Genomic DNA, 55,236 nt, shown 5'->3' on the forward strand with positions numbered 1-55,236 from the left:
GTGGGCGGTACCGCGCTGTATCCCGAAGGCCTGTCCCGCGCCGTGGCGTTGCAGCTGTTCACCCAGGGCAGCGCCTGGTTCTCCAACGAGCAGGGCAAGAAGGGCCAGATCAAGGTCGGCCAGCTGGCCGACGTGGCGGTGCTTTCCCAGGATTACTTCAGCGTGTCCGAGGAAGCCATCAAGTACCTCGAATCGGTGCTCACCGTGGTGGGCGGCAAGGTGGTCTACGGCGCCGAGGAGTTCGACAAGCACGGCAACCCGCCGCTGCCGGTACTGCCGGACTGGTCGCCGGTGGCCAAGGTGCCCGGGCACTGGAAGCCCGCCGCACCGCTGCAGGCCGCCGTGCACCAGTGCATCGGCTCTTGCGCGGTACACGCCCACAGCCACGAGCGGGCGCGGCAGAGCAAGGTGCCGGTGAGCGACTACGCCGGCTTCTGGGGCGCCTTCGGGTGTTCGTGCTTTGCGTTCTAGCGCTGCTTAGCCCCCTGTGGGAGCGGGCGGGGACGCCTAGTTCATGCCCGCGATTCGCGCGCATGGCGACGCTCCCACAGGTAGAACGCGCTCGCCGCAATTCGACAGGCAACACACACATTTTTTAATCGGCGTCTCTCCGCCGTCTCGGGCACGGCTGTGCCCATTTTTTACCGACACCGACTTTTTTTAACGAGATAGCCCATGAACAGCGTCACCCAAGCAACCACCGCCGGGCCCTGGAGCCCGCTGCGCACTCAGGTGTTCCGCTGGCTATGGCTGGCCAGCATCGCCTCGAACATCGGCACCTGGATGCACGAGGTCGGTGCCGGCTGGCTGATGACCTCGCTGTCGGCCAGCCCGCTGGCGGTGGCCATGGTGCAGGTGGCCGCGGCGTTGCCGATGTTCTTTCTGGCGCTGCCGGCCGGCGCCCTGGCCGATATTGTCGACAAGCGCCGCTACCTGCTGACCGTGCAATTGTGGATGGCCACCGTGGCGGTGCTGCTCGCCGGCCTGACCCTGCTCGGGTTGATGAACGTGCCGCTGCTCCTGCTGCTGACCCTGGCCATGGGCATCGGCACCGCGCTGATGATGCCGGCCTGGTCGGCACTGACCCCCGAGCTGGTCGGCAAGAGCGAGCTGCCTGCCGCGGTGGCGCTATCCAGCCTGGGCATGAACGTGGCGCGGGCCATCGGCCCGGCCATTGCCGGTGTGCTGGTCAGCCTCAGTGGCCCCTGGCTGACCTTCGCCCTCAACGCCGTGTCGTTCTTCGCGGTGATCGCTGCGCTGTATGCCTGGAAGCGCACGCCCACGGTGAGCATCCTGCCGGCCGAGCGGCTGTTCGGGGCGGTGCGTCTTGGCGTGCGTTATGCGCGCAGCGCCAAACCCTTGCAGGCGGTGCTGGTGCGCACCTTCGCGTCCTTCGTCGGCGCCAGTGCCGGCATGTCCCTTCTACCGCTGCTGGTACGCCGTGAGCTGCACGGCACGGCTGCGGACTTCGGCATCCTGCTCGGCTGCGTGGGCGCTGGCGCTATCGCCGGGGCGATGTTCCTGCCCAGGTTGCGCGAGCGGCTGCGCAGCGACCTGATCGTCGCGGGCGCCAGCCTCGCCTATGCCGCGGTGCTGTTCGGCCTGGCCTTTATCCGCGACTTCGCTCTGCTGATTCCGGTGATGCTGGTCAGCGGCGCTGCCTGGATCGCCGTGCTGTCGAGCCTGCAGGTCGCCGCGCAAACCTCGGTGCCGAGCTGGGTGCGAGCCCGCGCCCTGGCGGTGTACATCCTGGTGTTCTTTGGCTGCAGCGCCCTGGGCGGCATCGTCTGGGGTTCGCTGGCCAGCGAATACTCGCTGAGCGTGGCCCTGGCCGGCGGCGGCGCCTTGCTGGTGCTCGGCGTGCTGTTGTCCTGGCGCTTCCGCCTGCCGGTCACCGATGCCGAGGACCTGGCGCCCTCGGTGCATTGGCCGGCGCCGGTACTCAGTGCTGACCTGGACCGCGAGCGCGGCCCGGTGATGGTCACCCTCGAATACGACATCCCCCGGGAACACGCCGAGGCATTCAGCCACGCCATGCTCGCGGTACGCGCCATGCGCCGGCGCAACGGTGCGCTGTCCTGGGGGCTGCTGCAGGACAGCGAGAACCCGCACCTCTGGCAGGAATTCTTTTTCGACGCCTCCTGGCTCGAACACCTGCGTCACCACGGCCGCGTCACCGTGGCCGAGCAGCGCATCGAGGCCAATGCCCGCCAATACCAGCGTGAAGGCGTGGCCGTGCGCATCCGCCACCTGCTCGGCGTGCCCGAAGCGCGCCACCCTGATTCCCGTTCCCCCAACCCACCTGGAGTTTCATCATGAACAAGCCCTACAACCGCCTGGACAAAGACAACGCCGCCGTTCTGCTGGTCGACCACCAGGCCGGTCTGCTCTCCCTGGTGCGCGACATCGACCCGGACAAGTTCAAGAACAACGTGCTGGCCCTGGCCGACCTGGCCAAGTTCTTCAAGCTGCCGACCATCCTCACCACCAGCTTCGAAACCGGCCCCAACGGCCCGCTGGTCCCCGAGCTGAAGGAGCTGTTCCCGGACGCGCCGTACATCGCCCGCCCTGGCCAGATCAACGCCTGGGACAACGAAGACTTCGTCAAGGCGATCAAGGCCACCGGCAAGAAGCAGCTGATCATCGCCGGCGTGGTGACCGAAGTGTGCGTGGCGTTCCCGGCCTTGGCCGCCATCGAGGAGGGCTTCGACGTGTTCGTGGTCACCGATGCCTCCGGCACCTTCAACCCGATCAGCCGCGACTCGGCCTGGCAGCGCATGACCGCCGCCGGCGCGCAGCTGATGAACTGGTTCGCCGTGGCCTGCGAGCTGCACCGCGACTGGCGCAACGACGTGGAAGGCCTGGCGAAGATCTGTTCGGATCACATCCCCGACTACCGCAACCTGATGACCAGCTACGCGGCGCTCACCGAAGGCAAGTAACAGGTGATGGTGGCTGGCGTCTCAGCCGTCCACCCATTCAGCGGGCCGCGGCGGATTTCCCGTCGCGGCCCCATCCCTTTCTCTGGCGCAGCCTTTTCCGGGAGCCCATCGTGAACCGCAACGACCTGCGCAAAGTCGACCTGCAACTGCTGGTCGTGTTCGAAAGCCTGATGCACGAGCGCAATCTCACGCGCACGGCGGAAAAACTCTACCTTGGCCAGCCGGCGATCAGTGCCTCGCTGACCCGCCTGCGTGACTATTTCAACGACCCGCTGCTGGTACGCAACGGCCGCGAGATGGAGCCCACGCCCCGCGCGCTGGAAATCTTCCGCCGCCTGCCGGCTGCCCTGGATGGCATTTCCCAGGCGATCAGCGAGGTGCGTGACTTCGACCCCAGTAGCAGCACCGCGGTGTTTCGCATCGGCATGTCCGACGACGTGGAGTGCGGCCTGCTGCCCCAGTTGCTCGCCCACCTGCGTCAGCAGGCGCCAGACTGCGTGCTGGTGGTGCGCAACGCCAACTTCCTGCTGCTGCCCGGCTTGCTCGCCACCGGCGAGGTGTCCATCGGCATCAGCTACACCACCCAGCTGCCGGCCAATGCCAAATGCCGCAGCCTGCGCGACATCCGCGCCATGGTGATCCGCGCCGCCGACGGCACGCCGCCGCTGACCCTGGACGACTATTGCACGCGGCCCCACGCCCTGGTGTCGATGTCCGGCGACCTGTGCGGCAACATCGACCAGGACCTGGCGCGCCTGCAGCGCAGCCGCAAGATCGCCCTGGCGGTGCCGCACTTCAACGGCCTGGGCGCGCTGCTGCGCCACTCCGACATGATCGCCACCATTCCCGACTACGCCGCCGAAGCGCTGGTGCAGGGTGGCGGCCTGGTGATGGAGGAGCCGCCGTTCGAGATCGTGCCGGCGCAGCTGACCATGGTCTGGCGCGCCGCCCAGGATCAGGACCCGGCCGAGCGCTGGCTGCGCGAACAGATCCTGCGCTTCATGGCCGCCTGAGCCCTGCAGGCTACTCGCCAGCAACACCTTAGTGTTGTTTCGTTGCAACCCCGCAGGGGCTGTTTAACCGGCGGCCATGCCTAGATAATCGACGCAGGATTTACAAACCTGACAGCTGCCCTATGACGGCAGCTGCTGTTTACCTTGCGTTCGAGATTGTGCATGACCAGCAAAACCGTGGCGATCGTGCTCTACGCCGACGTCCTGATGCTCGACGTGGCGGGGCCCATCGAGGTGTTCTCGATCGCCAACCGCTACCTGCCCGAGAGCGACCACTACCGCATCCTCACCCTGGGCGCGGATTCACTCGGTGTACGTGCCTCCAATGGCATCGTCATGCAGGCCGATCAACTGGCCGTCGACTCGCCGGTCGCCTACGACACCCTGCTGGTGCCTGGCGGACCGGGCGCCTACAACGACAGGCACCCACTTCTGTACGGCTGGCTGCGTGATGCTGCCCAGGCCTCGCGCCGCTATGGCGCGGTGTGCACCGGCGCCTTCATCCTCGGCGAGGCGGGGCTGCTCGATGGCCACCGGGTGACGACCCACTGGCACTATCTGGACCGCCTGGCCAAACGCTATCCCAAAGCGCAGCTGGAGAGCGACCAGCTGTTCACCAAGGACGGCAAGCTGCTCAGCTCCGGCGGCGTGACGGCAGGCATCGACCTGGCGTTGTCGATCCTTGCCGACGATCACGGCAAGAAGCTCGCGCTGGATGTCGCCAAGGTGCTGCTGGTGGTGATCAAGCGCCAGGGCGGCCAGGCCCAGTTCAGCCCCTTGCTGCCGCCGACCGGCCAAGGCGCCACGCCACTGGATCGCGTGCAGCAGTACGTGCTGGAGAACATCCAGGAGCCGTTCACGGTGGAGCAGTTGGCCGAGCTGGCGGCGATGAGCGTGCGCAACTTCGCCCGGGTGTTCACCCGCGAGCTGCAGATGACGCCCATGGAGTTCGTGCTCAACGCGCGGGTCGACCACGCGCGCGCGCTGCTGGAAAACACCGACCTGCCGCTCAAGACGGTGGCCTTTCGCAGCGGCTTCGGCAGCACCCGGCACATGCGGCAGATGTTCGACAAGCGCCTGGGCTTGACCCCGGTGCAATACCGCCACCAGTTCGGCTGACCCGCTGGCCAAGGGCCATGACGCCCGCGCTAGAGCGTTTCGTCAGTTGTCCGAGTTGCGCACCGTGATGGCCGAATCCGTCCCCCCGTGCCGATGTCGCCGGGCCGACGAACGGTAGAGAATGATTCTCTTATCAGAACAGGAGCGGCAGAGCGTCGATCAGCCGAGACCCGATGGGTGACGTCCGGCATGGCGGGATGCTGAACAGGTCATGCATGATCTCGAACCCACTGGCAGTGCGATCGTCCTGCGTTTCGGCCGCTTCGAGTTGCACCCCCAGCGTCGCCTGCTGCTCGACGGCGACCGGCCGCTGCCCATCGGCGCCCGCGCCCTGGACATCCTGCTGGTGCTGGTGGAAAGCGCCGGCAAGATCGTCAGCAAGGAGGCGATCATCGCCCAGGTGTGGCCGAGAACCTTCGTCGAGGAGATCAACCTGCGGGTACACATCTCCGCCCTGCGCCGGGTGCTCGGTGTGTGCCCGCAATCGCGGGACTACATCACCAACGTGCGCCAGCGCGGCTACAGCTTCGTCGCCCATGTCGAGCAGGTCAGCCGCGCCGACAACGATGCGCCGCGTGCGTCCAGCGAGCTGCCCAACCTGCCGGGCCGGGCGGTGCGCATCGAGGGCCGCGAGCGGCTGATCGACGAGCTGACCCGCCGTCTGCACACGCGCCGGCATATCACCCTGATCGGTCCCGGCGGGGTCGGCAAGACCACCGTGGCGTTGCGCGTGGCCCAGCAGCAGCTCGGGCATTTCGCCGATGGCGTGCGCTTCGCCGACCTGGCAACGCTCCGCGAGCCGGCGCAACTGGCCGCCACCCTGGCCTCGGAGATGGGCATCGCGGTGCCCGAAGGCGTGCATGCCCTGGCCCATCTGCAGGCGACCCTGGCCAACCGCCACATGCTGGTGCTGATGGATAACTGCGAGCACCTGGTCGATGCCTGCGCCGCCCTCAGCGAGGCGCTGCTGCAGGCCGCGCCGCGGCTGCGCATCCTGGCCACCAGCCGCGAGGCGTTGCGCACCACCGAGGAATACGTGCAGCCGCTGGCGCCCCTGGAGTCGCCACCGCTCGGCAGCCATCTGCGCCTGGCCGCGGCGCTGCGCTATCCGGCGGTAAAGCTGTTCGTGCGTCGGGCGCGGGCCCGCCAGGCGGACTTTCGCCTGTTGGAAAGCGATGTGCCGCGGGTGGCCGAACTGTGCTGGCGGCTCGACGGCCTGCCCCTGGCCATCGAACTGGCCGCCGCGCAGCTCGACGTGCAGAGCCTGGACGGCATCCTCGCCCAGCTCGACAACCACAGCTACCTCAGCCTGCTCGGGCGGCGCAGCACGCCGGCCCGGCATGCCAGCCTGCAGGCCTCGCTGGAGTGGAGCTATCAATTGCTGAACGCCGAGGAGCGCCGGTGCCTGCAGGGCCTGGCATGCTGCGATGCGTACTTCACGGTGGCGGATGCACAGCAGGCGCTGGCGGGGCTGAAGATCAGTGACGGTGCGCGATGCGCCGCCGTGGCGCGCCTGGTGGCGCTGTCGCTGATCGGCCTGCGTCGTGATGGCGGGGTGGTCTACTACCACATGCTCGGCTGTACCCGCGCCTTCGCCCGGCACAAGGCCCAGCAGGCGGCGAGCCTCGGTGAATGGGACTCGCCGGCGCTGGCCTAGGCGCAGCGGCTAGCAGGCGAGGCGCTGCAGTCGACCGACGGGCCTTGATGCAGGCGTTTGAAGGCCAGCGGCGTCATGCCCTGGCTGCGGGCGAACACCCGGCAGAAATGCGCCTGGTCGAAGAAGCCACATTCCATGGCGACCTGCGTCAGGGACAATGGCGAATGGCGCAGCAACGCGATCGCCTTGTCCACCCGCTGCTGGCGCAGCCACACATGGGGCGACAGTAGGGTGCTTTCCTTGAACTTGCGGGTGAAGTGACTGCGCGACAGGGCGCAGGCCTCGGCTATTTCGGCGACCGAAATGCCGGCATCCAGGTTGGCCAGCATCAGCTGTTTGGCGATTGCTTCCTGCCAGGCGGCGAGCTTGCCGGCCGACGCCTGCGACTGTGCGGAACCCTGGATGGCCTTCATGCTGATATCCCCACTGGCGCCCCGCCGACATCGTGTCGCGAGGCAGCAGGGATTGTTGAAGAGCGCGTCGGTGGCGGCGAGTTGCGTAATGTTAATTAAGGTTAAGGGCAGGCTTAACCTTGGCCCGCGGGCATTTAGTCCCAGTTATCGATGATGCCGCGTTGCAGGGCGATGCTTACCGCATGGGTGCGGTTGCGTGCCTTGAGCTTGGTCATGATGCTGCGCATATGGCCTTTGACGGTGTCATCGGAGATTGCCAGCTGCGCAGCGATATCGCCGTTGCCCAGGCCCTGTGCGGCGCATGCGAGCACCTGGGTTTCACGCGGGGTGAGGCCGTCCTCGGCGATGGCGGCGAGCAGCTCGCTGGCGATGGGTTCCGGAAAGTAGCGTTTGCCCGCCGCCAGGCTATGGACGGCGGTGACCAGTTCCTTGCGCAACATGTTCTTGAGCAGGTAACCCCGGGCGCCGGCCTGCACCGCCTGCAAGGCGCGGGCGTCGCCGCTGTAGGTGGTGAGCACGGCGATGCAGGCATCGGCGAATTGCGCGCGAATCGTGCGGATCGCCTCGGTGCCGTTGAGCCCGGGCATCTGCAGATCCATCAACGTCACGTCCGGGCGCAACTCGGCGAAACGCGCCACGGCCTGCTCGCCATCGGCGGCTTCACCGACCAGCTCGATGTCCGGGTGGGCTTCGAGCACGGCGGCGATGCCCTCGCGCAGCAGGGGATGGTCATCGACCACCAGCAGGCGGATGGGCGTATCACTCATGCGTCGTCTCTCTCTGTGGTGGGCGGTCGTGGGCGCGCGAACCAGCGGCGGCAGGGTCGTCGGGCTTGGTCGGCATAGGACAGCGCCGCCTTGATCCGCAGTTCCACCCGGGTGCCGCCGCCGGCCAGCGCCTGCACGGCGAGGGCGCCGCCAATCTGCGCCGCCCGTTCGTGCATGCCGCGTACGCCCCAGCGTTTGGACCGGCCTTCGCCCATGGCGTAGTCGGCGGCGATGCCCTGGCCGTCGTCCACGATGCACAGGCGCAGATCGCGTGCGCCGTAGTTCAGCATCACGGTGATCTGCCGCGCGTCCGCGTGGCGTACGGCATTGCCGATGGCTTCGACGGCGATGCGGTAGGCCGCGTCCTGCACGTTGGTGTGCAGCGGGCGCTGGTCGCCGTTGATGTGCAGGCTGATCTGGATGCCGGGCTCGTCCAGGCCCTGCACGAACCGGCTCAGCTCGGCCGCCAGACCCAGGCCGTTGGCGCCGGCTTGGCGCAGGTGCTGCACACGCTCGCGGCCTTCGTGCATCACCTGGTCGGCGCGATCCAGCGCGTGCTCCAGGCGCGTGCGCGCCGGGTGATCGGCGGCCAGGGTATTGGCCGCTGCCTGGAAGCGCAGCATCAGCCCCTGCAGGCTTTGCAGCAGAGTATCGTGCAGCTCGCGGGCAATCCGCTCGCGCTCGCCCTGCTGGGCCTGCAACTGCAGGTGCAGGCGCTGCCGGTCACGGCGCACGGCACGGCGATGCAGCCACCACAGGACGAACAACAGCGCCGCGGCGAGCGGCAGGTAGAACAGCGGGCGCAGATAAAACGCCGGCGCCACGCTGAAGGCCAGCACGGTCGGCGGCGCCGGCTCGCCACCGCTCTGGTCGAATACCTGCACCTCGAAGCGGTAATCGCCGGCTGGCAGGCCGGTGTAGGTGGCGCGTCGCTGGCGCCCGGCCTCGATCCAGTCGCGGTCGTAGCCCCGCAGACGGTAGCGGAACGCCAGGCTCTGCGGCGCGCGCAGGTTCAGCGCCGCGTAGTCGATGACCAGGCGCTGGCTGTCCGCCGGCAGCTGCAAGGGGGCGGGCAGCGGCTGGGGCACGCCGTCGACCGTCAGGTGCTCGATCACCACCGTCGGCAACGGCGCTGGCGCCGGCTGGCGCGCCGGATCGAGCAGACTCACGCCGGCACTGGTGGAAAACCACAGCCGCCCGTCCGCATCCACCACGCCGGTGGGCAGCGGCAGTACCCGATAGGGATCGTTGGCCAGGCTGCCATCCAGGCTCACCGAGCGGTAACGCAGCCGATAACCCGGCTCGGCCAGGGCGCGCGCCACTTCAGGTGCCGGCAACTGCAGGATGCCACCCTTGCCATGCACCCACAGGTCGCCATCGCGGCCGGGCAGCAGCCCATAGACATTGTCGAACTGGCCGTTGGCCGGCAGCGGCAGCATCTGGAAGCGCTGGCCATCGAAACGCGCCAGGCCGTGCTGGCCACCGATCCAGGAAACCCCGTGGTGATGCAGTTGTGCGGTGACATGGCCGATCTGCAGGCCATCCGCTTCGCTCCACCGGCGCCATTGATCACCCTGGCGGCTGACCAGGAGGTTGTCGCGGTAGCCGAACCACAGCTGGCCCTGCTCGTCACGGCCGGCGCTGACCGGCATCACCTGGCTTGGCTTTTCGCCGACGCCGGCCACCGCCTGCCAGTAACTGCCGCGTAGCACGAACAGGCCGAGCCCGTTGATCGATACCCACAGGCTGCCGTCATCGGCCAGGGTCATCGCCCGTACCGACGCATCCGCCGGCGCCTGCTCGGGCAGCCTGGCCCGCAATTCGACACCCACCGGCGTGGCGTGCCAGATGCCGTGGGGCCCGCCGGCCCAGACGCCGGCATGGGTATCGGCGAGCAGGGCGGTTACCGGTTCGGCGATGGGCCAGCGTCGCAGCGCGCCATTGTGCAGGCGCATCAAGCCGCGGTTGCCGCTGGCTGCCCACAGCGCGCCGTCCGTGGCCAGCGCCAGCGCTGCATTCAGGGTGCCGGCCGGCAGCGGCGCGGGGCTCAGTTCGCGCAGCCGGAAACGGTCGAGCCCGGCATTGCTGCCGGCCCACACGGTGCCGTCGCGATCCTCCAGCAGCGGCCAGAGGTAATCGGCGCTCAGGCCCTCGGTGCGGGTCACCCGTTCGGCATGGGTGAGGTCCAGCGGCATCTGGGCATGGCGATAGCGGCGCAGGCCGTTGCCCGGCGTGCTGGTCCATAGCCCGCCGGCCTTGTCGAACAACAGGCCGGTGATGGGCGTGTCCACCGTCTGTGTCTGCATGCCTGGCCGTGTGCCGGGAACGACCCGATGCAGGCGATTGACGTAGCGCTCGGCGATCCAGATGGTGCCGTCGGCGGCCTGGGCGATCTGGCTGGCCCAGTCGAGGGTGCCGACCACTCTGGAAAAGCGCGGCGCGCCGGCGGGGCGCCTGTACAGGTGGTGGTTGCTGGCGGCCCAGACCGTGCCGTCCCGGGCGACGAATACCGCTCGCGCGCTCCTGGCGGCGAAGCCCTGATCTTCGCCAACCGTCGTCCAGCGCTGGCCGTCGAAACGCGCCAGTCCCTCATGGGCTGCTGCCCAGATATTGCCATCGCGGTCGCACGCCAGCCCGTACAGTGCGCCACCCGGCAGGCCCTGGCCGGGTGGGAAGCTGCGGGTCGTGCGCCCCTGGATCAGCCGGGCGCCACCAGCGCGCAGGCCAACCCACAGGCCACCGTCCACCGCCAGCAGGCTGGCCACCGTGCCCAGCGGCTGACCGTCGCTGGGCTGGTACGCCGTGAAGTCGAAGCCATCGAAGCGCAGCAGGCCGCTGTCGCTGCCCAGCCACAGATAGCCGTCGCCGGTCTGCGCCAACGCCCCGACCTGGTTGGGGCCATCGTCGTCCGCCATGGTCCAGCGATGGTGCTCGCGCTGCGCCAGCGGCTCTGCCTGTACGGGCAGGGCCGACAAACCCGCCAGTAGCCAGGCGCAACAGCCGACCACCCACAAGGGCTGGCGGCAAGCTAAAGGGGAGGTGAGGACATTCACGGCAGAGAATCGAGTGCGCAAGGAAAAGCGGATTGTGCAACCGCGCTTGCTGGCGTGCCAGCGCCACGGCCGACTACCCGCCGATTGACGGTATGCATATCAGCCCGGCACGAATCGGTTTACGGCTGTACACTGAACTTGCAGCTGCCAATGCAGCTCTGATGGATCAGATCATCACCAGCCAGGAGGGCGAGATCATGGGACCGGAAGACCGAGAGTGGTGGCGCGAAGGCCGCCGACAGCGGGGCCACAATGCCTCATGGGACAACTTCAGCGCCAAGCCTGGCCCCAAGGGCGGCAATGTCCTGCGCATCCAGCGCCCCCTCAAGCTCAGTACCACGCCGCCTTACCTGCAGCTGCAAGCCCAACAGCTGATCGACGGCCGTGAAAACACCAGCACCAGCCGCATACTGCTTATCCTCGGCGTGGTGACCGTTGCCGCGCTGATCGTGGCCGGGTTTCTGGTTATCTAGTACCAAGGCATTTACGACGAAAAAGGCTTATCGGGTGATAAGCCTTTTTCGTTTGTGTGGCTGGCTGTTGGCATTCAGTTGCCGGGCAGCAAAGGTATGCTGCACCCACCAGGCGATGACCGCCGTTTGCAATGGAGTGCAGCCATGAAGAGACTGATCGTGATAGCCGCCCTGGGCTCTGCCTTCTGGCACTTCTACCTCAAACCACCCGCCAGCCCGGTGATCACCAATATCGGCTCCGATGGCGCAATACTCAGCAACCCCATCGTCGAACAACCCGCGCCGGCCTTCTCCCTCGAGCGCTTTATCCCAACGTTCACCAGCAACGGCGAGACGGGACCATCTGGCACCGCTGCCCAGCCCGCTGCGACTTACCGCTGCGATGGCCGCACCCATTGCTCGCAAATGCGCTCCTGCGAAGAGGCGACCTTCTTCCTGAATAACTGCCCAGGGGTGAAGATGGATGGCAATAACGATGGTGTGCCGTGTGAAACGCAGTGGTGCCGCTAGTTTGCCGCGCTAAATGTCCGCACGAAGGGGTGAGGCGAAGCCGAACGATTACACCCTTTCAACCTAAGCGTTTGAGTTGAAAGAGCTTTTATATGTGCCTTATGTGGTGCTTCTAAAGGTGCTTTTAAGCGTGTTATTGTGCAGATGCTTACACGTGTTCGCACACCCATATGAAGACAAGTCCTGCATAGATAGCTCGGCCCATAGAGACGAAAGCCCAGATAGGCCTAACAAGGCCCGGTGGCTGGCCAGTACAGAGAGCTCAGGCGCATTGGAGATAGAGAGAACAGGTGGCTATGGCAATGACATACGCGGTGCTGGCTGATGTTGCGGCGTCGGTGACAGACCTTAAAAAAGACCCAATGGGCACCATCCGCGAAGGTAACGGTGAAACGGTCGTGATCCTCAATCGGAATGAACCAGCGTTCTATGCCGTGCCCCCTGCACGCTACGAGGCCATGCTGGAGCTGATTGATGATTTGCGTCTGGCTGAAGTCGTACGTGAGCGACGTGGTGAATCCACCGTGCGAGTAGATATCGATGACCTCATCGCGCAAGCCGGCGGAGCCGACTAAGTACGCCCTGGAGTTCAACGCTCAGGCACTCAAGGAGTGGGGCAAGCTTGGCAACACCATTCAGTTGCAGTTCGCCAAGAAGCTCAAGGAGCGCCTCGAGAATCCCAGGATCGAGGCCGACAAGCTCCGGGATATGCCCAACTGCTACAAGATCAAACTGCGCTCTATTGGTTACCGCCTGGTGTATGAAGTGATCGACAACCGTCTGGTTGTCACCGTAATCGCCGTAGGCAAGCGAGAGCTAAACAAAGTCTATGGCAAGGCCGCCAGCGTTTGTAAGGAGCTTCGAGCCATGCGCCGCCCACCGCACCCGGACAGAACAGTTTTGGTTTCGTGACGAGCAGAGTGTAGTCGCTGTGCTTTAAAACCAGTGCGCACAAAAAAGGGCTTACCTTTCGGTAAACCCTTGTTTTGTTTGGTGGCTAAGCAGGGACTTGAACCTTGGACCCCAGCATTATAAATCTCCTGAGCAAGCCCTGAATGATGCATAAAGCCACATAAATCAGCTGCTTACCTCTCCCCTGTACCTTATCAATCCATACATCCCCACAAAAAGTAATACATGTAGTCACTGATGTCGTATTGACATCCTTGAGGCTGTAGTGGTAAAAAATCGCCTGTGCTGGGTGTACTTACCCAGATGCTCTTTAACTTTAGTGAAAAATGGGCTTGCAGTCTGTGATTGGTTAATTCCGATCAGTTTTGGGGTTCTCCAAAACTTCTTCCGCCCAACCGTTGCGAAGTGACCCGGTCGCTCAGCGCTACGTGTTGCGCCATGTGCGTGACGCTTACGTATGGGATCCGGTAAACGAGCTTTACGGCGGAGGGCTTTATCAAACAAGTTTGATAAAGCCAGAACTGTAGTTTGTAGAGGCATCTTCATAGTTCCTTTCGGCCCAGGCTGCTTGACGGCGGGGCAATCTCGCCCGAAAGGAGTATTCACTATGTTTAAGTTAAAGAAGCCCCGTAGTCGTAAGGCTCCGGTGGTGATGCGTAAAAATGAAGATGCCCGTGTCAACGCGGAAAACTGCAGTGATCAAAAGCCTGTAAAGGCCAAGATTAAGGCTGGCTTGAAAAGGCTGACTAAAGCTGCAGCTATCTACTGGTTGAAACAAGGGGTAATTTACCTTTGGGACAATCGTGAAATCATCTTGGGTGTATTCGGGATGGGCTCATGACACAACAAACTACATCATTCGAATTCTAGAATAGGGCTGCCATTGTTCAGCCCTATTTGTTTTTATGGTGCTTCAAATGGAATTGATTAATTACCCTTGTGCTCCTATATATAGTATTAAGTCTCTTGCACGCATGCTCGGTGAAGAGGCTCCATATCTCGAACGAATTGCATCAAAGTCTAATGGCCTTTATCGTACTGTCCCTCTGCTCAAAAAAGATGGCACGCCTCGCGAAACATATGACGCTTACGATCAGCTAAAAAAAATTCAAAAGAAAATTGCTCAGCGTATATTGAATCGAATTACGTATCCATTTTATCTTCATGGCGGCATTAGAGATAAAATCTCCCCTAGAAGTATTTACAGTAATTCAAAAGTCCATCTTGGCAACTCTTTTATTATACTTTTAGATGTTGAGGACTTTTATCCTTCCATCACATCTGAGCAAGTTAGATCTGTTTTCAATAACTGTCTCGGTTTTGGAGACAAGGTTTCATTTTTACTATCTGAATTGCTTACCAAGGATGGTAGAGTTCCTCAAGGTGCCTGTACCAGCAGCCATTTGGCGAATTTGGTTTTCTGGGACATTGAACCTAAAGTTCATTCCCATCTGAGTGATTTGGGCTTTGCTTACTCACGGTTTGCTGATGATATTACTATATCCTCTAAAGACGAGGTCGAAGCCGCCACTATAGGAAGTGTTGTTTCCAAGGTCGTCGGCATGTTGGCTTCTAAGGGCTGTAGACTAAAGCGCAGCAAGTTCCATATTCGCCGCCGTGGTCAATCCTTAAGTTTGAAAGATCGCGCCGTCCCGCTTACTGTTACTGGTCTATCGATTTTTAATCACCTTCGGCCTACTATTATCCAGTCCGATCGTAACCAAATTCGCTCAGCTGTAAAGAAATTAGAAGTTCTTGCTCATTCAGGTTGCGAATGGTCGACTCTGGAGGCGAGTTACAATAAGGTGATGGGGCAGATTGGTCGTTTAATCGCTTGCAATCACCCTGACGGTGACCGGCTTAAATACAGGATGAGAGTCCTAAGGGCTTATTATGATATTAATAGCTCTATCTCAGATAATTTTGTTACGTTGGCTAAAACTACTTTTTCCATAGACACTCAGCCTATTACTGAAGGCTCTCTCCCTCCATGGGAAGAGGGCAGTTTTTTACCACCCTCCACAAGATAACATAGATTCTAGGTTTTGTACGAAAAGTACTGACGCATGCAACGCAGGCTGCAGGCCAGCGTGACCATGGCTGAAAAGCTTCTCGCCAGCTTGTCGTAGCGAGTACCTATTCTGCGGTTCTCTTTCAGCCAGCCAAACATCCGCTCAATGATGTTCCGCTGCCGATACTTTGGACGATCAAAGAGTCGGGGCAGGCCAGGCCGAGGCTTGCGGGGCATGGCACGCAGCGGGATCACCGGCTGTATTCGGTAGCGGTCGCAGTAATGGCGCAAGTGTTGCGCGTCATAGCCTTTGTCAGCCAGTAACCAGCGACTGCGTTTGCGTGGACGCCCCGGCTTACCGGGAATTCGCACCTGATCCAGCAACGGCTGGGCATGAGCGATATCGCTGGTTTGCCCCGGCGAAAGAATGAAGCGTAATGGAACACCATTGGCGTCACAGATCATGTGAATCTTGGTAGTAAGGCCGCCTCGACTACGCCCCAAAGCATGATCTAGCGGTTCTTCAGGCCCCCTTTTTTCCCGGCGCCTGAAGAGGCTCGGGTTGCACGTATCGCAGTGGAATCGATCATCCAGGTGTCCAGATCAATCAGTCCCTCCCGGTTTAATCGGATGTGCAAGCGCTCCAGTATCCGGTCGAACGTACCGTCGTCGCGCCAGTCACGAAAACGCTGATACACCGTCGACCAAGGCCCAAAGCGTTCCGGCAGATCACGCCAGGCAGCGCCCGAGCAGAGGATCCACAGGATTGCGTGGAGTACCAGACGATCATCACTGCGTGGGCGACCCATCTTCTGCTCTGGAGAAACCAGATCCTTGATCAATTCCCACGATGCGTCGGTGAGTTCGTAACGCTTTGCCATGCGGGCCTCCAGCCAATCATGGCGGCAATTTTACCCGTACCGACTTTTCGTACAAAACCTAGGTCTCAAGCTTTTTTCGAAAAGGGGACAGATTTATTTTCGGCATAGTGCCATTGCGCGCTGGCCCCAGTAAATCGCGAAATGCAGCATCTCGCGCGAAGGCTGATTTAGCGAGGCGCAATGGTCTGAGCAGTTCTACCGTAGGCAAGGTGGGAGGGCGGCATGGCAGTGATTCGCTATGCCGGTGTCGTGAGCTACCGGCCCGTTCGGTGCCGATCCCGAAGGAAGTTAGAGACTGCGCTGTAGGTTGCGATGCCAGGATCTGGCTGACTGTTCATGCTCTGCAGGGCTGCGTTTCGTAAGCCTACCAGTGCTGCGGTTTTCACACCTCGGGGGCGTCTGCGGCACACGTCCATTGCAATAACCATTGGTTATGCGCACCTGTCGCTTTATCACTTGGCCTCAGCAATTCGGCTGTCGCCGTTGCAGCAGGGCAGTCATGCCGTTACCTAGCAAACATGTGTGCATGTCTGTAAGTACGCCCGTATGATAGCAATGACTGCATTGATTTCATTTGGAGGCGGCATGGCAACTATCACGATTCGAAATCTGGATGATGATCTCAAGGCGATGCTGCGCGTTGTCGCTGCCAGCCACGGGCGCTCCATGGAAGAGGAGGCGCGGGTGATCATTCGTGAAGCCTTAACCAAGCAAGACAAGAAAGGCGGTTTGGGCAGTCGCATCCATGCCCGGTTTTCTACGGTGGCGGGTGCTGACCTTGAACTGCCTGAGCGAAGCAGCAAAGCCAGGGCTGCGAGCTTCGACGAATGATCCTGCTCGATACCAACGTGCTTTCGGAGCTGATGAAGGCAAAACCTGCGCCCGAGGTGGTGGCCTGGATCGATCAGCAGCCTGCAGGGCAGCTTTATATAAGCGCCATCACGGTGGCTGAAATTCTCTACGGCATTGCGCGGTTGCCGGATGGCAAGCGCAAGGCGTCGTTTGCGGATCTGGCCAGGTTGATGTTCGACGAGGATTTCGCGGGCCGCATCTTGCCTTTCGATACCGAGGCGGCGAGCCGCTATGCCAGTCTGGCGGCGGCGAGTGAGGCGAAGGGGCGAGTGGCTGATATGGCCGATGCCCAGATCGCTGCCATTGCGGCTCTATACGACGTACCTGTCGCTACGCGTAATGTCCGCCACTTCGCCCATCTGGGGGTTAGCGTCATCAATCCGTGGGTCGATTGATCCTATCGTTCTTGGCAATCCAGCATTTTTCGAGCGCGCACAAAAAAGGGCTTACCTTTCGGTAAACCCTTGTTTTGTTTGGTGGCTACGCAGGGACTTGAACCCCGGACCCCAGCATTATGAATCCGCTAAGCTCCACCCGACTGATCCAGAAAGCCCCATATATAGAGGCTTTCGGCCTTTCTATGACCTGGTAGTGCCACATTATCCCTGTAAAACTTGCTTATGTAGTCACTGTGGCTGCTCTCCAGTTCCTACCATCTGTACCGCTTTGTGGTGTAGGTCGTTAGCTCTTGTTACCAGGAAATTTACTACATCGCCTTCATATAGGGCTCTTGCTGCATGCTCAGATATGAATTGAGATGCTAATATATCCCAGTTCTCTTCTTCATATAATCTGATTATATCAGCTCTTATATCAGAGCTAGATTGCCTTGGCAGCGAACGATCAACTAGCACCAGATTAGAAAAGATCTTGGCTGAAACTGATTGCCGGGCACCTGCATCCGCCAATTCATTCAAGGTATATATTACGCCGAAGCTCTCTGTGAAGTCACTTGTCATGTATTTAACAGGTTCGATTATCGCTCCATTTTTTAAGCAGGCAGCGTTATTCGCAGCAAACATCATTGCAAATGTCGTCGACAAAGCCTTGCCTGATAGAAGTCTTCTCTCGTGTAGATCTATTGCGGAAAGTTTTAGTCGTGGTTCCAGTCCTCTGATTTCACTACGTATTAGTCCTCGCCAGTTTTCTAGAGCTCGGACTACGTAGTGATCAGGTTTTCCGCGGAGACTCTCATTAAAGCCAGCTGCCCAATACCAGCTAATAAGTAGCTGAATGTCCTCGTCGCTCGCATCCTCTAACGTTATTGCTTTAAATAAAAGCAATAATTGACCTTCGTACGGAACTAGGTGCGAAGAAAATATACGAAAGTTTTCTTCAAGAAATCTGGAAATAATCGATAGATTCGTCACCGTCTTTCCAAATGCGTCAGCCAGCTCCTGTGGTTTGAAGTCTCTTAACCCAAGTAGGCCGTCAGTTGTTGGCGGAGTTCCTAGAACGAGTCCTACACACTTAATAACCGTTTCAGGATCAAGATCCAGTCCGCACTGTGAGAGCGACGATACTGACTCTTCTAAATACTTATTTAGGTCGAAGTTCTCGGCCCAAGTAATGGCCCTCATAAAATCTACAGGATCAAGCCTTGTTCCTGTAGAGTTAATTCTCTCAAATATGCCTACAATCCTATGTATATCTATCCCTCTAATTGTGACGACAGGGATCATGTATTCTTGAAATGCAGCTTGAAGAAGAAGCAGCTTTTCGATTAGTTCATCCGCATTATCTAATGTCGCTATCTTACTTTGTTGTTCCAGTAGCTGCCTTGGCTTGAATATAGCCGAAAGCGGCACATGTATTGCGCCTTCCTCAATAACGTCAGATCGATGTATGAATCGCCCTTCTGTCAAATCATATAAAACATCAAATTTAGGATCTCCAGTTGTTTGCCCAAAGTGAAAAACACCATATAGGCTTGAGAGACGCTGCATTCCATCAAGGACGTATGCTGTAGGAAATTGCTCATCAACATTCGGAAAAGCGGTCGAATCACTTGGAGCTATTTTAAGTATTTGTGAGTCTACTGCCCACAACAGAAGGCTGCCAACGGGATATCCATCAGTTACGCTATCTAGAAGATCAAGAATTTGCTTTTCCTTCCAGACAAACTCCCTTTGGAATGCTGGAATCCTAATATCTCCCGAGGATATCTGCCTAAATATTGTGACCAAATGGAGGACTGATGGCTGCGGGGAACTTATAGACATTTTACTCTCCTTGGTCACTCTGCAGAGCCTTCATTTTTAGGCTTAATCATATCATCTTTGAATGACTGGATTACACCTTCTAAGAGGTGCAGTCCATGGCCAAGATACGCTGACTTGAATTCAGGGGATTCAGCTTCCCACTTCCATTCACCTTTATTTCCGCCACTCACCCTACGCTCTTCATAAATACTGTGCGTCAGCGACGTTATCACTTCAGCCAGTTGCGTAGTGATTTGAATTTCAATCCACATCGAACAATCTTTTATATTGCCTGCAATATTGACGGGGGCGGAAAATCTAACATAAAAGTGCCATGCATAGTAGCCTGCATCAGTGCTGAGTGATCTGTGATTATACTCTGCCCCCTGGGCTTGGCAAAAAGCCTCCAGCTTATGGCAAACAAACTTTGGCCCATCCATATACTTGCAGACAATCCGAGTTCTTAATAAGTCGTCGATTGCACTGTACATGTCTACCGGATCTATTAATCCAGCTCTAGGTGCTTCAGGGTAATTGCGATTATAAATTACATTATTTCTATATATTTTTAGTAGCGTGCTTTCTAGTGGCTTAGTATGGATTTTCAAATCACTAGCGGCATCTGCAGGATAAAACAGCAGTTCTGATCTTCCGCCAGAGTATTCACTTCCCATGTTTTTCAGGGTGTCTAGCACGCCTGCCCATATGTGCGAGCTATTAGCCTCTGCGCTCGCCGCAAGCATGTTCATGCGATGGGCTTTTTCAGCTGTGGGAATATCGGGTAAGCCGATAGCCTCCAGGCAGCTTGCTTTGAACTCCTCGAAACTAGGCTTTTGAGCCACGGCATGTCCCTCACATCTTCTAGTCGGTCTTACCCAATGGCTTTTGCACGTTCATTTTCTTAACACTCCTTCTGCCATAATCTTTTACTCTCTCACGCGATTCATTAATGGCTTTCCTTAGCTTTATGCATTTCTTAATGATGCGACGAACTCCGCTATTCGCATCGCGTTCTTGTTGATCTAGGGCTTTAAAGTGTCTCTGACTGAATCGCCAAGCGAGTCTTTGCTACTCATTGACCAGCCCGTTCAAGGTCTTGCCATGAGCTTCGGCTGCTGACCCCAATTGCTTCACCTGCCTGGGTGGCAATAAGCTTGGATTCTTTTCAGGGATTGTGCTTATGTCTAGGGCCGATGCCAACAGCTTCCTTTTCATTGGTCTTCTCCATTCCTTCGGGCGTACCAGCGCCTAGCTACTTCCTGTGTGATCGCTATCCCGCGTTTGGATTGGCCAAGTTTCTGCTGGCCTCGGCGTAGTCAGGATCTATTTGGCCGTTTTCAGGCGCGGTCATGCCAGTCCTGAGCCATAAAGAGTACTCAGGGTAGCGATTTGCTATCAAGTCCAATTCATTAGTGCGCAAATTTGCTCGCTTGTCGTAGCGAATGGTCTTGCACCTTTCTTCCTTTAGTCCTGTGGCTTCGCCGACCTCGCGATGCCCAAAAACTGCCATAAAATGTCTAACCCTATCCTGTGTTGATTCCATAAAGATCTAAAAACTCTTCGTTGAAATATTCCACAGCTCATTGGAGGTGGTATTATTCCACTCGGATAGTGGAAATATACCACTTCGGCCGACGTGATGATCGATGGATTATAGGGGCTTTGCATGGAACAGTCTGGAATAGTGGGGTTCGACACACAGGGAAACCCGGAACGCGTCAACGATCTGCGTGATGCGCCGTTTTGCTCAAAGCACGTGTTCGCCAAGCTGCTGGGTATCGACGTGATTACCGAGGATGTCGTACGCGGCTGGATCGAATCCGGCACCGTCCCGACCGCCAAGATTGGCCGTCACCGCGTCATCAACCTGCACCGCATCCGCCGTGACATGGAACGCGGCAAGACCGTGTTCTGTGCGGGGGACTACGGCGATGACTAAGACCTTCGTTGTCGAGACCTGCACGTTCCATGGGGTTACCAAGCGCCGTCGTTGGCACCTTGTGCACACCGGTGCTACCCGAGCGGATTGCCGCGCTTACATCAAGAAAACCGTCATAGACCTTTATGCCCACTGGTGCCCTGAGCGTGCTACCGATCTGTTCCGCGTCCGTTACGTGAGGCCAGGTAAATGAGCCATGCAAAAGTACCTGCACCAACCCCACAGTCCGGACTGCGACTGCTCTGTCTGCTATGTCAAAAGACTGGGGCCTATCAGCCTGTCGCCACGCTGCGCCCAATGCCGCCCCGTTCGCTGTTTTCCGGTCGTTGGCCAAATGCGGCTGGTGAACGGGCACTGGCTTCACGTGAGCAGTACCTACCGTTGGGTCTCGGGCTTTACCTGTCCCCAGCACTCACCAACCCCGCGCCCGCCTCGGTACTGGTACGTGGTGGAAAACATCGGCAAGCCAACGCCCTACGTCCCGCGCTGGGATCTGTTCGAGCTGGAGTCTGAGCCATGCACGACCTGACCGGATTCATGCCTGTAGGCGAGTGCTTTTACTGCGGCCAAACCCTGGTGGTGAGCTGCCAGGGCTTCAACGTGGCGGACATCCCGGACGTGATCGTTTGCCGCGACTGCCAGGACATCAACGAACGTCGTCTCGCTGAACTTGAAGGGGAAACCGAGTAATGCCCGGCATCGTCCTGACCGTCGCCCAAGCCGCTGAGCTGTTGCCGTTGGCCAGCCAGCAACTGGGCCGCATTCAGCACCAACAGGACGCTGCCAACGAGAAAGGCATCCCGGAAAACTGGGGTGTGGATGAATGGCAGGCAATCGTAGAAGCCCTGCAGGGCCCAATCGTTCATGGGGTGGTGTATGTCGCCTGAGCTGTTCGTTGTTATCACGTACTGCCTGCTGGTTCTGTGCTTCGTGACCCTCGGCCTGTTGTTCGCCTTCCTGCTACTGCGCCGTGAGTTCTGCCCGCGCCCTGGTGGTCAGCCGAATCAGTCGCCTCCGGCGTCCGTGACTGGCCAACGCGATCACTCGGCCAGTTCACCGCGCGCACCGCCAGTCGCGGGCGACGGTGGCGAAATGGGATGACAAGGGCAAGGCCCTTGGTGTGAACAAACGATCAGGCACCGCCTGACCCGGCTTTAACCCCGGTAGACCGATAAGCACCTGCAGGTTTTGAACTTCGAAGTTCACCTGCACGGACTCGCTCGGCCTGCTGAAAGGCAAAACCGCGCAATAACGCGCAACTGAAAAGAGGAAACACCCAATGGCACGTTCGACTATGGAAGTTGCATTCCTGGGCACTCAGATGACTCAGGTCGATGACACCAAATACGCCAAGGTCTTCTACGGCGACGAACCGGACGGCAAGACCGAGCACGGCCTGTCCATCATCGGCATGGCCATCGCTGAAGACGCCGCCGACGAAGTGTTCATGGCCGGCGCTCAGTTCGAGCCCCTGCAACTGGTGCGCATCACCTTCGACGTGGCCCGCGGCGGCCAGAACAAGGGCAAGAACCTCGCCCTGCATATCGAAGCTGTGGACAACAAAGCCCGCTCCGCTGCGAGCCCCGCGCCTGCTGGCAACGCCGGTAAGCCTGCCGACCCGGCCAAAGCCTAACCCTGACCGCCTGGAGTTCACCGTATGGGAATCGACGCCTATCTGGCCAACGTCACCCTGGGTGATCTCTGGGCCCTGCAGTTCATTCAAGGCGTGGTGATGATCGCCGCCCTTGGCCTTATCCACGGGCACCAGAGGTAACGGTTTATGGCTTTCACCTGGGGGCAGTACCTCGTTATCGCTGGGCTCTTTGTGGGTGCTCTCGGGATTGGCGTGTCCTGGGGGGCCTTCCGGCTCGGCTGGAAGGAAATCGTCGACGCTTCAACCAACTGAGGAAACAACTCATGTACCAAAGCAAAAAAGAAGCTGCCAATCGTGGCGGCCAGCTCGTACAGAACGAGGCCAGTGTCGGTAAAGCACTGGGCGGCAAATCGCTCGCTCTGATCACTGCCGGTGCGGCTTCGCTGACTGCCGGTTCCGCCAATGCTGCAATCACCGTTCCGCCTGAGCTGCTCGAAGTCTTCACCGATCTGGCACTCGCGTTCGGCACCCTGATGGCTGCCGGTGCCGTGCTGTTCGGCGTCATCCGTGGTGGTGTGGCCCTGTTCAAGATCGCCGGTCGCGTGTTCAGCGCTGCGGGCGCCTAAACAGGGTTGGGGGTCGACTGATGCGTACGGCTTTCGGCCTCCGCCTGCTACTTGCTCTCACCCTTATGGGGTGGGGGCAGTTTGTTTTTGCTGAGCAATACGCTTGGAAGTATGACGAATCGGGCAAGACATTCCCCGATCCGGCTTCGGCCTGTAAGGCGGCGTATTCATTAAACGAACACTGGTCCTATAGTCGCGCTGCGCGGTACAACAACAATGAAGGCTCTTTTCGTTGTTACGGTCTTCCTAGGCAAAATCCTCAACCCTCCCAGGAAAGCTCCCATTATTTTGCCTCCCGTATTGGTGATACCTGCACGGGAACTTATGACGCCCAAACCGGCGTATGCACGCCACCTCCTGCCGCCTGCGAACCGCTTGCCGGTCAACGCTTCAGCTTCTTTGCCAACGTTCCTAACGGTGGCTCCAGCCTGCCCGGTGAATACATCTGCCAAGAAGGCTGCCGGGCTGCTTGGTCTGGCGAGTGCGGCACTAACGATCAAGGCATCTCCGCTTGCTGGGGCCTTGCTACCTACAACGGTCAGGTCTGCCAGAGTGGTGACACTCCGTCCGGCCTCGGCAATCCGCCGACTGACCCCACCGACCCGACCACACCGCCAACCGATCCCACTGACCCGACTGAGCCACCAGATCCTACCGATCCGCCTCCGGTCTGCGGCCCTGGTCATACATGGTCGGGCACTACCTGCGTAAAAGATCCGCCCAAGCCCTGTGATCCGTCCACGGGCGAAGTCTGCCCGCCGCCAGATCCAACAGACCCCACCGATCCGACCGACCCTAACAACCCCGGCGACGACGGCAACGGCCCTGGAGACGGTGACGGAGAGCCCGGTACGCCCGGTGGTGATGGTGACGGCGACCAAGAAAAGCTCGGCCCGAAAATCGACAAAACCAACAGCCTGCTAGACGGCATCAGTAAGGCCCTGGGCAACCTGGGCGATGCCTTCAAAGAGTTTGCTGAGGATGTTCTGGGCGAGAAGTACGACGGTGAAGGTGAAGGCGATGAAAAGAGCATCGGTGATGCGGCTGCAGGACTGGCCGGCAATTTTGCCGGTGCCTTCGGCCAGGGCATGACTGACACGCTCGCGGCGCAGGAAGCCTCTGATATCGCCACCCTAGCGGACATCTCCAACATCGTTAACAACGAGTGGTTTGGCCCCGGCACCGCTGCCTATAAGGCCATTTACATCATCGACGGCGTATTACCCCGTAGCACGTCGTGCTCGCCCTTCGACGTGAAGATCGATGCCGGAAAGCTGCACACCAACCTGCGTCTCGACGCCTGCGAGCTGAGCCGTATCAAGCCATTGCTCGAGTGGATTATCTGGATGCTGACCCTTATCGGGGTGTGGCGCATCGCCTATGCCGGTCTGCGACTGGAAAACGCTAAAGCTGAGAAAGGAGGCTTCTGATGTTCGGGCTTCGCTGGATTACCGGTTGGCTGGGCAAGTTCTTCCCCAACCTGTTCAAGCGCCTCAATGGCTGGCTTCTGGCCTTTATCACGCCGCTGATTGCGCCGTTTTTCGAGTTCATCACCAAGTTCTTTCGCAAGGTCGTCTTGTTCCTCGCAATTGTCGCCGCAATCGGCGTTCTGCTGATGGCCTTCGCCGCCGCTATCAACGGCATTGCCGGTGGGCTGGTAAATGCCATGGCGCCCGACCTGATCAGCTTCGGGCGCATGTTTCTGCCGTCCAACCTCAGTGCGGGCATCACCATTTTGCTGTTCGCCCGGCTGCAGTCGCTGATCTTCATGTGGGCACACCGGCTCACCGAAAAGTTTATCCACACCTGAGGATCGCCCGTGGCCGTCTACATCGTTACCGGCAAGCTGGGGGCTGGCAAAACCCTGCTGTGCATTCTCAAGATTCTGGAATACCTCAAGGCCCGCCGCCGCGTTGCCGTCAACGTCGATGTGAAGATGGACAAGCTCTGCCGGGCCGATAACAAGTACTCGCGCCTTGTCCGCCTGCCTGACCTGCCATCGGCTGAAGATCTGGTCGGCCTGGGCTTCGGCCATGAAACCTACGACGAGGAAAAATTCGGCGGGATCTTCCTCGACGAAGCCGGCGTGTGGCTCAACTCCCGCGACTGGAATTCCGGTGGTCGTACCGACCTGCTGAAGTTCTTCCTATTCCTGCGCAAACGCCGCTGGGATCTGTGGTTGTGCGTGCAAAACGTCAACGTCATCGACAAACAGATCCGCGAATCCATCGCTGAACACGTGGTGTACATCAACCGCTGGGACAAGCTGAAGATCCCCTTCGTGTTCCGCCTGCCGCTGCGCGTGCTGAGCCTGGGCATGTGGAAAGGCAACCTGCCAAAGCTGCATCAGGCCATCGTGAAATACGGCGCCAAGTTCAACTCGCCCAAGGTGGAAGACTGGTTCTATCAGGGCAAAGAGTTCTACAGCTATTACGACACCACCCAGGAATACAACAAGGACTACGACAAGGGCTCGTATTCCATGCTCCCGCCCGGCTACTGGCGTCGCCGCCTTCCTGCCTCACCTCGCGACCTGGGGTTTCTTATGCGCACCACCAAAATCTTCTTCCGCCGCACTCGGGTGGTGAACGCCTTTTTCCTGGGCGGCCTGATCACCCTGTTTGTCTCGCTGCCGGTGTTCGCCGCCATTGCCTGGATCCGCTACCCAAGCGCGCCCGTACAGGCACAAGCCGCTGAGCCTGAGCAGAAGAAAGCCACGCTTGAAGACGAGTTCGCCGGCCTGCGCATCGCTTCCTATGGGCTCATGTCGGGGCAGTCCCGCTATGTGTTCGTTGATCCCGACGGCAAGCGCATCCGCTCCGAGGATCTGCTCTCCCGCGCAATCACCATCGATCCACGGGGGCCGCGAGAAGTGCGGTTGCTGCGTGGCACTGACTCCCTCACCGTCTACAGGTAATCGGCCATGAAACGTTGCTGGCTTTCCCTGGCACTGCTGCCGCTCGCACTCACCTCAACCCTGGCCCGCGCTGCCGTGGAGAAGATCGAACTGTACGACTCCACCCTGCAGGACTTCGTAGAGTGGGCCGCAGTGATGCTCAATAAATCGGTGGTGGTTGGCTCCGATATCCGCTCCGCGCCAATCTCCATCTTCGCCACCTTCGATGGCCCCCAGGAACTTGAACAGCTACTGGAAAACGCCGTCCTGTCCTCGGGCTTTCACTACTCCAAAAGCCCCAACGCGATCCGCATCAGTGCGCAGCCGATTCAGGAATCGCCCGTCCTGGTCACTGAGGTGATTCAGCTCCAGCACCTGCAGTCCGACTTCGCCGAACAGTCCGTCCGCGATGTGTTGGCTTCTCGCGCCGACCGCACCAACGAAGCCAGCACAACCGGCCAGGTACTCGTCACACCATCGCCTACCTCCAACGCCCTGATCGTCACCGCCACGCGCCCCCAGCTGGACGCCATCAAACAGGTGGTTACGGAAATCGACCGACCGCGGCGGCAAGTGCAGATCACCGCGGTTGTGGCTGAGCTGTCCGACAACGACTTCGAAGCCCTGGGCCTCAATGCCGCTGCAGGCTCCAACCGTCTCGACCTGTCAGGCCGCACCATCCGGTCTTCGGATCGCTCCGACCTAGGCTTCAGCCTCACATTCTCCGGGCCAACCATCTCGGCCTTCCTGCAGGCGGTGCGCTCCAGCTCCACCAGCAACCTGTTATCCACGCCCCAGCTGCTGACCCTCAACCGTGAGCCCGCTTCCATCGTCGTCGGCCAGAACGTCCCTTTCATCACCGGCCAGACCACCAGCGGCTCCACGCCGGCATCAGATCCGTTTCAAACCATCGTGCGCCAGGATGTTGGGGTAACCCTGCAGGTCACCCCCTTCATCACGCCGGCCGACGCGATAGAGCTGCAGGTCAGCCAGTCCGCTTCCAGTGTCTCGGACGACAACACCGCCGCCGACATCATCACCAACACGCGCCGCATCATCACGCGGGTACAGCTCAAGGATGGCCAAGGGGTGCTCCTGGGTGGGCTGCGATCGACGCAGACCGATCGATCAACCAGCGCCGTGCCCATCCTGGGCGATATCCCGTACCTGGGGCGCGCCTTCCGCTACGAATCCAACCGCGTACGCACCACCAACCTCGTGGTCCTCATAACCGCCCGTATACAGGCCCTGAACCACACCGAGCTGATGCCGGCTGATGCGGGGCCGTGGATGGATCTTTCGTTCGGCGCGCCGCCCGGCGGTGGTTTGGGCGCAGCCCGTGACACCGCCGGGCGCGCGTCGGGCGCCCGGTGACGTCCCTGTAACACGTCAGATAAACGTACGTAGATAACCAGACAAAACCAGAGTGATACACGAATGAGCAGAGCAAAGGATTTCACCCGGCTTGATATCGAAACGGGTCTGGTCAGCGACACAAGCCGGCTTTTCGTTGATCCCGGCTGTTCGGGTTTCGTTGATCTGTCGGGTGTACGTCTGCTGCGCTGTGGCGTGGACACCGTGCGCCAGTTGTACCGAGGCTTGATCCGCCCTGAAATCATGTGCCTGTTCGAGAAGCCCGGCACCATGGTCGAGTTCGCTGGCCAGATCTGGCACTCGGGCCGTGTTAGCAAGGACTCTGGCTACCAGTACAAGCTCCAGAACGCTGACCTGGGCATCATCCTGTTGGTGAAGAACTTCAACGCTAAGATCGACGCCATCGGCGCCCACCTGAAAATCGAAGTCTCGCCCCATGCCATCGACGCGCTGTCGCCTGAGCGCCTGCAAGACCGCATGGACTATTACGCCTCGGCAGTGCTGACCCATCGGGAAATCAACCAGTGCGCCGTCCACCTCGCCCTGGATCTGCAAGGCTGGAAACCGCCCGTGGATCTGGTCGCCCGCATGCACTGCCGCGCACGTACTCAACGCGACATTTCCGGCATCAATGAAATCAACTGGACCACCAAATCCAGCACCTACGGTCGTGGCGAAACCTTCATGTTCGGTTCGGCCAGCGGCGTGCAACTGGCGATCTACAACAAGACCGAGCAAGCCCGGGCAACCGACAAGCTCGACTACTGGGAAAGCGTCTGGAAGCGCCGCGACAGCTTCGACCCGCAAGATCCGGATAACTACGACCCAGACGCTGACGTGTGGCGCGTAGAGCTGCGCTATCACCATTCTGTCATCCAGCAATTCGCCAGTGGCTCTATCGACCTGAAGTCCGGCGCGCTGATCGATACCAGCTCCTTTGCCGCCTTCGCGGGGCATCTGGACGGCCTGTGGCGCTATGGCCTGCGTCAATTCAAGCTGCTCTGCCGCCCTGGTTATTTCGAGCCCATCTGGACGCTGATTCGTGATGACGTGCGCGTCGATCTGCCGGTGGACTCCCTGCTCGATGACACCGAATACAAACGTTACTACAAGACCTCGCGTGGCTTCTCCGGCAAGAACGTGGAGCTGTTCCTGGGAAACTTCGTAAGCCTGCTGGCAAGGGAAAAGGTGGGCGCAAAAAAGGCGTTTAAGACCCTGCAGCAATGGGACTGCTGGCCGGTCATCCGCGATCACTACGCCGCCAAGGAAATGACCCAGGACGATCTCTATAAACACATCAAGGATCTGCTGCAGGAACGCCATGTGCGGTGGGGAAGGGCGGTATGACGGCACGCAAAGACGGCACCACCTGGACGGCTGATTTCTATGAGAATGGCCGGGCAGGGCGTCGCATCCGCAAAAAAGGCTTCAAGACCAAGACTGCAGCCCAGCGCTATGAGTCGGAATACTTCGCCTCGCTGCAGGACACCGGCAGGCCAATCGATGATCGCCTTTCCGATCTGGTGACGCTGTGGCACTCACTGCACGGCAGCAGCCTGAAGGACGTGAAGGGTCGACTCTCCCGTACCCTGGCTGTCGTTGAACGCCTCGGTAACCCGCTAGCCTCTCAATTCGATGCGCTTGCCTGGGCCCGTTATCGGCAGGCTCGTCTGAAAGACGTTTCGCCCCACACGGTCAACCATGAGCAGCGCTACCTATCGGCCGTTTTCTCTGAGTTGATTCGCCTCGGTGCATGGCATGGCGTCAACCCGCTGGCCAAGATCCGTCAGATCAAGACCGACCAGACTGAGCTGACGTTTCTGACTCTGGATCAAGTCGGCCTGCTGCTCGATGAGTGCCGCAAGTCGACCAACAACCATACCTACCCGGTCGCTCTGATTTGCTTGGCCACTGGTGCCCGCTGGGATGAAGCCGAAAGCCTAAGTCGCGCTAGTCTGTTCGGCGGCAAAGCGCACTTCCACCGTACAAAGAACCGGAAGTCCCGGTCGGTGCCGATCCCGAAGGAAGTGGAGGAGGCTGCGTTATCGGTTGCTATGCCAGGATCTGGCCGGCTATTCATGCCCTGCAGGGCTGCTTTCCGTAGCGCGTATCAACGTTGCGGTTTCCATACGCCGGGACAGCTAACCCATATCCTGCGGCACACGTTCGCCAGTCATTACATGATGGGGGGAGGGGATATTCTCAGCCTGCAGCGCATCCTTGGGCATTCGTCTATCGCGATGACAATGCGTTACGCGCACCTGTCGCCTGACCATCTCGCTTCAGCTCTTAAGCTCTCACCGCTAACACAGAGCGGGCACCTACCTAAAGCCATGCTTCCTGTAGGGGGTATCTAATTGTCGAGCTCAACAACTAATTGCCATACTGCCCGTCCGAATGGCTCGGCATTAAGGCGTTTCATGGAAAGCAGAATCCCACTTCCCACCGATAACATTTTTAAGTTCTATGCGCTTTTCGCGATGTTCGTTTTCGTCTCGTCGTTCGTCACGATGCTTTATCAGACTGAAAAGACAAACGACCTGATCTTCAACACTTATGTTGAGCAGGCTGCTCTCGGTGAAAAGGAAAATCCTAGTGCCTCGGATGAGGCTAGAAAGCTGATGCTTGAGAAGAAATTGGACCTAGCTATCTCGGACAAAATTTTCTTCAGGTGGCTGCTGGCCGGTGTTGCCGCTTTCGCGTTCTGGTCTGCTGTCTATGGTTTCACACGCTGGCATCGTCATGTGCAGCCGATGCTAGATGAGGCCCAAAGAATTCAGATCGAGATTGCCAAGCTGAATTTGATCAAGCTTCAGCTTGAGGTGGACAAGCTGCAAGGGAAGGGAGTGGACACGCCGTAGTCACTTTGTAGTCACCGGCGCAAACAAAAAAGGGCTTACCTTTCGGTAAACCCTTGTTTTGTTTGGTGGCTACGCAGGGACTTGAACCCCGGACCCCAGCATTATGAATGCTATGCTCTAACCAGCTGAGCTACGTAGCCGAGTGGCGCGCATTTTCCGTATCTGCCTGGGGTGTGTCAAGCCCTGATGCAGAATAAATTTACGGACTTTCAACCGCTTAGCTGTTTTTCGCTCCAGCGGCCCTGGCGCAGGGCGAAAACGGCTGCCTATCCGAGAACGGGATCGGTCGAAGGGTAGGGCGTCTGTTCGATGGCGCGCTGTTGCGCGTCGGTCGGTGCCTTGCGGCAGAGATCCGGTTCCTGCCCCAGTGGATAGCCGCCCACTACCCGGAAGTCATCGCTGCTGGCAAGGTTGCAGTGGCCGATGCCGGCAGGCAGCACCAGCACGTCGCCGGCCTGCACGCTCAGCTCCTGGCCGCCTGGGCCGCCCAACATCAGTCGCGCGTGCCCCTGGATAACGCCCAGCACCTCGTGTGCGTTGCTGTGGTAGTGGTGGTAGGCATAGATGCCGTCTACCCACTGGGCGGGCCAGCCATGGGCCTTGAACAGCTGCTGCGTGCCGGCTGGGTCGGGCAGGCCTTTATCCGTGAGCGCCTGCCGATAGAGGCGCACGGGATGGTGGCTGTTGTTCGGCACCCAGTCGTTGCGTGTCAGCAGCAGATGTTCGGTATGTTCAGGGGTGTGATCGCTGTGGGGTGATGCAGCGAAGTCGCCGGAGGCTTCGCCCAGGTTGGCGAGGTAGTGCAGCATCAGGCGGTGGGAAAACAAATCCATGGCATGCGCCCTCTCGAGACATTGGCTTCATCTCATATAGAGAGGGTTTGCGCCCAGGTGTTTGGATTATCGCCAGCCCACAAAAGCAAAGCCCCTCGAGAGCATGCTCTGGAGGGGCCTGGTGTCGCGCAGGGGGGCTTAGACGTTGAAGCGGAAGTGCATCACGTCACCGTCCTTGACGATGTATTCCTTGCCTTCCAGGCGCCATTTGCCGGCTTCCTTGGCACCGGCTTCGCCCTTGAACTGGATGAAGTCGTCGTAGGCGATGACTTCGGCGCGGATGAAGCCTTTCTCGAAGTCGGTGTGGATGGCGGCAGCCGATTGCGGCGCGGTGGCACCGACCTTGACGGTCCAGGCGCGTACTTCCTTCACGCCGGCGGTGAAGTAGGTCTGCAGGTTGAGCAGGTCGTAGCCGGCGCGGATCACGCGGTTCAGGCCCGGCTCGGTCATGCCCATGGTTTCCAGGAACATCTGCATCTCTTCCAGATCATCCAGTTCGGCGATCTCGGCTTCGATCTTGTTGCACACCGGCACGACGATGGCGCCTTCCTCGTCGGCAATGGCTTGCACCACGTCGAGCAGCGGGTTGTTCTCGAAGCCGTCTTCGGCGACGTTGGCGATGTACATCACCGGCTTGGTGGTCAGCAGGTGGAAGGTCTTGGCCAGGCGCTTCTCGTCGTCACCGAGGTTCTTCAGCAGGCTGCGCGCCGGCTTGCCTTCGGTGAAGTGCGGGATGAGTTTTTCCAGCAGCGCTTTCTGCGCCACGGCTTCCTTGTCGCCGCCCTTGGCGGTGCGGGTAACGCGCTGCAGTTGCTTCTCGCAGCTGTCGAGGTCGGCCATGATCAGCTCGAGGTCGATGATCTCGATGTCACGCTTGGGGTCGACGCTGTTGGCGACGTGGATGACGTTCTCGTCTTCGAAGCAGCGCACCACGTGGGCGATGGCGTCGGTCTCGCGGATGTTGGCGAGGAACTTGTTGCCCAGGCCTTCACCTTTCGAGGCGCCGGCGACCAGGCCTGCGATGTCGACGAATTCCATGGTGGTGGGAATCACCCGCTCGGGTTTGACGATCTCGGCCAGGGCGTCGAGGCGTGGGTCGGGCATCGGCACGATGCCGCTGTTCGGCTCGATGGTGCAGAACGGGAAGTTCTCAGCGGCGATGCCGGACTTGGTGAGGGCATTGAACAGGGTGGACTTGCCGACGTTGGGCAGGCCGACGATGCCGCAATTGAATCCCATGGTGTATCCCTCGCGCCAATGGCGGTAGCTGAAATTAGAGTGTGGCTTTCTGGCTGTGCAGCTTGCGCATCGCCACCGTCCAGTCACCGGCAAGGATTTCCGGGAGGACGTCGAGCGCGAAGCCGATGCTGGTATCCAGCAATTCCTGTTCGCCCCGCGGTGCACGGCCGAGCACGAAGTTGGAAACCAGGCTGGCGTGCCCGGGATGGCCGATGCCAAGCCGCAGGCGGTGGAAATTGTTCTGGTTGCCGAGCTGGGCGATGATGTCGCGCAGCCCGTTATGCCCGCCGTGCCCGCCACCCTGTTTGAGTTTGGCGACGCCGGGAGGCATGTCGAGTTCGTCGTGGGCCACCAGGATTTCTTCAGGTTTGAACTTGAAGAAATTCGCCAACGCCGCCACGGACTGGCCGCTGCGGTTCATGAAGGTGGTGGGGATGAGCAGACGAACTTCGCGGCCCTGGTGATTGAACTTGCCCACCAGGCCGAAATACTTGCGATCAACGCTGAGGCTGACGCGTAGGCGCTCCGCCAGACGTTCAACGAAAAGGGCCCCTGCATTGTGCCGGGTCTGGTCGTATTCGGGGCCCGGGTTACCCAGGCCAACGATCAGTTGTACGGCAGTCATACAGGAGCCCTTTCGTGAATCAGGCCCGCACCGGAGTGCGGAGCGCGCCAAGATTACTCGGCAGCGCCTTCGCCTTCGGCAGCGCTTTCGTCTTCGTTGCGAACGCGCGGCAGGTGAACGCTGGCAACCGGCAGATCGCTACCGTGGGCCAGGGCAACCAGCTCGACGCCTTTCGGCAGTTTGATGTTGGACAGGTGAACGGTCTGGTCCAGATCAACGTTGGCGAAGTCGACTTCGATGAACTCCGGCAGGTCTTTCGGCAGGCAGGAGACTTCAACTTCGTTCAGCGAGTGCAGGACTTCGCCGCCTTTCTGCTTGACCCCAACGGAGGTAGCTTCGTTGATGAAGTGCAGAGGAACGATGGCGGTCAGCTTCTGGCCGGCAACCACGCGGATGAAGTCAGCGTGCAGAACGAAGCCTTTGGCCGGGTGGCGCTGCAGGGCCTTGATCAGAACGTTTTCTTTCTTGCCGTCAACGGTCAGGTTCAGCACGTGGCTGAAGGCTGCTTCGTTTTCCAGCAGCTTGGCGAAATCCTTGGCAACCAAGCTGATGGACAGGGGAGCCTTGTCGCCACCGTAGATCACGGCAGGAACCAGGCTGGCGTTACGACGCAGGCGGCGGCTCGCACCTTTCCCCAGGTCGGAACGCGCTTCGGCATTCAGGGTAAATTCAGCAGTCATTTCACTTCTCCAGAATAACCAAACCGCCCGTTACGCTTGCGACCAGCGGCGGGGCGGTTCGGTGAAAGGCCTGGCCAGGTGGCCAGGCGTGTTTCGTCAGGGGCGTTCCGGGTTAACGGAACATCGCACTGATCGATTCTTCATTGCTGATGCGGCGTACCGCTTCAGCGACAACCGGCGCGATGTCCAGTTGACGAATACGTGAACAGGATTGCGCGGCGGCGGACAGCGGGATGGTGTTGGTCACCACCAGCTCGTCGAGTACCGAGTTCTCGATGTTCTCGATGGCACGCCCCGACAGTACCGGGTGCGTGGCATAGGCGTACACCTTGGCCGCGCCGTGTTCCTTCAGCGCCTTGGCCGCGTGGCACAGGGTGCCGGCGGTGTCGACCATGTCGTCGACCAGGATGCAGGTACGGCCTTCCACGTCACCGATGATGTGCATCACTTCGGAGTGGTTGGCCTTTTCACGACGCTTGTCGATGATCGCCAGATCGACGCCCAGGCTCTTGGCCACGGCGCGCGCACGCACCACGCCGCCAATGTCCGGGGAAACGATCATCAGATTGTCGAAGCGCTGATCTTCGATATCGTCGACCAGTACGGGCGAGCCGTAGATGTTGTCGACCGGAATATCGAAGAAGCCTTGAATCTGATCCGCGTGCAGGTCGACGGTGAGAACCCGGTCGATGCCTACCACGGTGAGCATGTCGGCCACGACCTTGGCGCTGATTGCCACGCGGGCGGAGCGCGGGCGGCGATCCTGGCGGGCATAGCCGAAGTAGGGGATGACTGCAGTGATTCGAGTCGCTGAGGAGCGGCGGAAGGCGTCGGCCATCACCACCAGTTCCATCAGGTTGTCATTGGTTGGCGCGCACGTCGGCTGAATCAGGAAAACGTCCTTGCCGCGGACGTTCTCGTTGATTTCGATCATGATTTCGCCGTCGGAGAATTTTCCGACCGAGGCATCACCGAGGGGAATGTGCAGCTGACGAACGATACGTCGCGCCAGATCGGGGTTAGCGTTCCCCGTAAAGACCATCATCTTGGACACGCGCAGTACCTGCCGGCTGAGGGTAACCTGGATGAGTATAAAAATGGCAGGGGCGGCTGGATTCGAACCAACGCATGCCAGGATCAAAACCTGGTGCCTTACCGCTTGGCGACGCCCCTGTATCGTGTGTGACGCAATGCTGCTCAATTCGGTAGTACGAGCCACCCTCGGGTGGTTATGGCAGGGGCGGCTGGATTCGAACCAACGCATGCCAGGATCAAAACCTGGTGCCTTACCGCTTGGCGACGCCCCTGTAACGTATAACCGATGCTACGCATTCACTTCCTGGCCAGTTCTTGCAGCTTGCGGTGCAACATCGAAACGTTGGCACCCTGCGCAACAAAACTTGGCAGTGTGGCTGGAAGTTGGCGGGCGACTTTATCAGCATCGTCCCGGTTTGGGAAGCTCCCAAACACACAAGCTCCAGTGCCGGTCAATCTTGTCGGAACAAATTTGTTCAGCAAGATCAGCGCGTTACGAACAGCTGAGTAACGCTTCTCGACGACCGGCTGGCAGTCATTACGACCACCCCCCTCAAGAAGGCTGCGAACTTTAATGGGCGGCGTATCCCGTGTCAACTCAGGGTCGGAGAAAACTTCTGCTGTACTGACAAGCACTTGCGGCACGGCAACGAGAAACCAGGGCTCCGGCAGCTCCACTGGGGTGAGTTTTTCACCGACGCCTTCGGCGAAGGCCGCGCGGCCGCGCACGAAGACCGGCACGTCGGCGCCCAGGCTCAGGCCCAGGGCCGCCAGGTGATCCTCGCTGCAGCCCAGCCCCCAGAGGTGATCGAGGCCGACCAGGGTGGTGGCGGCATCCGAGCTGCCGCCACCGATACCACCGCCCATGGGCAGGCATTTTTTCAGCCAGATGTCCGCGCCTAGATGCGTGCCGCTCTGCTGCTGCAATTGTCTGGCTGCGCGCACGATCAGGTTGCTGTCGTGGGGGACGCCATCGATATCCGTATGCAGGCGGATCACGCCGTCGTCGCGGCGCCTGAAGCCCAGCTCGTCGCCGTGGTCGAGAAACTGGAACAGGGTCTGCAGCTCGTGATAGCCGTCGTCGCGGCGGCCGAGGATATGCAGCATCAGGTTGAGCTTGGCCGGAGCCGGCAGCGTCAGCTCGGCGTCAGCGGGGATGGCGTCTGTGGTCATTGGGCAATGGCTGGCGAGAGAAGATGAGTGAGGCGCGCAGGCTAGCGCAGCCCGTAGCCCGGGTCGAGCGCAGCGGCACCCGGGAGGTCGTCCTGGGTATCGCCGCGCTCGACCGCAGGCTACGAGTAGGGGAATGGCGGGCACGCAAATCGCGCGATGGGGCAAGGTATCGCGCGCGCAGGGCTGGAGCGATTACTGGCCGAGGTGGCGCGGTTGCCAGTCCTTGATCACCAGGGTCACCTGGATGTCGTGGCCTTCGAGGCGCAGGCGCTCGGGCAGCCAGTAGCCATCCTGTTCGGCGTAGCGGGTGTAGCTGACTTCCCAACCATCCTGGCTCAGCTGCGCCAGGCGGCTGTCGGCGTCCAGGGTGATGCGGCTCTTGCTGTCCGGCGCAGGCAGGCCGCGGATCCACCACAGCAGGTGCGAGACGGGCAGGTTGAGGCCCAGTTGCTGCTGCAGCAGCTCTTCCGGCGACTCGGCCTGGTAGCGGCCCTGGTTGGCGACTTCCAGCTCGACCTTGCCGGGACGACCGGTCAGGCGCGCGGCACCGCGACCCAAGGGACCGGACAGGCGGATATCGGCGTAATCCTGGCGTTGCAGCCAGAACAGCGTACCGCTGCCCGAGTCGCGCGGGGCACGAATGCCGACCTTGCCGTTGATCTGCCAGCCATCGAGGGTACCGATCTGCTGCTTGTGTGCCTGCCAGCGAGCAGGATCGCCCAGGCCCTGTTCCACCGCCTCGCGGGTGGACAGGCCGGAACAGCCGGCCAGCAGGGTGACCAGGGCGAGTACGAGAAGGGGGCGAAGCGACATCAGGGTTTCTCCGATCCGGTCAGGCGCAGCACGGTGCTGCGCAGAATTTCACTTTCGGGTTGCTCCTTCAGGGCGTCACGCCAGATCTTCCGGGCTTCACGCTGTTTGCCCTGGGCCCACAGCGTTTCCCCCAGGTGGGCGGCGACTTCGTGGTCCGGGAAGCGTTCGAACGCCTGGCGCAGCCACTTCTCCGCGGCGGCCAGGTTACCCAGGCGGTAGTTGGCCCAGCCGAGGCTGTCGAGGATGGCCGGGTCTTCCGGGTTGAGGTCGTGGGCCTTCTCGATCAGCTCCAGGCCTTCCTGGTGGCGATCGGTGCGGTCGACCAGGGTGTAGCCCAGGGCGTTGAGGGCCATGGCGTTGTCCGGCTCGCGCTCGAGGATCAGGCGCAGGTCGCGCTCCAGCTGCTTCAGGTCGCCGCGCGGCTCGGCGAGCATGGCGCGGGTGTAGAGCAGGTTGATGTCGCCCGGGTACTGCTTGAGGGCCTGCTGGATGAGGTCCCAGGCCTGGTCGGCCTTGTTCTGCTTGGACAGCGACTCGGCTTCGATCAGGTACAGCTGCAGGGCATATTCCGGTTCGCTGTCGCGGGCTTCGGCCAGGTGCCGGGACGCCTCGGCGCCGCGGCCATTGGCGACCAGCAGGTCGGTCATGCGCGCCTGGGCGGGCAGGTAGTCGGTACCGCCACCGACCATCGAGTAGGCGAGCAGGGCATCGTCCACTTCACCGAGGGCCTCGTGGGCGCGGCCGAGGTTGTACTGCGCCGGGTCGACGTGGGCATCGCGCTGGATCAGTTCTTCCAGGTAGACGATGGCTTCGCGCCAGGCCTCGGCTTCCAGGCACACCAGGGCCAGGGAAAAACGCAGGTCGTCGTCTTCGGGGAATTGCTGCAGCAGCGAGGAGAATTCGGCGCGGGCTTCGTCCATGCGGCCCAGTTCGACCAGCTGGCGGGCATAGGTCAGGCGCAGGCGTTTGTCGCTGGGGTTGCGCTCCATGCCAGCCTTGAGCAGCGGCAGCGCTTCTTCGCCACGGCCCAGGCTCTGCAGCAGGCGTGCGCGCAACAGCAGGGGGGCGGATTGGTCCTGCTTGGCCTCGCTGGTCTCGAGCAGCTTCAGGGCTTCCTCGGCGCGGCCATCCTGCTGCAGCAGCAGCGCCTTGCCGAACAGCAGCTGGCCATCGTTCGGGTACTTGCCGAGCAGGCGGTCGAAGCTCTGCAGCAGGCCGGCGCGGGTGTCCGGGTCGGTTTCCGCGGCGGACAGTGCGAGAAAGTCGAAATGGGTGTTGCCCTGGCGTTGACGCACCCGCTCCATGTAGCTCATGGCTTCGTCGTAGCGGCCGGCACGGGCCAGCTGCACGGCGGCGGCGCGCTGGGCGTCGACCTCGTTGGGGGCGTTCTTGGCCCACACCAGCGCGGTGTCCAGGGCTTCCTGTTCGGCGCCCAGGTATTCGGCGATGCGGAAGCCGCGCTCGGCGACGCCGGCATCCTGGGTCGCATTGGCCTGTTGCACGTAGTTGCTCAGGGCAATGTCGAAGCGGTTGCGCTGCCCGGCCAGTTCGGCGGTCAGCAGCGCCAGCAGGGTTTCCTGGCTGAACGAGCCGTAGCTTTCCGGAGCCTCGGCGGTCGCCTCGGTGCCCGGTTCCTCCACGGGAACGTTGCCATCCGGTGCGGACGGCGCAAAAGTCTGACAACCACCCAGCAAGGCCAGGGCGGTGAGCAACGCGATGGGTCTATTCATAAGAGGAAATGCGACTAACCTGCGGTTTTGGCCATCATGACACAAGCCGTTGGGCAAGCCCATGGGGCAGCCCAGTGTCCTGGCGATGTGGGGTTGGACTGCCGAAGCCTGGGTGGGTTGCATCCAATCCAGCGGCCCCGGTGATGCTGACCTGGTCATCGTCGTTGCCGCTCATCAGCCCTCGCTATCGTCGCCATGCACGGTGCAATGGTTGTCCTGCATCGGCCGAAGTAGGACAATTGTCGGCTTCCAACCCCCTGTCAGCGACGTGCATGGCCTTTATCGCCCTCGGTATCAACCACAAGACCGCTTCGGTGGATGTTCGCGAGCGCGTGGCTTTTACTCCCGAACAGCTCGTGGAGGCGTTGCAGCTGCTGTGCCGTGATACGCCGAGCCGTGAAGCGGCGATCCTGTCGACCTGCAACCGCAGCGAGCTGTACCTCGAGCAGGACGGCCCGGGCGTCGAAGCGGTGCTCGGCTGGTTGGCCAACTACCACCATGTGAGCGTCGAAGAGCTGCGCGCCTGCGCCTATATCCACGAAGACGATGCGGCCGTTCGTCACATGATGCGCGTCGCCTCCGGCCTCGATTCCATGGTGCTCGGCGAGCCGCAGATTCTCGGCCAGATGAAGTCCGCCTTTGCCGTGGCCCGTGAGGCCGGCACCCTCGGCCCGCTGCTGGGGCGTTTGTTCCAGGCCACCTTCAGCACCGCCAAGACCGTGCGCACCGACACCGCCATCGGCGAGAACCCGGTGTCGGTGGCCTTCGCCGCGGTCAGCCTGGCCAAGCAGATCTTCGCCGACCTGCACCGTAGCCAGGCGTTGCTGATCGGCGCCGGCGAGACCATCAGCCTGGTGGCCCGCCACCTGTTTGATCAGGGCATCAAGCGCATCGTGGTCGCCAACCGTACCCTGGAACGCGCCAGCAGCCTGGCCGAGCAGTTCGGCGCCCACGCCGTGCTGCTCTCCGACATTCCCCAGGAGCTGGTGCACAGCGACATCGTCATCAGTTCCACCGCCAGCCAGCTGCCGATCCTTGGCAAGGGCGCGGTGGAAAGCGCCCTCAAGCAGCGCAAGCACAAGCCGATCTTCATGGTCGACATCGCCGTGCCGCGGGACATCGAGCCCCAGGTCGGCGAACTGGATGACGTGTACCTGTATACCGTCGACGACCTGCACGAAGTCATCGCCGAGAACCTCAAGAGCCGCCAGGGCGCGGCCCAGGCCGCCGAGGAGCTGGTGGCCGCCGGCACCGACGACTTCATGGCGCGTCTGCGCGAGCTGGCCGCGGTGGACGTGCTGCGCGCCTATCGCCAGCAGGCCGAGCGCCTGCGCGACGACGAGCTGGCCCGCGCCCAGCGCATGCTCGCCAATGGCGCCGCCGCCGAGGACGTACTGGCCCAGTTGGCCCGTGGCCTGACCAACAAGTTGCTGCACGCACCCAGCGTGCAGCTGAAGAAATTCTCCGCCACCGGGCGCATCGATGCGTTGGGTGTGGCTCAGGAGCTGTTCGCCCTCGACGAAGGCGCGTCCTCCGGCTTGGTCAATAAATAGAAGGCCTGCAATGAAAGCTTCGCTGATCAATAAACTCGACCTGCTGCACGACCGTTTCGAAGAGGTTACGGCGCTGCTTGGCGACGCCGAGGTGATCACCAACCAGAGCCAGTTCCGCGCCTATTCCAAGGAATACGCCGAGATCGAGCCGGTGATCATGGCGTTTCGCGAATTCCGCAAGGTGCAGGCCGACCTCGAGGGCGCCCTGGCGCTGCTCAAGGACAGCGACCCGGACCTGCGCGAGATGGCCGAGGAAGAAGTCGACACCGCCCGCGCGCGCCTGGCCGAGCTGGAAGACAGCCTGCAGCGCATGCTGCTGCCCAAGGACCCCAACGACGGCCGTAACGTGTTTCTCGAAGTGCGCGCCGGTACCGGCGGTGACGAGGCGGCGATCTTCGCCGGCGACCTGTTCCGCATGTATTCGCGCTACGCCGAGAAGCAGGGATGGCGCGTCGAGGTGCTGTCGGCCAACGAAGGCGAACACGGCGGCTTCAAGGAAGTGATCGCCCGGGTCGAGGGTGACAACGTGTTCGGCAAGCTCAAGTTCGAGTCCGGCGCGCACCGCGTACAGCGCGTGCCGGAAACCGAGTCCCAGGGGCGCATCCATACCTCGGCCTGCACCGTTGCGGTGTTGCCCGAGCCGGACGAGCAGATGGCCATCGAGATCAACCCGGCGGATTTGCGCGTCGACACCTACCGCAGCTCCGGGGCCGGCGGTCAGCACGTCAACACCACCGACTCGGCGATCCGCATCACCCATATCCCCACCGGCACCGTGGTCGAGTGCCAGGAAGAGCGCTCCCAGCACAAGAACCGCGCCAAGGCCATGGCCTGGCTGGCGGCCAAGCTCAAGGACCAGCAGGATGCCGCTGCCCACAAGGAAATCTCCGACACGCGCAAGCTGCTGGTCGGCTCCGGTGATCGCTCCGAACGCATCCGCACCTACAACTTCCCCCAAGGGCGGGTGACCGATCACCGCATCAACCTGACCCTGTATTCGCTGAACGAAGTGATCGCCGGCGGCGTAGACGCGGTGATCGAGCCGTTGCTCGCCGAATACCAGGCCGATCAGCTGGCGGCGTTGAGCGACTGAACAGCCTGTGGGGTGGATCGGGGCGCGTAGCTGACGCCGTTCTCATCCCCCTGCGCCCCGATCCGCCCAAGAAGCTACCCATGGCCACTATCGAATCCCTGCTCAACAGCATCGAGCTGCCCGACTCGCCCAGCCCGCGCCTGGACGCCGAGCTGCTGCTGGCCCATGCCCTGGGCAAGCCGCGCAGTTACCTGCGTACCTGGTCGGATCGCCAAGTCGAGCCTGCCGCCGCCGAGGCGTTTGCCCTCGCCCTGGCGCGCCGTCGGCAGGGTGAGCCGGTGGCCTACATTCTCGGTCGCCAGGGCTTCTGGAGCCTGGACCTGGACGTCGCGCCCCATACCCTGATCCCGCGCCCGGACACCGAGCTGCTGGTGGAAACCTCCCTGACGCTGCTGCCCGGCGGCCCGGCGCGGGTGCTCGACCTGGGGACCGGCAGCGGTGCCATCGCCCTGGCGCTGGCCAGCGAGCGGCCGGCCTGGCAGGTCACCGGCGTCGATCGGGTGCAGCAAGCCGTGGCGCTGGCCGAGGGCAATCGGGCGCGGCTGGGCCTGTCCAATGCCGCGTTCCGCACGAGCCACTGGTTCGCGGCGCTGGCGGGTGAGCGCTACGGGTTGATCGTCAGCAACCCACCTTATATCGCCAGCGGCGACCGTCATCTGGGCGAGGGTGACGTGCGCTTCGAGCCGAGCAGCGCGCTGGTCTCGGGCGTCGATGGGCTGGACGATATCCGCCTGATCATCGAGCAGGCGCCGGCCTATCTGGCGGCGCCCGGCTGGCTGTTGCTCGAACACGGCTTCGACCAGGCCGAGGCGGTACGTGAATTGTTGAGTCAACGCGGCTTCGTCGAGGTTCACAGCCGCCGTGATCTCGCCGATCATGAGCGCATCAGCCTGGGGCGGTGGCCACATGAATGAACACCTGAGCGATGAGGAACTGCTGCGCTACAGCCGGCAGATCCTGCTCTCGCAGATCGATGTAGCGGGCCAGTTGCGCCTGAAAGGCAGCCGTGTGCTGATCGTCGGCCTTGGCGGTCTCGGCTCGCCGGCGGCCCTGTACCTGGCTGCGGCCGGCGTGGGTGAACTGCACCTGGCGGACTTCGACCGCGTCGACCTGAGCAACCTGCAACGGCAGATCGCCCACGACAGCGCGAGCATCGGCCAGAGCAAGGTCGACTCGGCGCTGGCACGGCTGGCGGCGCTCAACCCCGAAATCACCCTGCGTGCCCATCGCCAGGCATTGGATGCCGACTCCCTGGCCGCTGCCGTGGCGGCGGTCGATCTGGTGCTCGACTGCTGCGACAACTTCACCACCCGCGAAGCCGTCAACGCTGCCTGCGTGGCGGCGCGCCGGCCCCTGGTCAGTGGCGCGGCGATCCGCCTGGAAGGCCAGTTGTCGGTGTTCGACCCGCGCCGCGGGGACAGCCCCTGTTACCACTGCCTGTATGGCCACGGCAGCGAGACCGAGCTGACCTGCAGCGAAGCGGGGGTGGCCGGGCCGCTGGTCGGCCTGGTCGGCAGTCTGCAGGCGCTGGAGGCCTTGAAGCTGCTCGCCGGCTTTGGCGAGCCACTGGTCGGCCGCTTGCTGCTGATCGATGCCTTCGGTTCGCGTTTCCGCGAGCTGCGGGTCAAGCGCGACCCGGGTTGCGCCGTGTGCGGGAATGTCGCCGATGCGTGACGCGCCGATCGGGGTGTTCGATTCCGGCGTCGGCGGCCTCACGGTATTGCGCGAGATTCGCGCCTTGCTGCCCGATGAGACGCTGTTCTACGTGGCCGACAGCGGCCATGTGCCGTACGGGGAAAAAAGCCCCGAGTACATTCGCGAGCGCTGCCGGGTCATCGCCGCCTTCTTGCTCGCACGCGGCGCCAAGGCGCTGGTGCTGGCCTGCAACACCGCAACCGTGGCCGGGGTGGCCGAGCTGCGCAGCCTGTATCCGCACCTGCCGATCGTGGCCATGGAGCCGGCCGTGAAACCGGCGGCGGCGGCCACGCGCGCCGGGGTGGTCGGTGTGCTGGCCACCACCGGCACCCTGAAAAGCGCACGCTTCGCCGCCTTGCTCGACCAGTTCGCCAGCGACGTGCGGGTGGTGACGCAGCCCTGCCCGGGATTGGTGGAGCTGATCGAGGCAGGCAATTTGGACGATCCAGCGTTGCATGGGCTGCTGCGCGGTTACGTCGAGCCGCTGCTGGCCGAGGGCTGCGATACGCTGATTCTCGGTTGCACCCACTATCCGTTCCTCAAGCCATTGCTCGAGCAGTGGCTGGATCCGTCGATCAGCCTGATCGATACCGGTGCGGCGGTGGCCCGGCAGCTGCAACGGCTGCTGGCCAGCCGCGATTTGCTGGCCGGTGGACCGCGTGGTGCCGATGCGTTCTGGTGCAGCGGCGACCCGTCCGCCATGCAACAGGTATTGCCGCATCTGTGGGGCAGTACCGAACAGGTCAATGCGTTGGGCGAAGCTATTTAATGGCGCGAGGCACCATTAAATATTTCTAGAACCAACGGAACTTGTCTAAAGTCTGTAACTGTAGTTTTCACCGTGCCGCACTTAAAAGACTAATAAGTCCCTATATACAAGGATGCTCCAATGAAGAAGCTGGTTGGCTTGGCCGCTGCAGTTGCGTTGTCTCTTGGATCGGCTACAGCCGCTCAGGCAACGGGTTTGACCTTTTCCGTGGGTCAGTCTGGTGACTCCACCATGGTTTATCGCCTCGGTGCTCAGTTCGATTTCAACAGCCGCTGGTTCGAAAGCAGTGTCGGTCACCTCGGTGGTTACTGGGACGCCGGTTACACCTTTTGGCAGGGCGACGATACCGCCAGCAACCACAGTGTTTCCTTCGCGCCGGTATTCGTTTACGAATTCGCCGGGCAAACCGTCAAGCCTTATCTGGAAGCCGGTATCGGGGTAGCGGCCTTCTCCAGCACGCGTCTGGAGTCCAATGACCTGGGTTCGTCGTTCCAGTTCGAAGACCGCATCGGTGCGGGCCTGCGTTTCGCCGGTGGCCATGAAGTGGGTATCCGTGCGATCCACTATTCCAACGCCGGTATCAAGCAGCCCAACGATGGCGTCGAGGCCTATTCGCTGCACTATCGCCTGAACTTCTAAGTTCGGAGCATTTAAAAAAACCGGGCATCGCCCGGTTTTTTTATGCACGTTTTTATGTACGTATAAGTGTTCAGCGATAAATGCTGCCGATACCGCGGCGCTCTTCCAGGCATTCCGGCGCGCCCATTTCGAACTCGCGACAAATCAACGGCCGTACTTCATAGATGGTGCAACGCATGCTGTCGCGATCCAGCGCCGCGCACCAGCCGTCGTCGAGGCGGCGCATCACTTCGCCGCCCCACTCGTCGCTGTCGATGAAGCGCTCGGGTACGCCGGTATCGGTGATCAGCATCACTTCCAGCTGGCAGCAGCAGGCCGCGCAAGTGCTGCAACTGACCGGTTCGTCGATCTGGGTGTGGGGAATCCACTGGGTTTCGCTCATCGGCCTAGTCTACGCCAGGCGCGGCGGCGCCGAGGGATTTCACGCCGGGCGGGCGGTATACAGGCGGGCGAAACCCTGCAGCAGCGGCAACAGGGCGGCCCACATCAGTGCCAGCAGCGCCAGGGTAGTGGCCTTGCCGTAGGGCAGGTGAACCAGGCCGAGCCACAGGCTGGCGCTGTAGGTGAGCAGCGCCAGGCCGGCGCCGAGCAGGCTGGCACGCCACCAGGGGCGCGCCGACCAGGCCAGGCAATGGCACAGGGTGGTGCCGACCAGCAGCCAGATAAGGGCTTGCCACAGCGGGATCAGTTGGCGCGGCTCGCCGAAATCGAGCATTCCGAGCTGCAGCAGAAAACTCTCCACCGCGCTGCCGAACAGCAATGCGCTTATCAGCAGCTTGCCTTCGCGTTGCCAGTTGCCGACCCAGATCAGGTGCGCCAGAAGCACCACGGCGACTGTCCACAGCCATTGGCCGCCACCCAGCAGGCAGGCGAGCCAGCCGCATGAGAACAGCAGGGCATTGAGCAGGTTTCTAGACACTGGGCCGCATCCGATCGCCAATAGGCGGAAGATGAAAGGCCGCCGATGGTGCCTGGGCTGGCAAGGCCGGCGCAAGCCCGTGGCGTGTCAGGACATGTCCCGCTCGCCACGGCTCAGGCGCCGGCCCAACGCCAGTTGCAGGCGCGCAGGCAATCGGCCGAGCAGGCCGAGGGCGGCGACGAACGGACCCGGAAAGGCGATTTCCAGCGGGCGGGCCTCCAGCCGTCTGGCGATATGCCGGGCGGCCTTGTCGGCTGGCCAGCGCATCGGGGTGGAGAAGCCGCTGCGTTGCGCCTGCGCCGTGTCGACGAAACCCGGCGTGACCACGGTGACGGCGATGCCTTCCTGAGCAAGGTCCACGCGCAGGGATTCGAGCAGGTAGCGCAGCGCTGCCTTGGAGGCGCCGAAGGCGCCGGCGCCCGGCAGCGGCAGGTAGGTGACCGCACTGGACACGCCCACCAGGTGCGGCGACTGGCCGCGGCGCAACAGCGGCAAGGCCGCGACGATGCAGTGGCTGGCCGAAAACAGGTTGCTGCGCATCACCCGCGCCAGGGCGTCGGCCTCGAAGTTGCCGGCGTCCACATGCTCGTAGACGCCAGCGTTGAGTATCGCGCAATCCAGTGCGCCCCACCGTTCGGTGAGCTGGGCGGCGATGGCATCGACTTCGCCGGCTTCGCCCAGGTCGCCCGGCAGCACCAGTACACGGCCGGGGAAACGCTCGGCGAGTGCCTGCAGGGGCTCCTCGCGGCGGGCGCTCAGGGCCAGGCGGTGACCATCGCGCAGCAGGCATTCGGCCAGGGCGTGGCCGATGCCGCTGCTGGCACCGGTCAGCCAGATGCGCCGGCTGAACGCGCTCATGCCGATTCGCTGGCCGAAGGCAGGTTCTTGAAGGCTTCCAGCGCCCGTTGGCGGCTGGCACGCAGGTCGACGATCGGCTTGGGATAATCCACGCCGCCGCCGAACAGGCTGGCCTGCCCCTTGTTGCCGGCATGGGGGTCGTGAATGGCCTTGTCGCTGAGCGCGGCCAGCTCGGGCAGCCACTGGCGAATGAAGCGGCCGTCCGGGTCGAAGCGCTGGGACTGGCTGATCGGGTTGAAGATGCGAAAGTAGGGCACCGAGTCGGTGCCGGTCGACGCGCTCCACTGCCAGCCACCGTTGTTGGCGGCCAGGTCGCCGTCGATCAGGTGGCGCATGAAGAAGCGCTCGCCTTCGCGCCAGTCGATCAGCAGGTTCTTGGTCAGGAACATCGCCACCACCATGCGCAGGCGGTTATGCATCCAGCCGGTCGCCAGCATCTGGCGCATGGCCGCATCGATGATCGGAATACCGGTTCGCCCTTCCTGCCAGGCCTGCAGGTCCGTGCCGGTGTTGCGCCAGGGCAGGGCCTCGGTTTCCGGGCGGAAGGCTCGGGCCATGGAGACGCGAGGGTAGCCGACCAGAATATGGGCGTAGAACTCGCGCCAGATCAGCTCGTTGATCCAGGTGACCGCGCCCTGGCTGCCGCTTTCGAACTCGCCGGCGTTGGCGTTCAGCGCCGCGTGCAGGCACTGGCGTGGCGACAGCACGCCAGCGGCGAGGTACGCCGAAAGCTGGCTGGTGCCGGGGCGGATGGGGAAGTCGCGGTTGTCGTGATAATCCTCGATCCACTCGTCGGCGAAGCGCTGCAGACGCTCGCGGGCGGCCTGCTCACCGGCGGGCCAGGCCTCGCGCAGGGCCTGGCCGGGCACCTCGAAACCCTTGACCTGTGCGGGCAGCGAATCGGCGGCGATCTTCAGCCTGCCCTGCGCCTTGGGCAGCGGCACCAGAGCGGGCAGGGCGGTGTGCAGGCGTTGATAACAGACGCCGCGGAACTGGCTGTACACCTTGAAATAGGTGCCGGTACGGGTCAGCACGCTGCCCGGCTTGAACAGCAGACGGTCGAGGTGGCTGTGAAGGTTGACGCCGAGTTCATCCAACGCGGCGGCCACGGCCTGGTCACGGCGGCTTTCGTTGACGCCGTATTCCTCGTTCAGGTGCAGGGCGGTGGCTTGCAGCTCCTGGGCGAGGGTGCCGAGCACCTGGGGAGCGGCGCTCCAGTGGTCGGCCTCGCGAATCAACAACGGCACGTTGAGGCGTTGCAGCTCGCGGCTCAGCTCGGCCAGGTTGCGCAGCCAGAAATCCACCTTGCAGGGCGCATCGTCGTGCTGCTGCCACTGGCCCGGGCTGAGCAGGAACACGGCGACCGTCGGCCCCGCCTGCATGGCGGCGGCAAGGGCGCTGTTGTCGGTAACCCGCAGATCGGTTCGAAACCACATCAGTTGCAGCATGGGACTTCCTATTCGAGCAGATGACGATCTGCGAGGTTTTGCAGCGCCGCCAGCGGGTCGGCGACCACCGTGATGTCCGCCGAGGCGGGGGCACGGGCGACCAGTTGCTCAGCCTCCTGCTGGTCTTCGATACCGATCAGCAGGCAGGGCACGCCATGGTCGTCGAGCCAGTGTTGCAGGGACGACTGGGCGCCGGTGTTGGAGTCGGCTTCACAGAACAGCAGCAGGGCGCGTGGGCGGCGGCGGCTGAGGGCCAGGGGCAGTTCGCTGATCGGCATCGGCCCGTCGAAGGCGTCCACCGGGCAGCCGGCGGTGCCGATCAGCCAGGCGCAGAGCCACAGCTGCGGCGACATCGGTGACTGGCACAGGTTGATCAGCATCAGCGGCTGACCCTGATGCTGGCGGTTGTCGTGATAGACCCGCGCGCCGAGCTTGCTGCGCAGCCAGCTGTGCAGGAACAGCCGTTCGGTGGCCGCCCCGGGCCGTTGCGGCCAGCGCGCTTCGAGGGTCACCAGCAGCGGCAGCAGCAGGTACTGGCAGAGGATCTGTACCGGGTAGAGTGCCAGTTCGGCGTTGAAGCGCTCGTCCAGTTGCCGCTCGTCCAGGGCATGGATGGCATCGCACAGGCGGTCGCGTTTTTCCTGCCACTGCGAGGCCTGCTCGGCGGGCAGCGGCTGGTCGGCACGCAGCAGGCTTTTCACCTGGCCGACGGAGACGCCGCGGTTCAACCAGCCAATCACGGTCTGGATGGTCTGTACCTGTTCGGGGGAGTACAGGCGATGGCCCTTGGCGGTGCGGTGCGGCACGATCAAGCCGTAGCGGCGCTCCCAGGCGCGCAGGGTAACCGGGTTGACGCCGGTGATGCTGGCCACGTCGCGAATCGGCAGGTAGCCCTTGGCAACCAGGTCCTGGGTGGTGCTGGCGCCCGGCTCGCTGGAGGTTGGCCGGCTCATAGCGCGTTTCGCAGGCTGAGGTTTTCCGGGTGCGGCTGCAGGTAGACCTGCTGGGCGATATAGCGATCAGGATGCTGGCGGAAATGGTGCTTGAGCAGCGTCAGTGGCACCACCAGCGGAATGATGCCCTTGCGGTACTGGCTGATCAGCTGTTGCATTTCCTGCTTTTCCTCGGCGCTCAGGGCGCTCTTGAGGTAGCCGCTCAGGTGCTGCAGCACGTTGCTGTGGGTGCCGCGGGTGGCGCAGCGCTTGAGGGCGGTCATCAGCTCGGCGATGTAACGGACGGCCAGTTCATCGAGATCCTGCGCGGAGAGGTCGCTGAGCATTCGGCCCAGGCGCTTGTAGCGCAGCGGGTCGGTGGCCATCAGCAGGTACTTGTGGCGGGCGTGGAACTCGATCAGCCTGCCGCGGGTGAGGCCCGATTCGCACAGCGTCTGCCATTGCGAATAGGTGAATACCCGGGTCAGGAAGTTCTCGCGCAACACCGGGTCGTTGAGCCGGCCTTCCTCCTCGATGGGCAGGTTCGGGTGCCGCTCGCAGAGCACGCGGGTGAAGATGCCGCGGCCCTTGGGCTCGCTCGGGTGGCCGTTGTCCTGGTAGACCTTGACCCGCTCCAGGCCGCAGGACGGCGATTGCTGCATGACGATATAGCCGCTGATGGCGGGCAGCTCGGCTGCGACCTGTTCACCGTAGGCCGCCAGGGCGTCGGTGTGGTCCTGGTCGGGGTGAACGGTGCCCACGACGCGCGGCGCGGCAGGGTCGCCGACCAGGCGAATCGGTTCGCGCGGCGTACCCAGGCCAATGGCGACCTCGGGACAGTAGGGCACGAAGTCGAAGTATTCACTCAACTGGTCCAGGCACAGCCTCGACGCCTTGTGCCCGCCGTTGTAGCGAACTTCGGCACCGAGCAGGCAGGCGCTGACACCAAGCGTGGGTTTTTTGCGGTGGAGCGGGCTGACGAGCATGGCACACCTTCAAAAATGACCTTGTACAAGGATTTGTTTCTGTACAGGGTTATTTCATCTTAAGCCTGATCTTGTACAAGTCAAATTTCGTGTACAGGGTATAAGCATAGAGCCGGTCGCCGCGGCGGGGTTCAACGCCATCCCATCAGCCATTGCTCGGCATCCTGCAACTGGCGCCAGTCCAGGCGCTGGGCGCGCTTGCTGAGCACGGCCTGCAGTTCGACTTCGAGCACGGTGCCTTCTTCATCGCAGAACAGCTCGGTGACCAGAAAATGCTTTTCGCGGTTCTCGGGCCGGGCGGCAGTCCATTTCGACAGCAGCAGCTTGCGCGGCGTCAGCCGATGGCGGGTGCTGTTCATTGGTGATGGGCGATCAGTTTGCGGGCCGCCTCCTGGCCACTCAGCCAGGCACCTTCCACGCGCCCGGACAGGCACCAGTCGCCGCACACGTAGAGGCCCAGGTCGGCATCGGCCAGCGCGCCCAGCTGATGAGCACCGGACGGGCGCGCATACAACCAGCGATGCGCCAGGCTGAAAACGGGGGCCGGTACGGCGCAGCCGATCATCTCCGCGAAGGCGCCATGCAGGCGTTCGATCACCTGCTCCTTGGACAGGTCCAGGTGCTGGCGGCTCCAACTGCTGCTGGCGTGCAGCACCCAGGTATCCAGGGTGGTGTCACGGCCGGGCTTGCTGCGGTTGCGCGCGGTCCAGTCGAGCACGTCGTCCTGCACGAAGCAGCCTTCCAGCGACGTGTCCAGCGCGTCCCTGAAGGCCAGGGCAACCGCCCAGGTCGGTTCCATGCTGACGCCCGCCACGGTGCCGGCCAGTTTCGGCGCGGTGGCCAGCAGCGCGCTGGCTTGCGGTGCTGGGGTGGCGATGATCACCTGGGCGAACGGGCCGTGACTTTCACCGTCGGCGTCGAGCAAATGCCAGTGCCGTTCGCCACGAAACACCTCGGTGATGCGGCAGGAAAACCTGACCGGCAGGGCGCCGAGCATGGCGCGGGTGATGGCGCTCATGCGCGGGTTGCCGACCCAGCGCACCTGCTCGTCGGCCGACGGGCTGAGCACGCCATTGGCGTATTGATAGAGGCTGGGCGTCCATTGGTCGACCCAGCCGCGGGCCTGCCACTGGGCCACGGTGGCGGCGAAACGGCGATCCCGGGCGGTGAAATACTGGGCGCCGAGATCCAGGGCGCCGGCGTCGCTGCGCTTGCTGGCCATACGGCCGCCGCTGCCGCGACTCTTGTCGAACAATTGTACCGGGTAGCCGGCGGCGTTGAGCGCTTCGGCGGCGGACAGGCCGGCGATACCGGTGCCGATGATGGCGATGGGGGCTGTGCTGGTCATGGTTACCTCACCTACTGTCGAGTCGCCGTGACTGCCTGTCGTCGACTCGCTGGGCCTCAGGCTACGCCTCGATCATCGCTCAGACAACGTACAGTCCATGCATGAGCGCCGGCAGTATCTGCAGCCAGGGCATCTATTCTTCAGAATAGGTGCGTCCAGCAATAGTTTCCCCCGTTTCTGTCGGTTACAGGTTGGGCGCGGATTGTTCTTGAGCAAGGTTGCGCAGGTCGTGTCGAACCCTTAGAGCTTTCAGCTCAGGTTGGCAGTCAATTCGCGCAAGCAGCCGTTGGCGCGGTATCTGTGGGAGCGGGCCATGCCCGCGAAAATCACGGGCATGGACTGGGCGTCCCCGCCCATTCCCACAGGTAAAACAGCAACGTCTGCTCTTGCCTTGTAGCCGCCGCTTCATGCACATAAAGATCGTGAACAGGTTTTTGAACCAGCATAACGAGGAGTCTGCCATGCATATCCTGATCACCGGCGGGACTGGCCTGATCGGTCGGGCGCTCTGCCACCAGTGGGCCGCCCAGGGCCACCAGCTGACCGTGTGGAGTCGGCGCCCCGAGCAGGTGCCGGTGCTCTGTGGCACGGCCGTGCGGGGGGTGGCACGCCTCGAGGATATCGGCGACGATTCCCTCGACGCGGTGGTCAACCTGGCCGGTGCCCCCATCGCCGACCGGCCCTGGAGCAAGGCGCGCAAACAGCTGTTGTGGGAAAGCCGCATCGGGCTCACCGAGCGCCTGGTCAACTGGCTGCAGGGCCGCGAGCAGAAGCCGGCGGTGCTGCTGTCCGGCTCGGCGGTGGGTTGGTACGGCGACGCCGGCGAGCACATCGTCGACGAGCAGGCACCGTCGGGCGCCGATTTTGCCGCCCAGTTGTGCATCGCCTGGGAGGAGAGCGCCCAGCAGGCCGAGGCGCTGGGCATCCGCGTGGTATTGCTGCGCACCGGCCTGGTGCTGGCCAAGGACGGCGGCGTTCTCAAGCGTATGGTCACGCCGTTTCGTTTCGGCCTGGGCGGGCGCATCGGCAGTGGACGCCAGTGGATGCCGTGGATTCACATCGCCGATCAAATCGCCCTGATTGATTTTCTCTTGCAGCATGAGCCGGCGCGCGGTCCTTATAATGCGTGTGCACCGCATCCGGTGCGCAACGCCGAATTCGCCAGCGAGCTCGGCCATGCCGTGCATCGACCGGCCATCGTGCCGTTGCCGGGCTTCGCCTTGCGCGCGGGGCTGGGGGAAATGTCGCTGTTGTTGCTTGGTGGCCAGCACGCCTTGCCGGTCAGGGCGCAGGAGGCGGGTTTCGAGTTCCGCTTCACCCGCCTGGACGTGGCGCTGGTCGACCTGTTGAGCCTTCATTAACACCTGTTCGCGATCCGGGTGGGTCCTGATCGCGGCACCTTCAAGGGATATTGCATGACCGATCACGCCTTACTTCTGGTCAACCTCGGCTCGCCGGCGTCCACCGAAGTCGCCGATGTACGCAGTTATCTCAATCAGTTCCTCATGGACCCCTACGTGGTCGACCTGCCATGGCCGCTGCGCCGTCTGCTGGTCTCGCTGATCCTGATCCGCCGCCCGGCACAGTCGGCCCACGCCTATGCATCGATCTGGTGGCCGGAGGGCTCGCCATTGATCGTGCTCAGCAAGCGCCTGCAGGCGGCGATGAAGAGCCAGTGGACCCAGGGACCGGTGGAGCTGGCCATGCGCTACGGCGAGCCGTCCCTGGACACCGTGCTGACCCGCCTGGCCGGGCAGGGCATCACCCAGGTCACCCTGGCGCCGCTGTACCCGCAGTTCGCCGACAGCACCACCACCACGGTGATCGAGGAGGCCAAGCGCGTGGTGCGCGAGCGCAAGCTGCCGATCCGCTTCTCGATCCTGCCGCCGTTCTTCCAGGACCCCGACTACATCGAGGCTCTGGCCGACAGCGCCCGGCCCTACCTGGAAAAGGAGTTTGATCACCTGCTGCTGAGCTTCCACGGCTTGCCGGAGCGCCACCTGCGCAAGCTCGACCCGACCGGCCACTGCCTGCGCGGCCCCGACTGCTGCCGCACGGCATCGCCCGAGGTGCTCGCCACCTGCTACCGCGCCCAATGCATGCGCAGCGCCGAAGCCTTCGCCACGCGCATGGGCCTGCGGCCGGAGCAATGGTCGGTATCCTTCCAGTCGCGCCTGGGCAAGGACAAGTGGATCGAGCCCTATACCGAGGCGCGCCTCGACGAGCTGGCCGCCCAGGGCGTGAAAAAGCTGCTGGTGATGTGCCCGGCGTTCGTGGCCGACTGCATCGAGACCCTGGAGGAAATCGGCGACCGGGGTCGCGAGCAATTCCAGGAGGCGGGCGGCGAAAGCCTGGAGCTGGTGCCCTGCCTGAACGACCACCCGAGCTGGGTGGCGGCGCTCAAACGGCTCTGCGAGCGAGCCCCGCAGAGCCTGTAAAAAAATGCCCGGTCAGAACCGGGCATTTTTCTTTCTCTCTCAGAACCTGTTCACGATCTTTTTCGGCGACATTGAAGGCTGCTACAAGGTAAAAGCGGACATCGGGCGCTGCTGCTTTTGTAGGAGGGGCTTTAGCCCCGAGCTTTATGAGGGTGCAAAGAGCTCGGGGCTAAAGCGGATCGCCGCCCGGCCCCTCCTACGAGTTATGCGAACGGCCGCCACCGCCACTTCGCAGTCAAAGCGCTGAAGTCGAGCCGAAAGATCATCAACAGGTTCTCAGATGTCGGGCGCCTCGTCGGCGCTCTTCTTCTTCCATCCGTCATTGCCGGGCAGGATCAGGTTCAGGGCAATGGCGACGATGGCGCACAGGGCGATGCCCTTGAGGCCGAGGTCGTCGGGGCCGTCGCCGGTACCGATCAGCACGCCGCCGATACCGAACACCAGGGTCACCGAGACGATCACCAGGTTGCGCGCTTCGCTGAGGTCGACGCTGTGGCGAATCAGGGTGTTCATCCCCACCGCGGCGATGGAGCCGAACAGCAGGCAGAGGATTCCGCCCATCACCGGCACCGGAATGCTCTGCAGGATGGCGCCGAACTTGCCGATAAAGGCCAGGGCGATGGCGAAGATCGCCGCCCAGGTCATGATCTTCGGGTTGTAGGCCTTGGTCAGCATCACCGCGCCGGTGACTTCCGCGTAGGTGGTGTTGGGTGGGCCACCGAACAGGCCGGCGGCCGAGGTGGCCAGCCCATCACCGAGCAGGGTGCGATGCAGCCCCGGCTTCTTCAGGTAGTTCTTGCCGGTCACGCTGCCCACGGCGATCACCCCACCGATGTGCTCGATGGCCGGTGCCAGGGCGACCGGGACGATGAACAGGATCGCCTGCCAGTTGAACGCCGGTGCGGTGAACGCCGGCACGGCCAGCCAGGGCGCGGTGGCCACATGGCCGAGGTCGAGGGCGCCGAAGTAGATCGACAGGGCGAAGCCCACCAGGATCCCGGAGATGATCGGCACCAGGCGGAAGATGCCACGGCCGAATACGGCGACGATCAGGGTGGTCAGCAGGGTCGGCATGGAAATCCACATCGCCGTGCTGTAGGGCAGCAGCACGCTGCCGTCACCGGCCTTGCCCATGGCCATGTTGGCAGCGATCGGTGCCATGGCCAGGCCGATGGAAATGATCACCGGGCCGATCACCACCGGCGGCAGCAGGCGGTCGATGAAACCGGTGCCCTTGATCTTCACGGCCAGGCCGAGAAAGGTGTAGACGAAGCCCGCCGCGACCACGCCGCCCATGGTTTCGGCCAGGCCGAACTGGCCCTTGGCGAGGATGATCGGGGTGATGAACGCGAAGCTCGAGGCCAGGAATACCGGCACCTGGCGGCCGGTGACGATCTGGAACAGGATGGTGCCCAGGCCCGCCGTGAACAGCGCCACATTGGGATCCAGGCCGGTGATCAGCGGCATCAGCACCAACGCGCCAAAGGCCACAAAGAGCATCTGCGCACCGGACAGCACCTGCCGCCACAACGGATCGTTGTATTCGTCGTGCATCGATCAGGCGTCCTTTTGCTTGGTGCCGAAGATCTTGTCGCCGGCATCACCGAGGCCCGGGATGATGTAGCCGTGTTCATTGAGGCGCTGGTCGATGGACGCGGTATAGATCTGCACGTCCGGGTGCGCCTCGTTCACCGCCTTGATGCCTTCGGGGGCGGCGACCAGCACCATGGCGCGGATCTCCTTGCAGCCGGCCTTCTTCAACAGGTCGATGGTGGCGACCATGGAGGAGCCGGTGGCCAGCATCGGGTCGATGATCATCGCCAGGCGCTCGTTGATTTCCGGCACCAGCTTTTCCAGGTAGGTGTGCGCCTGCAGGGTTTCTTCGTTACGCGCCACGCCTACGGCGCTGACCTTGGCACCCGGAATCAGGCTGAGCACCCCGTCGAGCATGCCGATGCCGGCCCGCAGGATCGGCACCACGGTGATCTTCTTGCCGGAGATCTTCTCGACCTGCACGGGGCCGGCCCAGCCTTCGATTTCATAGGTTTCCAGGCGCAGATCCTTGGTCGCCTCGTACGTGAGCAGGGCGCCCACTTCCTGGGCCAGCTCGCGGAAGTTCTTGGTACTGATATCCGCGCGGCGCATGAGGCCGATCTTGTGGCGAATCAGCGGGTGGCGGATCTCGAGGACGGGCATTGCGGGGTCTCCGGCAAAAATGGGCAAAAAACACGCTAGATTAAAGCATTGCATCGCAACTTGGCGCAGCGGATATGGAACTTTTTGCATTCGCCGAGCAACGGCTGTGCCATCTGTCGCGTGTTGATGCCGGCGCTTGC

Annotated in this window: 59 protein-coding genes and 3 tRNA genes (1 of these 62 cut by a window edge); 35 read left to right on the forward strand and 27 right to left on the reverse strand. The window is 62.0% G+C overall.

The features are described from left to right. From K8U54_RS15555 to K8U54_RS15580, 6 genes are all read left to right on the forward strand, one after another. Window positions 1-471, forward strand: the end of a protein-coding gene (locus tag K8U54_RS15555) for an amidohydrolase (RefSeq protein ID WP_249910454.1). Its footprint begins 1,371 nt before the window's first position; the window shows 471 of its 1,842 coding nt (coding positions 1,372-1,842); its start codon lies beyond the left edge, outside the window; the stop codon is at window positions 469-471. Window positions 472-675: 204 nt separating this feature from the next. After that, complete coding sequence (locus tag K8U54_RS15560; RefSeq protein WP_249906664.1) at window positions 676-2,319, forward strand: MFS transporter; 1,644 nt, start codon at window positions 676-678, stop codon at window positions 2,317-2,319. Further along, entirely contained in the window at window positions 2,316-2,942 is a 627-nt protein-coding gene (ycaC, locus tag K8U54_RS15565; protein WP_249906665.1) for an isochorismate family cysteine hydrolase YcaC, read from the forward strand. Before K8U54_RS15560 ends, ycaC begins: the two co-directional genes overlap by 4 nt. A gap of 110 nt (window positions 2,943-3,052) precedes the next feature. Further along, complete coding sequence (locus tag K8U54_RS15570; RefSeq protein ID WP_249906666.1) at window positions 3,053-3,955, forward strand: LysR family transcriptional regulator; 903 nt, start codon at window positions 3,053-3,055, stop codon at window positions 3,953-3,955. A 162-nt stretch (window positions 3,956-4,117) separates the two neighbouring features. Continuing rightward, window positions 4,118-5,074 carry a GlxA family transcriptional regulator gene (locus K8U54_RS15575; RefSeq protein ID WP_249906667.1) on the forward strand — a complete coding sequence of 319 codons (957 nt, stop codon included), beginning with the start codon at window positions 4,118-4,120 and terminating at the stop codon, window positions 5,072-5,074. 211 nt (window positions 5,075-5,285) lie between these two features. Next, window positions 5,286-6,731 carry an ATP-binding protein gene (locus K8U54_RS15580; protein ID WP_249906668.1) on the forward strand — a complete coding sequence of 482 codons (1,446 nt, stop codon included), beginning with the start codon at window positions 5,286-5,288 and terminating at the stop codon, window positions 6,729-6,731. Here the strand turns inward: K8U54_RS15580 and K8U54_RS15585 are convergent. The 3 genes from K8U54_RS15585 to K8U54_RS15595 all read right to left on the reverse strand — a co-directional run bounded on the left by K8U54_RS15585 (window position 6,728) and on the right by K8U54_RS15595 (window position 10,886). Next, window positions 6,728-7,144 (reverse strand): helix-turn-helix domain-containing protein, encoded by a 417-nt coding sequence (locus K8U54_RS15585; protein ID WP_249906669.1) that lies wholly within the window; start codon window positions 7,142-7,144, stop codon window positions 6,728-6,730. The two genes, K8U54_RS15580 and K8U54_RS15585, sit on opposite strands and share 4 nt — an antisense overlap. A 134-nt stretch (window positions 7,145-7,278) precedes the next feature. Then, a complete protein-coding gene (locus tag K8U54_RS15590) occupies window positions 7,279-7,911 on the reverse strand; it encodes a response regulator (RefSeq protein WP_249906670.1) in 633 nt (210 codons plus the stop codon). After that, window positions 7,908-10,886, reverse strand: a complete 2,979-nt coding sequence (locus K8U54_RS15595; RefSeq protein WP_249906671.1) for a sensor histidine kinase — start codon at window positions 10,884-10,886, stop codon at window positions 7,908-7,910. The genes K8U54_RS15590 and K8U54_RS15595 overlap by 4 nt, the downstream gene beginning before the upstream one ends. Before the next feature lie 170 nt (window positions 10,887-11,056). On the opposite strand from K8U54_RS15595, the gene K8U54_RS15600 reads away from it, so the two are divergent. The 6 genes from K8U54_RS15600 (at window position 11,057) to K8U54_RS15625 (ending at window position 14,889) form a co-directional block, all read left to right on the forward strand. Then, window positions 11,057-11,437 carry a hypothetical protein gene (locus K8U54_RS15600; protein ID WP_249906672.1) on the forward strand — a complete coding sequence of 127 codons (381 nt, stop codon included), beginning with the start codon at window positions 11,057-11,059 and terminating at the stop codon, window positions 11,435-11,437. Window positions 11,438-11,581: 144 nt separating this feature from the next. Beyond that, window positions 11,582-11,947, forward strand: a complete 366-nt coding sequence (locus tag K8U54_RS15605; RefSeq protein ID WP_249906673.1) for an excalibur calcium-binding domain-containing protein — start codon at window positions 11,582-11,584, stop codon at window positions 11,945-11,947. Window positions 11,948-12,249: 302 nt separating this feature from the next. Then, window positions 12,250-12,522 (forward strand): type II toxin-antitoxin system Phd/YefM family antitoxin, encoded by a 273-nt coding sequence (locus K8U54_RS15610; protein WP_249910455.1) that lies wholly within the window; start codon window positions 12,250-12,252, stop codon window positions 12,520-12,522. Beyond that, the gene (locus K8U54_RS15615) at window positions 12,488-12,859 is read left to right on the forward strand and encodes a type II toxin-antitoxin system RelE family toxin (protein WP_249906674.1); all 372 of its coding nucleotides are present in this window, start codon (window positions 12,488-12,490) and stop codon (window positions 12,857-12,859) included. The genes K8U54_RS15610 and K8U54_RS15615 overlap by 35 nt, the downstream gene beginning before the upstream one ends. 607 nt (window positions 12,860-13,466) lie before the next feature. After that, window positions 13,467-13,700 (forward strand): hypothetical protein, encoded by a 234-nt coding sequence (locus K8U54_RS15620; protein WP_249906675.1) that lies wholly within the window; start codon window positions 13,467-13,469, stop codon window positions 13,698-13,700. 76 nt (window positions 13,701-13,776) lie between these two features. Beyond that, on the forward strand, window positions 13,777-14,889 hold the full coding sequence (locus K8U54_RS15625) for a reverse transcriptase family protein (protein WP_249906676.1): 1,113 nt from the start codon (window positions 13,777-13,779) through the stop codon (window positions 14,887-14,889). An 8-nt stretch (window positions 14,890-14,897) separates the two neighbouring features. Here K8U54_RS15625 and K8U54_RS15630 read toward each other — a convergent pair. Then, window positions 14,898-15,751 (reverse strand): IS5 family transposase gene (locus K8U54_RS15630; RefSeq protein WP_249906677.1). Its coding sequence is split into 2 segments (ribosomal slippage): window positions 14,898-15,403 and window positions 15,403-15,751, totalling 855 coding nucleotides; the frame shifts between segments, so codons are not numbered across the junction. Window positions 15,752-16,336: 585 nt separating this feature from the next. On the opposite strand from K8U54_RS15630, the gene K8U54_RS15635 reads away from it, so the two are divergent. Together K8U54_RS15635 and K8U54_RS15640 are read left to right on the forward strand one after the other, a co-directional pair. After that, a complete protein-coding gene (locus K8U54_RS15635) occupies window positions 16,337-16,582 on the forward strand; it encodes a FitA-like ribbon-helix-helix domain-containing protein (RefSeq protein ID WP_249906678.1) in 246 nt (81 codons plus the stop codon). Continuing rightward, complete coding sequence (locus K8U54_RS15640; protein WP_249906679.1) at window positions 16,579-16,998, forward strand: type II toxin-antitoxin system VapC family toxin; 420 nt, start codon at window positions 16,579-16,581, stop codon at window positions 16,996-16,998. Before K8U54_RS15635 ends, K8U54_RS15640 begins: the two co-directional genes overlap by 4 nt. Window positions 16,999-17,229: 231 nt before the next feature. Here the strand turns inward: K8U54_RS15640 and K8U54_RS15645 are convergent, their stop codons facing one another. Next, window positions 17,230-18,825 carry a DUF262 domain-containing protein gene (locus tag K8U54_RS15645; protein ID WP_249906680.1) on the reverse strand — a complete coding sequence of 532 codons (1,596 nt, stop codon included), beginning with the start codon at window positions 18,823-18,825 and terminating at the stop codon, window positions 17,230-17,232. Between the two features lie 14 nt (window positions 18,826-18,839). Then, complete coding sequence (locus tag K8U54_RS15650; RefSeq protein ID WP_249906681.1) at window positions 18,840-19,646, reverse strand: hypothetical protein; 807 nt, start codon at window positions 19,644-19,646, stop codon at window positions 18,840-18,842. Window positions 19,647-20,470: 824 nt separating this feature from the next. Between K8U54_RS15650 and K8U54_RS15655 the strand changes: the two genes are divergently transcribed. The 13 genes from K8U54_RS15655 to K8U54_RS15715 all read left to right on the forward strand — a co-directional run bounded on the left by K8U54_RS15655 (window position 20,471) and on the right by K8U54_RS15715 (window position 30,094). Beyond that, window positions 20,471-20,743 (forward strand): DNA-binding protein, encoded by a 273-nt coding sequence (locus K8U54_RS15655; RefSeq protein WP_192424053.1) that lies wholly within the window; start codon window positions 20,471-20,473, stop codon window positions 20,741-20,743. Between the two features lie 196 nt (window positions 20,744-20,939). Then, on the forward strand, window positions 20,940-21,272 hold the full coding sequence (gene pflM / locus K8U54_RS15660; protein WP_249906682.1) for a lysogeny maintenance protein PflM: 333 nt from the start codon (window positions 20,940-20,942) through the stop codon (window positions 21,270-21,272). Continuing rightward, window positions 21,260-21,433 (forward strand): hypothetical protein, encoded by a 174-nt coding sequence (locus K8U54_RS15665; RefSeq protein WP_249906683.1) that lies wholly within the window; start codon window positions 21,260-21,262, stop codon window positions 21,431-21,433. Before pflM ends, K8U54_RS15665 begins: the two co-directional genes overlap by 13 nt. Next, a complete protein-coding gene (locus K8U54_RS15670; RefSeq protein WP_249906684.1) occupies window positions 21,433-21,630 on the forward strand; it encodes a hypothetical protein in 198 nt (65 codons plus the stop codon). Before K8U54_RS15665 ends, K8U54_RS15670 begins: the two co-directional genes overlap by 1 nt. A gap of 392 nt (window positions 21,631-22,022) precedes the next feature. Then, a complete protein-coding gene (locus tag K8U54_RS15675) occupies window positions 22,023-22,376 on the forward strand; it encodes a hypothetical protein (RefSeq protein WP_249906685.1) in 354 nt (117 codons plus the stop codon). Between the two features lie 284 nt (window positions 22,377-22,660). Beyond that, entirely contained in the window at window positions 22,661-22,963 is a 303-nt protein-coding gene (locus K8U54_RS15680; RefSeq protein WP_249906686.1) for a hypothetical protein, read from the forward strand. 20 nt (window positions 22,964-22,983) lie between these two features. After that, window positions 22,984-24,393 (forward strand): hypothetical protein, encoded by a 1,410-nt coding sequence (locus K8U54_RS15685; RefSeq protein WP_249906687.1) that lies wholly within the window; start codon window positions 22,984-22,986, stop codon window positions 24,391-24,393. Next, a complete protein-coding gene (locus tag K8U54_RS15690; protein WP_249906688.1) occupies window positions 24,393-24,773 on the forward strand; it encodes a hypothetical protein in 381 nt (126 codons plus the stop codon). Before K8U54_RS15685 ends, K8U54_RS15690 begins: the two co-directional genes overlap by 1 nt. 9 nt (window positions 24,774-24,782) lie before the next feature. Beyond that, window positions 24,783-25,880 (forward strand): zonular occludens toxin domain-containing protein, encoded by a 1,098-nt coding sequence (locus K8U54_RS15695; protein WP_249906689.1) that lies wholly within the window; start codon window positions 24,783-24,785, stop codon window positions 25,878-25,880. Between the two features lie 6 nt (window positions 25,881-25,886). Further along, on the forward strand, window positions 25,887-27,233 hold the full coding sequence (locus tag K8U54_RS15700; RefSeq protein ID WP_249906690.1) for a type II secretion system protein GspD: 1,347 nt from the start codon (window positions 25,887-25,889) through the stop codon (window positions 27,231-27,233). Between the two features lie 63 nt (window positions 27,234-27,296). After that, on the forward strand, window positions 27,297-28,580 hold the full coding sequence (locus tag K8U54_RS15705; protein WP_249906691.1) for a hypothetical protein: 1,284 nt from the start codon (window positions 27,297-27,299) through the stop codon (window positions 28,578-28,580). Continuing rightward, a complete protein-coding gene (locus tag K8U54_RS15710) occupies window positions 28,577-29,590 on the forward strand; it encodes a phage integrase (RefSeq protein WP_249906692.1) in 1,014 nt (337 codons plus the stop codon). The genes K8U54_RS15705 and K8U54_RS15710 overlap by 4 nt, the downstream gene beginning before the upstream one ends. A gap of 63 nt (window positions 29,591-29,653) precedes the next feature. Next, entirely contained in the window at window positions 29,654-30,094 is a 441-nt protein-coding gene (locus K8U54_RS15715; protein ID WP_249906693.1) for a hypothetical protein, read from the forward strand. 63 nt (window positions 30,095-30,157) lie between these two features. Here the strand turns inward: K8U54_RS15715 and K8U54_RS15720 are convergent. The 11 genes from K8U54_RS15720 to K8U54_RS15770 all read right to left on the reverse strand — a co-directional run bounded on the left by K8U54_RS15720 (window position 30,158) and on the right by K8U54_RS15770 (window position 38,222). Beyond that, window positions 30,158-30,234, reverse strand: a tRNA-Met gene (locus K8U54_RS15720). 126 nt (window positions 30,235-30,360) lie between these two features. Beyond that, on the reverse strand, window positions 30,361-30,927 hold the full coding sequence (locus tag K8U54_RS15725; protein ID WP_249906694.1) for a cupin domain-containing protein: 567 nt from the start codon (window positions 30,925-30,927) through the stop codon (window positions 30,361-30,363). A 138-nt stretch (window positions 30,928-31,065) separates the two neighbouring features. Beyond that, window positions 31,066-32,166: a redox-regulated ATPase YchF gene (gene ychF / locus K8U54_RS15730; protein WP_249906695.1), complete on the reverse strand. Its 1,101-nt coding sequence runs from the start codon at window positions 32,164-32,166 to the stop codon at window positions 31,066-31,068. Window positions 32,167-32,200: 34 nt separating this feature from the next. Further along, complete coding sequence (gene pth, locus K8U54_RS15735) at window positions 32,201-32,791, reverse strand: aminoacyl-tRNA hydrolase (protein ID WP_249906696.1); 591 nt, start codon at window positions 32,789-32,791, stop codon at window positions 32,201-32,203. 53 nt (window positions 32,792-32,844) lie between these two features. Then, window positions 32,845-33,471: a 50S ribosomal protein L25/general stress protein Ctc gene (locus K8U54_RS15740; protein WP_249906697.1), complete on the reverse strand. Its 627-nt coding sequence runs from the start codon at window positions 33,469-33,471 to the stop codon at window positions 32,845-32,847. Between the two features lie 112 nt (window positions 33,472-33,583). Next, complete coding sequence (locus tag K8U54_RS15745) at window positions 33,584-34,525, reverse strand: ribose-phosphate pyrophosphokinase (protein WP_027906044.1); 942 nt, start codon at window positions 34,523-34,525, stop codon at window positions 33,584-33,586. Between the two features lie 44 nt (window positions 34,526-34,569). Continuing rightward, a tRNA-Gln gene (locus tag K8U54_RS15750) sits at window positions 34,570-34,644 on the reverse strand. 59 nt (window positions 34,645-34,703) lie between these two features. After that, window positions 34,704-34,778: transfer RNA gene (locus K8U54_RS15755), tRNA-Gln, on the reverse strand. 25 nt (window positions 34,779-34,803) lie between these two features. Next, a complete protein-coding gene (ispE, locus tag K8U54_RS15760) occupies window positions 34,804-35,679 on the reverse strand; it encodes a 4-(cytidine 5'-diphospho)-2-C-methyl-D-erythritol kinase (protein WP_249906698.1) in 876 nt (291 codons plus the stop codon). 192 nt (window positions 35,680-35,871) lie between these two features. Beyond that, window positions 35,872-36,492: a lipoprotein insertase outer membrane protein LolB gene (gene lolB, locus K8U54_RS15765; protein WP_013790033.1), complete on the reverse strand. Its 621-nt coding sequence runs from the start codon at window positions 36,490-36,492 to the stop codon at window positions 35,872-35,874. Further along, entirely contained in the window at window positions 36,492-38,222 is a 1,731-nt protein-coding gene (locus K8U54_RS15770) for a tetratricopeptide repeat protein (RefSeq protein WP_249906699.1), read from the reverse strand. Before K8U54_RS15770 ends, lolB begins: the two co-directional genes overlap by 1 nt. 272 nt (window positions 38,223-38,494) lie before the next feature. Between K8U54_RS15770 and hemA the strand changes: the two genes are divergently transcribed. From hemA to K8U54_RS15800, 6 genes are all read left to right on the forward strand, one after another. Continuing rightward, the gene (gene hemA / locus K8U54_RS15775; RefSeq protein WP_249906700.1) at window positions 38,495-39,775 is read left to right on the forward strand and encodes a glutamyl-tRNA reductase; all 1,281 of its coding nucleotides are present in this window, start codon (window positions 38,495-38,497) and stop codon (window positions 39,773-39,775) included. A gap of 10 nt (window positions 39,776-39,785) precedes the next feature. Continuing rightward, window positions 39,786-40,868, forward strand: a complete 1,083-nt coding sequence (gene prfA / locus K8U54_RS15780) for a peptide chain release factor 1 (RefSeq protein WP_070887636.1) — start codon at window positions 39,786-39,788, stop codon at window positions 40,866-40,868. Window positions 40,869-40,948: 80 nt separating this feature from the next. Further along, window positions 40,949-41,782: a peptide chain release factor N(5)-glutamine methyltransferase gene (prmC, locus tag K8U54_RS15785; protein ID WP_249906701.1), complete on the forward strand. Its 834-nt coding sequence runs from the start codon at window positions 40,949-40,951 to the stop codon at window positions 41,780-41,782. Continuing rightward, window positions 41,775-42,542 carry a molybdopterin-synthase adenylyltransferase MoeB gene (locus tag K8U54_RS15790; protein WP_249906702.1) on the forward strand — a complete coding sequence of 256 codons (768 nt, stop codon included), beginning with the start codon at window positions 41,775-41,777 and terminating at the stop codon, window positions 42,540-42,542. The genes prmC and K8U54_RS15790 overlap by 8 nt, the downstream gene beginning before the upstream one ends. Beyond that, window positions 42,535-43,332: a glutamate racemase gene (gene murI, locus K8U54_RS15795; protein ID WP_249906703.1), complete on the forward strand. Its 798-nt coding sequence runs from the start codon at window positions 42,535-42,537 to the stop codon at window positions 43,330-43,332. Before K8U54_RS15790 ends, murI begins: the two co-directional genes overlap by 8 nt. A gap of 120 nt (window positions 43,333-43,452) precedes the next feature. Continuing rightward, entirely contained in the window at window positions 43,453-43,971 is a 519-nt protein-coding gene (locus K8U54_RS15800; RefSeq protein WP_249906704.1) for an acyloxyacyl hydrolase, read from the forward strand. Between the two features lie 70 nt (window positions 43,972-44,041). Here the strand turns inward: K8U54_RS15800 and K8U54_RS15805 are convergent, their stop codons facing one another. The 8 genes from K8U54_RS15805 to K8U54_RS15840 all read right to left on the reverse strand — a co-directional run bounded on the left by K8U54_RS15805 (window position 44,042) and on the right by K8U54_RS15840 (window position 50,462). Further along, window positions 44,042-44,353 (reverse strand): YkgJ family cysteine cluster protein, encoded by a 312-nt coding sequence (locus K8U54_RS15805; protein WP_249906705.1) that lies wholly within the window; start codon window positions 44,351-44,353, stop codon window positions 44,042-44,044. A gap of 39 nt (window positions 44,354-44,392) precedes the next feature. Then, window positions 44,393-44,890 carry a DUF2878 domain-containing protein gene (locus tag K8U54_RS15810; protein ID WP_249906706.1) on the reverse strand — a complete coding sequence of 166 codons (498 nt, stop codon included), beginning with the start codon at window positions 44,888-44,890 and terminating at the stop codon, window positions 44,393-44,395. A gap of 87 nt (window positions 44,891-44,977) precedes the next feature. Then, on the reverse strand, window positions 44,978-45,748 hold the full coding sequence (locus tag K8U54_RS15815) for an SDR family NAD(P)-dependent oxidoreductase (protein WP_249906707.1): 771 nt from the start codon (window positions 45,746-45,748) through the stop codon (window positions 44,978-44,980). Next, on the reverse strand, window positions 45,745-47,193 hold the full coding sequence (phrB, locus tag K8U54_RS15820) for a deoxyribodipyrimidine photo-lyase (protein ID WP_249910456.1): 1,449 nt from the start codon (window positions 47,191-47,193) through the stop codon (window positions 45,745-45,747). The genes K8U54_RS15815 and phrB overlap by 4 nt, the downstream gene beginning before the upstream one ends. 11 nt (window positions 47,194-47,204) lie before the next feature. Then, on the reverse strand, window positions 47,205-48,149 hold the full coding sequence (locus K8U54_RS15825) for a MerR family transcriptional regulator (RefSeq protein WP_249906708.1): 945 nt from the start codon (window positions 48,147-48,149) through the stop codon (window positions 47,205-47,207). Beyond that, on the reverse strand, window positions 48,146-49,114 hold the full coding sequence (locus tag K8U54_RS15830; protein WP_249906709.1) for a YbgA family protein: 969 nt from the start codon (window positions 49,112-49,114) through the stop codon (window positions 48,146-48,148). Before K8U54_RS15830 ends, K8U54_RS15825 begins: the two co-directional genes overlap by 4 nt. A 131-nt stretch (window positions 49,115-49,245) precedes the next feature. Then, a complete protein-coding gene (locus K8U54_RS15835; RefSeq protein WP_249906710.1) occupies window positions 49,246-49,473 on the reverse strand; it encodes a TIGR02450 family Trp-rich protein in 228 nt (75 codons plus the stop codon). Continuing rightward, complete coding sequence (locus K8U54_RS15840; RefSeq protein WP_249906711.1) at window positions 49,470-50,462, reverse strand: NAD(P)/FAD-dependent oxidoreductase; 993 nt, start codon at window positions 50,460-50,462, stop codon at window positions 49,470-49,472. Before K8U54_RS15840 ends, K8U54_RS15835 begins: the two co-directional genes overlap by 4 nt. Window positions 50,463-50,923: 461 nt before the next feature. Between K8U54_RS15840 and K8U54_RS15845 the strand changes: the two genes are divergently transcribed. Together K8U54_RS15845 and hemH are read left to right on the forward strand one after the other, a co-directional pair. Next, a complete protein-coding gene (locus K8U54_RS15845) occupies window positions 50,924-51,823 on the forward strand; it encodes a TIGR01777 family oxidoreductase (RefSeq protein WP_249906712.1) in 900 nt (299 codons plus the stop codon). Between the two features lie 54 nt (window positions 51,824-51,877). Beyond that, window positions 51,878-52,900, forward strand: a complete 1,023-nt coding sequence (gene hemH, locus K8U54_RS15850; RefSeq protein WP_249906713.1) for a ferrochelatase — start codon at window positions 51,878-51,880, stop codon at window positions 52,898-52,900. Window positions 52,901-53,176: 276 nt separating this feature from the next. Here hemH and K8U54_RS15855 read toward each other — a convergent pair whose 3' ends face one another. Together K8U54_RS15855 and upp are read right to left on the reverse strand one after the other, a co-directional pair. Then, window positions 53,177-54,454: a uracil-xanthine permease family protein gene (locus tag K8U54_RS15855; protein ID WP_249906714.1), complete on the reverse strand. Its 1,278-nt coding sequence runs from the start codon at window positions 54,452-54,454 to the stop codon at window positions 53,177-53,179. Between the two features lie 3 nt (window positions 54,455-54,457). Further along, window positions 54,458-55,096 (reverse strand): uracil phosphoribosyltransferase, encoded by a 639-nt coding sequence (gene upp, locus K8U54_RS15860; protein WP_013790052.1) that lies wholly within the window; start codon window positions 55,094-55,096, stop codon window positions 54,458-54,460. Window positions 55,097-55,236: the final 140 nt, after the last annotated feature.

The organism is Pseudomonas fulva, assembly GCF_023517795.1.
Taxonomy (GTDB): Bacteria; Pseudomonadota; Gammaproteobacteria; order Pseudomonadales; family Pseudomonadaceae; genus Aquipseudomonas; species Aquipseudomonas fulva_D.

Bases quoted from the DNA above. Each gene is read 5' to 3' on its own strand.
- prfA (WP_070887636.1), top strand. From the start codon at position 39,786: ATGAAAGCTTCGCTGATCAATAAACTCGACCTGCTGCACGACCGTTTC.
- ycaC (WP_249906665.1), top strand. From the start codon at position 2,316: ATGAACAAGCCCTACAACCGCCTGGACAAAGACAACGCCGCCGTTCTG.
- K8U54_RS15770 (WP_249906699.1), bottom strand. From the start codon at position 38,222: ATGAATAGACCCATCGCGTTGCTCACCGCCCTGGCCTTGCTGGGTGGT.
- ispE (WP_249906698.1), bottom strand. From the start codon at position 35,679: ATGACCACAGACGCCATCCCCGCTGACGCCGAGCTGACGCTGCCGGCT.
- K8U54_RS15625 (WP_249906676.1), top strand. From the start codon at position 13,777: ATGGAATTGATTAATTACCCTTGTGCTCCTATATATAGTATTAAGTCT.
- K8U54_RS15840 (WP_249906711.1), bottom strand. From the start codon at position 50,462: ATGACCAGCACAGCCCCCATCGCCATCATCGGCACCGGTATCGCCGGC.
- K8U54_RS15575 (WP_249906667.1), top strand. From the start codon at position 4,118: ATGACCAGCAAAACCGTGGCGATCGTGCTCTACGCCGACGTCCTGATG.
- K8U54_RS15665 (WP_249906683.1), top strand. From the start codon at position 21,260: ATGCACGACCTGACCGGATTCATGCCTGTAGGCGAGTGCTTTTACTGC.
- K8U54_RS15830 (WP_249906709.1), bottom strand. From the start codon at position 49,114: ATGCTCGTCAGCCCGCTCCACCGCAAAAAACCCACGCTTGGTGTCAGC.
- K8U54_RS15825 (WP_249906708.1), bottom strand. From the start codon at position 48,149: ATGAGCCGGCCAACCTCCAGCGAGCCGGGCGCCAGCACCACCCAGGAC.
- hemH (WP_249906713.1), top strand. From the start codon at position 51,878: ATGACCGATCACGCCTTACTTCTGGTCAACCTCGGCTCGCCGGCGTCC.
- K8U54_RS15605 (WP_249906673.1), top strand. From the start codon at position 11,582: ATGAAGAGACTGATCGTGATAGCCGCCCTGGGCTCTGCCTTCTGGCAC.
- K8U54_RS15685 (WP_249906687.1), top strand. From the start codon at position 22,984: ATGCGTACGGCTTTCGGCCTCCGCCTGCTACTTGCTCTCACCCTTATG.
- K8U54_RS15620 (WP_249906675.1), top strand. From the start codon at position 13,467: ATGTTTAAGTTAAAGAAGCCCCGTAGTCGTAAGGCTCCGGTGGTGATG.
- K8U54_RS15670 (WP_249906684.1), top strand. From the start codon at position 21,433: ATGCCCGGCATCGTCCTGACCGTCGCCCAAGCCGCTGAGCTGTTGCCG.
- K8U54_RS15845 (WP_249906712.1), top strand. From the start codon at position 50,924: ATGCATATCCTGATCACCGGCGGGACTGGCCTGATCGGTCGGGCGCTC.
- K8U54_RS15855 (WP_249906714.1), bottom strand. From the start codon at position 54,454: ATGCACGACGAATACAACGATCCGTTGTGGCGGCAGGTGCTGTCCGGT.
- K8U54_RS15725 (WP_249906694.1), bottom strand. From the start codon at position 30,927: ATGGATTTGTTTTCCCACCGCCTGATGCTGCACTACCTCGCCAACCTG.
- K8U54_RS15610 (WP_249910455.1), top strand. From the start codon at position 12,250: ATGACATACGCGGTGCTGGCTGATGTTGCGGCGTCGGTGACAGACCTT.
- K8U54_RS15805 (WP_249906705.1), bottom strand. From the start codon at position 44,353: ATGAGCGAAACCCAGTGGATTCCCCACACCCAGATCGACGAACCGGTC.
- murI (WP_249906703.1), top strand. From the start codon at position 42,535: ATGCGTGACGCGCCGATCGGGGTGTTCGATTCCGGCGTCGGCGGCCTC.
- K8U54_RS15815 (WP_249906707.1), bottom strand. From the start codon at position 45,748: ATGAGCGCGTTCAGCCGGCGCATCTGGCTGACCGGTGCCAGCAGCGGC.
- K8U54_RS15655 (WP_192424053.1), top strand. From the start codon at position 20,471: ATGGAACAGTCTGGAATAGTGGGGTTCGACACACAGGGAAACCCGGAA.
- hemA (WP_249906700.1), top strand. From the start codon at position 38,495: ATGGCCTTTATCGCCCTCGGTATCAACCACAAGACCGCTTCGGTGGAT.
- prmC (WP_249906701.1), top strand. From the start codon at position 40,949: ATGGCCACTATCGAATCCCTGCTCAACAGCATCGAGCTGCCCGACTCG.
- lolB (WP_013790033.1), bottom strand. From the start codon at position 36,492: ATGTCGCTTCGCCCCCTTCTCGTACTCGCCCTGGTCACCCTGCTGGCC.
- K8U54_RS15715 (WP_249906693.1), top strand. From the start codon at position 29,654: ATGGAAAGCAGAATCCCACTTCCCACCGATAACATTTTTAAGTTCTAT.
- pth (WP_249906696.1), bottom strand. From the start codon at position 32,791: ATGACTGCCGTACAACTGATCGTTGGCCTGGGTAACCCGGGCCCCGAA.
- K8U54_RS15740 (WP_249906697.1), bottom strand. From the start codon at position 33,471: ATGACTGCTGAATTTACCCTGAATGCCGAAGCGCGTTCCGACCTGGGG.
- K8U54_RS15705 (WP_249906691.1), top strand. From the start codon at position 27,297: ATGAGCAGAGCAAAGGATTTCACCCGGCTTGATATCGAAACGGGTCTG.
- K8U54_RS15640 (WP_249906679.1), top strand. From the start codon at position 16,579: ATGATCCTGCTCGATACCAACGTGCTTTCGGAGCTGATGAAGGCAAAA.
- K8U54_RS15800 (WP_249906704.1), top strand. From the start codon at position 43,453: ATGAAGAAGCTGGTTGGCTTGGCCGCTGCAGTTGCGTTGTCTCTTGGA.
- K8U54_RS15680 (WP_249906686.1), top strand. From the start codon at position 22,661: ATGTACCAAAGCAAAAAAGAAGCTGCCAATCGTGGCGGCCAGCTCGTA.
- pflM (WP_249906682.1), top strand. From the start codon at position 20,940: ATGCAAAAGTACCTGCACCAACCCCACAGTCCGGACTGCGACTGCTCT.
- K8U54_RS15790 (WP_249906702.1), top strand. From the start codon at position 41,775: ATGAATGAACACCTGAGCGATGAGGAACTGCTGCGCTACAGCCGGCAG.
- K8U54_RS15560 (WP_249906664.1), top strand. From the start codon at position 676: ATGAACAGCGTCACCCAAGCAACCACCGCCGGGCCCTGGAGCCCGCTG.
- K8U54_RS15710 (WP_249906692.1), top strand. From the start codon at position 28,577: ATGACGGCACGCAAAGACGGCACCACCTGGACGGCTGATTTCTATGAG.
- ychF (WP_249906695.1), bottom strand. From the start codon at position 32,166: ATGGGATTCAATTGCGGCATCGTCGGCCTGCCCAACGTCGGCAAGTCC.
- K8U54_RS15635 (WP_249906678.1), top strand. From the start codon at position 16,337: ATGGCAACTATCACGATTCGAAATCTGGATGATGATCTCAAGGCGATG.
- K8U54_RS15615 (WP_249906674.1), top strand. From the start codon at position 12,488: ATGACCTCATCGCGCAAGCCGGCGGAGCCGACTAAGTACGCCCTGGAG.
- K8U54_RS15690 (WP_249906688.1), top strand. From the start codon at position 24,393: ATGTTCGGGCTTCGCTGGATTACCGGTTGGCTGGGCAAGTTCTTCCCC.
- K8U54_RS15590 (WP_249906670.1), bottom strand. From the start codon at position 7,911: ATGAGTGATACGCCCATCCGCCTGCTGGTGGTCGATGACCATCCCCTG.
- K8U54_RS15675 (WP_249906685.1), top strand. From the start codon at position 22,023: ATGGCACGTTCGACTATGGAAGTTGCATTCCTGGGCACTCAGATGACT.
- K8U54_RS15835 (WP_249906710.1), bottom strand. From the start codon at position 49,473: ATGAACAGCACCCGCCATCGGCTGACGCCGCGCAAGCTGCTGCTGTCG.
- K8U54_RS15600 (WP_249906672.1), top strand. From the start codon at position 11,057: ATGCATATCAGCCCGGCACGAATCGGTTTACGGCTGTACACTGAACTT.
- K8U54_RS15585 (WP_249906669.1), bottom strand. From the start codon at position 7,144: ATGAAGGCCATCCAGGGTTCCGCACAGTCGCAGGCGTCGGCCGGCAAG.
- K8U54_RS15645 (WP_249906680.1), bottom strand. From the start codon at position 18,825: ATGTCTATAAGTTCCCCGCAGCCATCAGTCCTCCATTTGGTCACAATA.
- upp (WP_013790052.1), bottom strand. From the start codon at position 55,096: ATGCCCGTCCTCGAGATCCGCCACCCGCTGATTCGCCACAAGATCGGC.
- K8U54_RS15580 (WP_249906668.1), top strand. From the start codon at position 5,286: ATGCATGATCTCGAACCCACTGGCAGTGCGATCGTCCTGCGTTTCGGC.
- K8U54_RS15700 (WP_249906690.1), top strand. From the start codon at position 25,887: ATGAAACGTTGCTGGCTTTCCCTGGCACTGCTGCCGCTCGCACTCACC.